A 55,520-nucleotide genomic window follows, 5' to 3' on the forward strand; every position below is an offset into this window, starting at 1 on the left:
TAAAGCTGCAGATGATTGATTCTGGCAACGTATCGCTTGCTTTAAAACAATTAATAGTTGCTTGATCAAACGTCTGCAAGATGGACAATCATCCTTCCTGCAGGCGCCTTCACAAGATACCTGCGCATACTTTCAAAGATCCGGGGAAGTGGCCTCAGCGCCGTTCCCGTGTGCCGCGAAGTTTCCTTCGTAGCGAGCCGCCCATTATGCCAGACTTTTTCAGTCCGTCAACACCTTCGTTCGATCATCTCGTTCGGCGGTGGTGGGCACCCTGTTGTCGCTGAAGCCCCTTGGTGGCGCCCCCTGCGACGGGGGAGGAGAAGTATGGCCCCATCCACATCGTTTGTGAAGGGGGTGTGGCGATTTTTTTCACCGGATGTTGCATCTGTTCATCCGTCGCGCTGCGGTAGGAACCCGCGAAGCGCAGCCAAGCGTAGGCTTGGCTCTACAAGAGCATAAGGAAGGGCCGGCTGGCGCCGGCCCTTCCCTGCTGTCAGGCAGTGACCAGGCGCACGCGGGCGAAAGTACGCTTGCCGACCTGCAGCAGGCCTTCGAAGCCCGGCTGCAGCACCTGCTGGCCATCTTCGACCACTTCACCGTCGACCTTGACCGCGCGCTCCTTGAGCTTGCGATTGGCTTCAGAGTTGCTCGGGGTCAGGCCGGCCGCCGTCAGCAGCGCAGCGATACGCAGTCCTTCGGCCGGAATCGCCACGTCCTGCAGCGGCAGCTGGGTAATGTCACCCTGCCCGGTCACCGCTGCTTCCCAGCCTGCAATGGCCTGCTCGGCCGCCGCGGCGTCGTGGAAACGGGTCGCCAGTTCACGCGCCAGGCGCAGCTTGACCACACGCGGGTTCAAGCCGCCTTTGGCCACCTGCTCGCGCAGCTGCACGGCTTCGGCCTGGCTGATGTCGAAGGACAGCAGTTCGATCCAGCGCCACATCAGGGTGTCGTCCACCTTCATGGTCTTGGTGACGATGTCGATGGCCGGCTCGCTGATGCCAATGTAGTTGCCCAGCGACTTGGACATCTTGTTGACGCCGTCCAGGCCTTCCAGCAGCGGCATGGTCAGCACCACCTGCGGCTTCTGGCCGTGGTGTTCCTGCAGGCCACGGCCCATCAGCAGGTTGAACTTCTGGTCGGTACCGCCCAGTTCGACGTCGGCCTCCAGGGCCACCGAATCGTAGCCCTGCACCAGCGGGTACAGGAATTCGTGGATGGCGATGGACTGCTGGGCGGCATAGCGCTTGGCGAAGTCGTCGCGCTCGAGCATGCGCGCCACGGTGTGCTGGCCGGCCAGGCGGATCATGTCGGCCGCGCCCATCTTGCCGAACCACTCCGAGTTGAAGCGGACTTCGGTACGGCTGCGGTCGAGCACCTTGAACACCTGTTCCTCGTAGGTACGGGCGTTGGCCAGCACGTCATCGCGGCTGAGCGGCTTGCGGGTCAGGCTCTTGCCGGACGGGTCGCCGATCATGCCGGTGAAGTCGCCGATCAGGAAAATGACCTGGTGGCCCAGGTCCTGGAACTGGCGCATCTTGTTCAGCAGCACCGTATGGCCCAGGTGCAGGTCGGGCGCGGTGGGGTCGAAGCCGGCCTTGATCCGCAGCGGACGGCCTTCCTGCAGGCGCGCACGCAGATCCTCGAGCTTGAGGATCTCGTCGGCACCACGGCCGATCAGGGCAAGGGCTTCTTCAATCGAGGACACGTGACTACTCCCGGCAACGCCGATTCTTGTGTGGGGTGTTAAAGCGAAGTTAACCCGATTGGCTTCACAAAAGCCAATGGGCACAAGGGTTTGACGCGGTTTTCTGAGGTGTCTATGGTAACCGGCGATCAGGCCCGCACTCCCAGGCCGCCAGGAAAAAACCGCCGATGCACAATTCCGAACAAGGGCGCGCACGCAAGCAGCGCTTCCAGGAACGCCTCCACGTCCTGCACGACAACACCCTGCATCGGAAGCTCAGGCAACATCTTCCCGCCGCCTTCAATGAGCGCTGGACCCGCCGCCATTGGATGCATGCCAGCCTGTTTGCGACCATCGGCGCCCTGGTGGCGACGATCGTCCCCGGTTTCTCGCACACCATCGATGCGCCTTACGCCGACAGCCACACCAGCCTGGCGCTGCCGTTGCCGCCGCTGACCATGGCCCGCCAGCAGCAGGTGCCGGGTGACAGCTGGCAGGTGCTGCGCGTGCAGCGTGGCCAGACCCTGAGCGACCTCTTCGACAAGGCTGGCATTCCGGCCACCACCCTGCACCGGGTGCTGGACCACCCCGGCGCGCGTGAGGCGTTGACCAAGCTGCGCCCGGGTGCCGAGATCGCCTTCGACATGCCGCTGTCCGGCGACCTGCGCAGCATCCGTTTCGACCGCGATGCCGACAACCGCGTGGAACTGAGCCTGGCCGGCGATGACATCAAGGAGAAAGTGACCAAGCGCGAGTCCTCCACGCGCACCGTGGTCACCAGCGGCGAGATCACCAGTTCGCTGTATGCCGCGGCCCGACGGGCCGGGCTGTCGCCGTCGGCGATCGCGACGATGACCGACGACATCTTCAAGTACGACATCGACTTCTCCAAGGACCTGCAGCCGGGCGACCGCTTCAGCGTGGTGATGGATGAAACCTGGCGCGAAGGCGAGAAGGTGGACACCAGCAAGATCCTGGCGGCGACCTTCACCACCGGTGGCAAGACCTATTCCGGCTTCCGCTTCGACCGCAACGGCAAGTCCGAGTACTACGACATCAACGGCCGTTCGCTGAAGAAGAGCTTCATCCGCATGCCGATCCCGTTCGCGCGGCTGAGTTCGACCTTCGGCGCACGCAAGCACCCGGTGCTGGGCAAGATGCGCATGCACAAGGGCGTGGACTACGCCGCGCGCACCGGCACTCCGATCATGGCCGCCGGCGATGCCCGCGTGCAGTTCGCCGGCGTGCAGCGCGGCTACGGCAACGTGGTGATCCTCGACCATGGCCGCGGCCACACCACCCTGTACGGCCACATGTCGCGCTTTGCGAACATCAGGACCGGCCAGCGCGTGGCCCAGGGCACGGTGATCGGCTACGTCGGTTCGACCGGCCTGGCGACCGGGCCGCACCTGCACTACGAATTCCGCGTCAACGGCGAGCACCGCAACCCGCTGACCGTGACCATGCCGCCGCCGGAACCGCTGAAGGGCGCCGAGCTGGTCGCCTTCCGCGCGCAGACCGCGCCGGCGATGGCGCGCATCCAGGGCATGGAGAAGCTGATCTACGCCGACGCCAGCCCGGCACCGACCAGCCGCGACGAGGCTGCGCCCGAGGTGGCCAGCGCCAAGGACAAGCAGGCGACCGGCCGCAAGCGCGGCTGAGCGTCTTGCGTTGACGAAGAAGGACGCGGCAGCCCAAGCTTGCCGCGTCCTTTTTTTATGCCTGCCATGAACACGACTGCCGACGCTGACGCCCCCCTGTACCTTGGCCTGATGTCGGGCACCAGCGCCGATGGCATCGATGCCGCGCTGGTGCAGTTCCCCGCCGGCGGTGGCTGCCGCTTCGTGCACGGCCTGACCGCCCGCTGGGAGCCGGTGCTGCGCGCGCGGCTGGTGGCGCTGGGCGAAGGTGGCCCGCTGGAGTCGCTGGAGGAACTGGGCGAACTGGACGCGCGGATCGCGATCAACTTCGCCGGGGCCGCCAATCAACTGCTGGCCGAGGCCGGCGTGGACCGCAGCCAGGTGCGCGCGATCGGCTCGCACGGCCAGACCGTGCGCCACCGCCCGCTGGCCGACCCGGCGTTCACCGTGCAGCTGGGCGACGGCAACCGCATTGCCGAACTGACCGGGATCACGACGGTATCCGACTTCCGCCGCCGCGACGTGGCGGCCGGGGGCCACGGTGCGCCGCTGATGCCGGCCTTCCACCTGGGCATGCTGGGCACCGCCGACGAAGACCGCGCGGTGCTCAACCTGGGCGGCATCGCCAACCTGACCCTGATCCCGCGCGAAGGCGCGGTGCGTGGCTTCGATACCGGCCCGGCCAATGCGCTGATGGACGCCTGGTGCCAGCGCCATACCGGCCGCACCTTCGATGCCGATGGCGCTTACGCTGCCAGTGGCACGTTGGACGAGGGCCTGCTGGCCGGCTGGCGCTCGGACCCGTGGTTCGCGCTGCCGCCGCCGAAGAGCACCGGGCGCGAACAGTTTCACCTGTCCTGGGCCGAAGCCCACATGGGGGAAGGCGAGTACGCCGCTGCCGATGTGCAGGCCACCCTGCTGGAGCTGACCGTGGCGACCGTGGCCGATGCGTTGCTGGCGCAGCAGCCGCAGACCCGGCGCCTGCTGGTCTGTGGCGGCGGTGTGCGCAACCGGCAGCTGATGAAGCGGCTGGCGGCGCGGCTGCCGGAGGTGCAGGTGGAGTCCAGCGCGGTGCATGGGCTGGACCCGGAGTACGTGGAGGCGATGGGTTTCGCCTGGCTGGCGCAGCGGACGATGGACGGGCTGGCGGGCAACCTGCCGAGCGTGACCGGGGCAATGGGCCCGCGGATCCTGGGGGCGATCCACCTGGCGTGAGGTGGGCCGTCCGCGCAGGTGAGGCGCCGTTGTAGAGCCGAGCCCTGCTCGGCTTAGCGCGGGCCGGGCCAAGAGCAGCCGAGCATGGCTCGGCTCTACAAGGGCGCTAATCGAAACCCTGCCCTGCCGGCAGGGCCTGCAGGGCGGCAATCGCGGCGGAGAGGGCGTCCACTTCGGGATCGCCGAAGCCGGAGCGGACCTCCAGTTCACTGCTGAACAGCCCCTGCTCCAGCAAGGCGGCGCAGGTCTGTTCGTGGGTCCAGCCGCGGGCGACCGCGACCCGTCGGATGCGTTCCAGCAGCAGCGGGTCCAGGTCCCGCAGCACAACGTCGGCCATGCTCACTTCCCCGTTCGCAAGGCACCGCCCCCTCGGCGCGTCGGGGGCGATGATCCCGCAGTCCGGGCGGGCAGGCAATCAGGCGACCGGCGGCGGCCCGCGATCGGCGATCCGCGGCCACAGCCACGCCAGCAGCAGCAGGGTTGGCACCACGGTGATCGAGCTGAGGATGAAGAACGTGCTGTAGGACGTGGCTTCGACGATGTAGCCGGAGACGCCACCGACGAACTTGCCCGGCAGGTTGGCCAGCGAGACCAGCAATGCGTACTGGGTGGCGGTGAAGTTGCGGTCGGTCAGCGACGACATGAAGGCCACCAGCACGGTGCCGGCAAAGCCCTGGAACAGGTTGTCGGCACTGAGCGCGGCGTAGAACGCCCACAGCTTGCCCGGATTGTGCGCCATCAGCAGGAAGGCCAGGTTGGACAGCGCCACGCCCAGCGCGGCCACCAGCAGCATGCGGCGGAAGCCGAACGCAGCCACCGCGATGCCGCCAAGGAACGCGCCGCCGATGCCCATCCACACACCGAACAGCTTGGAGACGGTGGCGATGTCGGCCTTGTCGAACCCCGAGTCGAGATAGAACGGCCCGGCCATCACTCCGATCACCTGGTCGGGGAACTTGAACAGGCCGACGAAGGCCAGCAGCACCAGCGCCAGTGCCACGCCATTGCGGCTGAAGAAGCTGGAGATGGGCTGGACGAACGCTTCGGCAATATCGATGCGGCGCTGCACGGCGGTGGCCGGGCGCTGCGGTTCGGCGCACAGCAGGGTGGTGACGATCGGCAGCAGCATCAGCGCGGCCATCGCCAGGTAGGCGACGATCCAGCCTTCGAACTGGGCCAGGTACAGCGCGCCGGCACCGGCCAGGATCAGGCCGATCCGGTAGCCCAGCGTATAGGTGGCGGCCAGCGCCGCCTGGGCGGTCTGCGGCGCGATCTCGATGCGGTAGGCATCGACGGCCGAATCCTGGGTGGCGCCGGCGAACGACGCCACCAGCACCCACATCACCAACGGCCACACGCCCTGTTCGGGCCGCACGAAGGCCAGCGCGACCAGCCCGACCAGCACCAGCACCTGCGACACCAGCAGCCAGGAGCGGCGGCGGCCGAGCCGCCCCAGCAGCGGGAAGGCGTAGCGGTCCAGCAGCGGTGCCCACAGGAACTTGAGCAGGTAGAAGAAGCTGGCCAGGCTGATCAGGCCGATGCTGCCCAGGTCCAGCCCGACGTCGCGCAGGCGCGTGGACAGGGTCTGCGAGGCGATCAGCAGGAACGGCAGGCCACTGCCGAAGCCGAGCATGGCCATGGTCAGCGCCGACGGGGTACCAAAGGCGCGCTTGATGCCGGCCCAGCCCTTGTAGCTGACCGGCGTGGCGGCCTCGGTCACAGGTTGTAGTCCACGGTGAACGGGGCGTGGTCGGAGAAGCGCTCGTCGCGGTAGATCGAGCAGCTGCGCAGTCGGTCACGCAGGCCCGGGGTGATGAACTGGTAGTCGATGCGCCAACCGACATTGTTGGCACGGGCGGCGCCGCGGTTGCTCCACCAGGTGTAGTCCTCTCCGGTGGGGTTGAGCAGGCGGTAGGCATCGGCCCACCCACGGCCGCCGGCGACATCGGTGGCCTGGCCGTGGTCGGCGCACAGCGCGTTGAGCCAGTCGCGCTCCTCCGGCAGGCAGCCGGAGTTCTTCTGGTTGGACTTCCAGTTCTTGATGTCCAGCGCCGAACGCACGATGTTCCAGTCACCGCACAGCACGTAGTCGCGGCCGCTGCGCGCCCACGCTTCGAGGATCGGCCGCAGCCATTCCATCACTTCGAACTTGAAGCCCTGGCGCAGGTCGCCCGAGCTGCCCGATGGGATATAGAAGGAAACCACGCTGAGATTGCCGTAGCGCGCCTCGATGTAGCGGCCTTCGTCGTCGAACGGCGCCCAACCCAGCGAGGTGATGACCTGGTCCGGCTCGCGCTTGCTGTAGATCGCCACGCCGCTGTAGCCCTTCTTGGTGATGGCATCGCGATAGAAGCAGTGGTGGCCGTCCGGACGGAACATCGGGTCGGTCAGCTGGTCTTCCTGGGCCTTGGTTTCCTGGATGCACAGGACGTCGGCGTCCTGGGCACGGAACCAGTCGAGGAAGCCCTTGGTCGCGGCGGAACGGATGCCATTGGCGTTGAAACTGATGATGCGCATGCGGGGGACCTGCGGCGGGAAACCGGGCAAGCATACCGGTTGCCCGCAGGGCTGCGCAGTCCGCCAGGCCGGGCCTGGACGGCTTTCACATGGCGCTGGACGAGCGCAAAACGCCCAGCTGGATTAGGATTTGTGCTCCAAATGAAGATGAATCGAGTTTTGATGAGCGACCACCGCCACCGTTTCCTGCAGCTGGCCCTGACTGCCGACGCCCTGCGCTTCGGCCAGTTCACCCTCAAGTCCGGCCGGCTGAGCCCCTATTTCTTCAACGCCGGTCGTTTCGACTCCGGTTCGCTGCTGTCGCAGCTCGGCGCCTGCTACGCCGATGCCATCGATGCCACCGGGATCAAGTACGACGTGGTGTTCGGCCCGGCCTACAAGGGCATTCCGCTGGCCACCGCGATGGCCTGCGAGCTGGCTCAGCGTGGCCGCGACCTGCCGCTGTCGTTCAACCGCAAGGAAGCCAAGGACCATGGTGAAGGCGGCCAGCTGATCGGCGCGGACCTGAATGGCAAGCGCGTGCTGATCGTCGATGACGTGATCACCGCCGGTACCGCGATCCGCGAAGCGCTGGGCATCATCCGCGCTGCCGGCGGCACCCCGGCCGGCATCGTGGTGGCACTGGACCGCCAGGAGATCGCCTCGGAAGCCGACCGTCGCTCGGCGGCACAGTCGGTGGCCGAAGAAGCCGGCATTCCGGTGATCGCCGTGGCATCGCTGGCCGATCTGCTTGATTTCGCCTCCGGCAACCCGGAACTTGTCGGTTACCGGCAGCCGCTGGAAGCCTACCGGGCCCAGTACGGCGTCCGTTCGATCCGCTGACCGACCAGGGGAAAGGTCATGTCCCGAGTTCCTGCTGTTCTCTTTGCCGGCCTGCTGCTGGCCGTGCCGTTCACCGTGCCGGCGCAGTCGCGCGACGGCGGCAAGGTGGAAAAGAAGCTGTACTGCTGGAACGAGGGCAAGGAGCGGATCTGCAGTGATTCGCTGCCGGCCGATGCGGTCAATCACGCCCGCGAGGAGTTCAACGCGAAGAGCGGCCTGCGCAATGCGCAGGTCCAGCGCGCGTTGACCGACGAGGAGCGCGCCGCAGCCAGCACCGTGGCACAGCAGCAGCAGCTGGACCTGATGGCCGAGCAGACCCGCCAGCGCACCGAGCAGGCGATGCTGTCCACCTATGGCAGCGAGGACGACCTGCGCCGGGTGTTCGCCGAACGCCAGGAAGTGCTGGACAACAACCTGAAGACCGCCGAGTACAACGTCACCAGCCTGCGCGAATCGCTGGTGGCGCTGCTGTCGGCCGCCGGTGACCGCGAACTGGCCGGTGGCAAGGTGGCCGACAAGCAGGCCGAGGCGATCCGCCAGCGGCACGTGCAACTGCAGTCGCAGCAACGCCTGCAGGCCGGATTCCTGCAGCAGCAGCAGGCGCTGAAGGCCGAGATCGACAGCACGCTGCAGCGCTATCGCGAGCTGAAGGGCGTGGCGCAGGCGAGCCAGGCGCCGTGATTCGCCTGTAGCGCCGGGCCACGCTCGGCGCCGCGTGACCTTGGGAAAGGGCAGCCGAGCATGGGCTCGGCTCTACAGCAGGCGGCGCCTGGTTACGGGTTGGCCCACGGAATTTATGCACTCTTTACGCGTCGGCCCGGTCCGGCGCGTAGTGCGTTTATGGGCGGCAGGACGACGATGACGGCCTGAGGTGGAGGGGTTCCACCAGGTCGCTATTGAAATGTCCCCCTGGCTGTCTTTGTTGTGTGGCGTGCTGGTGCTGGTCGCCGCCGCCTATCTTCTCTATGTCGTGCTGCGGCCCGAATCGTTCTAACGGAGCCGGCCATGACTGAGATGCTTGTCATTCTTGCCGCCAGCCTGCTCCTGGCGTGGCCGCTGGGCCTGTACCTGGCCCGCGTGATGCGCGGCACGCCGATGAAGGTCGACGTGCTGTTCAACTGGATCGAAAAGCCGTTGTACAAGGTGTTCGGCGTCGATCCCTCGCGCGCGATGTCCTGGCGCGGCTACGTGCTGGCCTTCGTGCTGAGCAACGTGGTGGTCGCTGTGTTGACCCAGGCGGTGTTCATGACCCAGGCCTGGTTGCCACTGAACCCGGACCAGATCCCGAACATGCGCTGGGACACCGCGCTGCACACGATGATCTCGTTCCTGACCAACACCAACCAGCAGCACTATTCGGGCCAGGCGCAGCTGTCCTACCTCTCGCAGATGACCGGCATCACCGGCCTGCAGGTGGTGACGCCGATGATGGGCCTGGCGCTGGCGGTGGCGACGCTGCGCGCGTTGTTCTCGCGTGCGCCGCAGGCTGCGGCGGCCACCGGTGCCGGCGATGACCGCCAGGTGGCGGTAGGCAACTACTACGTGGACGTGGTGCGCCTGTGCGTGCGTTTCCTGTTGCCGCTGTGCCTGGTGTGGACCCTGCTGCTGACCAGCCAGGGTGTGCCGTCGACGATGGCCGGTGGCCCGCAGGCCACGCCGATCGATGCCAGCGCCGGCATGACCGGACAGAAGCTGCCGCTGGGCCCGGTGGCGGCGATGGTCGCGGCCAAGCAGCTTGGCGCCAACGGTGGCGGCTGGTACGGCCCGAACAGCAGCTTCCCGCTGGAGAACCCGACCCCGCTGTCGAACGCGCTGGAAATCGTCGGCATCCTGCTGGTGCCGATGGCGGTGATCTTCATGATCGGCGCGTTCACCGGCCGGCGTCGCTTCGGCGCCCTGGTGTTCAGCTGCATGCTGGGCATGTCGCTGCTTTCCACCGGCGCGATGATGTGGAGCGAAGGGCATAGCGCCAGCGCCGCCACACCGCTGCTGATGGAAGGCAAGGAGGTGCGCTTCGGCGCCGACGGCACGGCGCTGTGGGCGGCGGTGACTACCCAGGTCTCCAATGGCTCGGTGAACGGCATGCACGATTCGCTGGCGCCGCTGAGCGGTGGCATCGCGATGGTCAACATGCTGGTCAGCGCGATCTGGGGCGGCATCGGCTGTGGCCTGCAGCAGTTCATCGTCTATCTGCTGCTGGGTGTGTTCCTGGCCGGGTTGATGACCGGGCGCACGCCGGAACTGTTCGGCCGCAAGCTGGAGACGCCCCAGGTGCGCCTGCTGGCCCTGCTGGTGCTGCTGCAGCCGATCACCCTGCTGGTGTTCACTGCGATCACCCTGGCCGTGCCCGGCCTGGCCGGCACCTCCAACCCCGGCTTCCATGGCATCAGCCAGGTGTTCTACGAGTATGTCTCGGCCTACGCCAACAACGGTTCGGGCTTCGAAGGACTGGGTGACGCCACGCTGTGGTGGAACCTGAGCTGCTCGCTGGTACTGCTGCTGGGCCGCTTCCCGCTGCTGATCATTCCGCTGGTGGTGGCCGCACAGCTGGCCGCCAAGCGCCAGGCGCCGGAGTCTGCCGGCAGCCTGCAGATCGAAACCCCGACCTTCGCCCTGACCCTGGTCTCGGTGATCGTCATCCTGACCGTGCTGCAGTTCATGCCGGCGCTGGTACTCGGCCCGATCGCCGATCACCTGAGCCTGGGACTGCGCTGAGGACACCCTGATGAGTACCCAAGCAAGTTCAACCCGTAGTACCCATGCACCGCGCCCTGCCCTGCTTGATGGCGCCGGCCTGCGCCGTGCGCTGGTCGAAGCGGTGCGCAAGCTGGCGCCGATGCATCTGGTGCGCAGCCCGGTGATGGCGGTGGTGATGGCCGGCACGATCGTCGCCGCGATCGTCACCCTGACCGGCAATGCACCGCTGGGCTTCGGCCTGGCGGTGACCGCCATCCTGCTGGTGACCGTGCTGTTCGGCAATTTCGCCGAGGCAGTGGCCGAAGCGCGTGGCCGTGGCCAGGCCGCCTCGCTGCGCCGTGCCCGCCAGGACCTGGTGGCGCGCCGGCTGGCGGCGCCGCAGCCGGGCGCAGCCGAAGCCCAGGTGCCTGCCGCCGAGCTGCGCCCGGGCGACCATGTGATCGTCAGTGCCGGTGAGCTGGTGCCGGCCGATGGCGAGATCGTGCAGGGCCTGGCCACCATCAACGAAGCGGCAGTGACCGGCGAATCGGCACCGGTGCTGCGCGAGGCCGGTACCGACCGTTCCGGTGTGATCGGTGGCACCAAGGTGCTGTCCGACCAGATCATCGTGCGGGTGACCGCCGAGCCGGGCCACAGCTTCCTGGACCGCATGATCGCGCTGGTGGAAGGTGCCAATCGCCAGAAGACCCCCAACGAGATCGCGCTGACCCTGCTGCTGGCGGCGATGACGCTGACCTTCCTGGTGGTGGTGGCCACGTTGCCGGCGATCGGCGCGGCCGTGGGCGTGCAGGTCGATCCACTGCTGCTGATCGCACTGCTGGTGTGCCTGATCCCGACCACCATCGGCGGCCTGCTGCCGGCCATCGGCATCGCCGGCATGAACCGTGCGCTGGCTGCCAACGTGCTGGCCAAGTCGGGCAAGGCGGTGGAAGTGGCCGGCGACGTCGACGTGCTGCTGCTGGACAAGACCGGCACCATCACCTACGGCGACCGCCAGGCCAGCCACTTCCATCCGCTGGCCGGCATCGACGCCAGCCAGCTGCGCGAGGCCGCACTGCTGTCCTCGCTGGCCGACCCGACCCCGGAAGGCAAGTCGATCGTGCGCCTGGCGCGCGAACAGGGCTGCGCCACCGCCGAGCCGGACCGTGCCGACTACCTGGCGTTCAGTGCCCAGACCCGGATGTCCGGCGTCGATCTGGAACACGGGCGGCAGATCCGCAAGGGCGCTGCCGATGCGATCCGCGCCCACGTGCAGGCGCTGGGCGGCAACGTGCCGGCTGAACTGGCCGGCCGCGTCGAGCAGGTCGCGCGCAATGGCGCCACCCCGCTGGTGGTGGCCGAGGGCCGCCACGTGCTGGGCGTGATCGAGCTGTCGGACGTGGTCAAGCACGGCATGCGCGAGAAGTTCGCACAGCTGCGGGCGATGGGCATCCGCACGGTGATGATCACCGGCGACAACCCGCTGACCGCTGCCGCCATCGCCGCCGAAGCCGGTGTCGATGACTACATCGCCGAGGCCCGTCCGGAAGACAAGCTGGCACGCATCCGCCAGGAACAGGCCGGTGGCCGCCTGGTGGCGATGGTGGGCGATGGCACCAACGATGCTCCCGCGCTGGCCCAGGCCGACATCGGCCTGGCGATGAACTCCGGCACGCAGGCGGCGAAGGAGGCCGGCAACATGGTCGACCTCGATTCAGACCCGGCCAAGCTGCTGGCGGTCGTGGAAGTGGGCAAGCAGCAGCTGATCACCCGCGGTGCGCTGACCACCTTCTCGCTGGCCAACGACGTGTCCAAGTACTTCGCGATCCTGCCGGCGCTGTTTGCCGCTGCGGTTCCGGCCATGGCCGCACTGAACGTGATGCAGCTGTCGAGCCCACGCAACGCGGTGCTGGCGGCGCTGATCTTCAACGCGCTGGTGATTCCCGCGCTGATCCCGCTCGCCCTGCGTGGCGTGCGCTTCCGCCCGGCCACGGCCACCGCGCTGCTGCGGCGGAACATGCTGGTGTACGGCCTCGGCGGCGTGCTGTTGCCGTTCGCGGCGATCAAGCTGATCGACCTCTTCCTTGTCCTGGTATTCGGCGCATGAACCGTTCTGCTTCGACCTCCACCACCCTTCCCCGCGAACCGAAGGCCGAAGCCCGCGTGGCCAGCCTGCAGGACGGCGCCGGCTGGCGCCCGGCGATCGGCCTGGGCCTGGCCACCCTGCTGCTGGCCGGCGCGGTCTACGCCGGCATCGCCACCGGTTTCGCCGGCCTGGCCTACCCCACCCAGGCCGAGGGCAGCCTGCTGCGCGATGGCAGCGGCCAGGTGCGCGGCTCGGCATGGTTGTCGCAGCCGTTCACCGGCGATGGCTACTTCCAGGCACGGCCGTCGGCGGCCAACTACGACCCGATGGCCGCGGCCGGTTCCAACCTGGCGCGCAGCAACCCGGCGCTGGCCGAGCGTGTTGCCGCCAGCACGGCGGCGGTGGCCGCGCGCGAAGGTGTCGCCCCGGCGCAGGTGCCGGCCGACCTGGTCACCCAGTCCGGCGGCGGGCTGGATCCGCAGCTGTCGCCGGCGGCGGCGCAGCTGCAGGTGGCACGCGTGGCACGTGCCCGCGGCCTGCCGGTCGAGCGCGTGCAGGCCTTGGTGCAGGCACATACTGAAGGGCGCCAGTGGGGCGTGTTCGGCCAGCCGCGGGTGAACGTGGTGACGCTGAACTTCGCGCTGGACCATGCGGCCAAGGCGCCGTGATGCCGGCCTGCATCGGCTGCGCGCACAATGGCGGCCATGACAGCGGCCCCCATGACTGATGCGCGTACCCGCCAGGCCGATGCCCTGGTGGAAGGCCTGCAACGCGAAGCCGGTGGCAAGCTGACCGTGTTCCTCGGCGCTGCGCCGGGTGTGGGCAAGACCTACACCATGCTGACCCGTGCCCAGGAGCAGCTGCGCCGCGGCGTGGACCTGGTGGTCGGGCTGGTGGAAACCCATGGCCGCGCCGAAACCCAGGCCCTGCTGGAAGGCCTGCCGCAGCTGCCGTTGAAGGACGTGGCCTATCACGGCCACGCCCTGCAGGAGATGGACCTGGATGCCGTGCTGGCACGGCATCCAGCGCTGGTGCTGGTGGACGAACTGGCCCATCGCAATGCGCCCGGCAGCCGCCATGAGCGGCGCTGGCAGGATGTGATGGAGCTGCTCGACGCCGGCATCGACGTCTGGACCACGGTCAACATCCAGCATCTGGAAAGCCTCAACGACGTGGTGATGCGCATCACCGGCGTGCGGGTCAGCGAGACCGTGCCCGATGGCGTGCTCGATCGCCTGCACGACATCGTGCTGGTCGATCTGCCGCCGCGCGAACTGATCGCGCGCCTGCAGCAGGGCAAGGTCTATGTGCCCGAACAGGCCGCGCAGGCGCTGCAGGCGTTCTTCTCGCCGGCCAACCTGACCGCCCTGCGTGAGCTGGCGATGCAGGAAGCCGCCGACCGCGTCGACAGCAGCCTGCGTGAAACCCGCGCCGCACGGGGCGAAGGCAACCTGCCGCTGCGGCGCGGCGTGCTGGTGGCCATCGATGGCGGCGGCCAGAGCGAGTACCTGGTGCGGGTGGCGCGCCGCATCGCCGAGCGCCGCGACGCACCGTGGACGGTGGTGACCGTGCAGGGCCGGCGCCAGGACGAGGCCACGCGGCGCGAGATCGATGCGGCCTTCGCCCTGGCACGGCGCCTGGGCGGCGACGCCGAACTGCTGCACGGATCGAGCATCGCCGATGCCCTGCTCGACCATGCAGCGCACAACGGCGTATCGACCCTGGTGCTGGGGCGCACCCGTGAGCGCCCGCTGGCGCGGATGTTCAACCGAACCCTGACCCAGCAGCTGATCCAGCGCGGCGCGCACTACGAGATCACCATCATCAGCACGCCGCAGGCCCGGGCGCGCTCGCGCCGCGAGGGTCTGCTGCCACCGATGCGCGGCATCAGCTACGAGCCGGTACAGGCACTGATCGCCACCGCGCTGGCCTGTGCGGTGGCTTGGCTGGCCGAACGCTGGGTCGGCATGGCTGACCTGTCGATGGTGTTCATCGTGGCAGTGGTGCTGGTGGCGGCGCGCACGCGTGCCAGCGTGGCGGTGATGGCGGCGATCCTGTGCTTCCTGGCCTACAACTTCCTGTTCATCGCGCCCCGCTTCACCTTCGCCATCGGTGCGCGCCAGGGCGTGATCACCGTGTTCCTGTTCCTGGCCGCCGCCTTGGTGGCCGGACGGCTGGCCTCGCGCCTGCGCATGCAGGTCATTGCGCTGCGTGCGGCCAACCGCCATGCACGTGCACGCCAGCAGCTGGGCCGTCAGCTGGCCAGCGCCGCTGGCAACGGCGAGGTGGCACAGGCAGGTCGGCATGCCTTGGAGCAGGCGATGGATGTGCCGGCGTGGCTGCGGATCGGCGCGGACACTGCCGCCGGTGGCCGCAGCCAACCCGGCGATACCGACCTGGCTGCCGCCGACTGGGCGCTGCGCCACGGCCAGCCCAGCGGCCGCTTCACCGACACCCTGGCCGGTGCGCAGTGGTGGTTCCTGCCATTGCTGGATGGCGAAGATCGCGCGATCGGCGTGGCCGGCCTGTACCTGCCCGGCGCACAGGCACGCCTGCTGCCCGAACAGCGGCAGCTTGCCGAAGCGATGGTCGATGACATCGCGCAGGCCGCACTGCGTACCCGGCTGGTGGCCGAACTGGAACAGGCGCATGTCAGCAACGAGACCGAGCGGTTGCGCTCGGCCCTGCTCTCTTCGGTGTCGCACGACCTGCGCTCTCCACTGGCGGCGATGATCGGTTCGGCCGACAGCCTGGCCAGTTACGGCGCGGCGATGGACACGGCCGATCGCCGTGCCCTGCTGGACACCATCCTGGTCGAAGGCGAGCGGCTGGACCGCTACATCCAGAACCTGCTGGACATGACCCGCCTTGGCCACGAAGGTCTGAAGATCAACCGTGACTGGATCGGCGTGGACGAACTGATCGGCTCGGCCGCACGGCGCCTGCAGCGCTACCAGCCCAAGGTGCGGCTGGAGCTGGACATTCCGTCCACGCTGGCGCCGATCTGGGTACACCCGGCGCTGGTCGAACAGGCCGTGTTCAACGTGATGGAGAACGCGGCCAAGTTCTCGCCGCCCGACGCCGCCGTGCAGGTGCAGGCGCGCGAACTGGACGGCCAGCTGCGCATCGACGTGATCGATGCCGGCCCCGGCATTCCCGACGACGAGCGCGCGCGCATCTTCGACATGTTCTACAGCGTCGAGCGCGGCGACCGCGGCCGCCACGGCACCGGCCTGGGCCTGACCATCTGCCAGGGCATGATCGGCGCACATGGCGGCAGCGTGCAGGCGCTGCCCGGACGCGACGGTCGCGGTACCCTGATCCGCATCACCCTGCCCCTGCTCAAGCCAGCCTCCCACGATGAGCCCGACCCCGATTGATGCCAGCGTGCCGGCCGCGCGCGTGCTGGTGATCGATGATGAAACCCAGATCCGCCGGTTCCTGGACATCAGCCTGCGCGCGCAGGGCTACCAGGTGCGACAGGCCGCCACCGGCCAGGAAGGCCTGCAGCTGGCCGCCAGCGAGGACATGGACCTGGTGATCCTGGATATCGGCCTGCCGGACATGGAAGGCCACGAGGTACTTGAACAGCTGCGGCAGTGGAGCCAGGTGCCGGTGATCATGCTGACCGTGCGCGCCGGCGAAGCCGAGAAGGTGCGCGCACTGGATACCGGCGCCAACGACTACGTGACCAAGCCGTTCGGCACGCAGGAACTGATGGCGCGGGTGCGGGCGCTGCTGCGCACGCGCAGCGTACCCAGTGATGGCACGCCGCCGGTGTTCGACGACGGCCACCTGCGCGTGGACCTGGTGCGCCGCGAAGTCGCCCTGCAGGGTGAACCGGTGGCGTTGACCCGCAAGGAGTACGCGTTGCTGTCGCTGCTGCTGCGCAATGCCGGGCGGGTGGTGACACAGCCGCAGATCCTGCAGGAGATCTGGGGGCCGACCCACCAGCACGATACCCATTACCTGCGCATCCTGGTCGGCAAGCTGCGGCACAAGCTGGGCGATTCGGCGCTGGATTCACGCTACCTGTTCACCGAACCGGGCGTGGGCTTGCGATTCAAGGGGTGAGGGTGTGCCGAACAACGGTCGGCACCCACCAAAGCAAATTCGGAAGAGCATCCACGCATGGCGTGGATCTCTGCTGTGTCGACCAAGGTCGACACCTACCAGGAGCAGTTCATGCGGTTCGGACAGATCGCGGAAATCTGTCGAAGGCGGGGTGGGTCCGGTTGCGGGGGCGTGAGCCGCATGGGCCCGAGGTATGCCTCGGGCGGGTTGGGCAGGACGCCCAACCCCGGTCTTGCCGTGTGCGCAGGACTGCGCACACGAGCAAGCGGCGACCGAGCTTACATGGGTGAGGGCGCTTTGCTTGCGAAGCACTGCTTCGCAAGCGCCCGAACGCCCAGCCGCCAGCGGCTGGGCCGGGCCCCGGAGCGGGACTTGCAGCGTCCCGCGCAACCGGACCCACCCCGCATCCCACGGATAGCCGGCCTTTGACGTTGACGTTGATTCGGCGGGTGCCGGGCGCCGCCCGGCCCCACCTCAGAACCCCAGCGGGGTGTCGCCCAGCACCGGCTGCAGCTGGCTGCGGAACAAGGCCTTGATGCGCTCCAGTGCGGCATCGTCGTTGCCTTCGAACCGCAGCACCAGCACCGGCGTGGTGTTGGAGGCGCGCACCAGGCCCCAGCCATCGGCGAAGTCCACGCGCAGGCCATCGATGGTCGACAGGCGGCCCCCCACATACGGGTTGTCCGGCGACTGCGCCGCCGCCACCAGCATCGCCACCAGCGCATGCGGCGTCCCGTCGGCCACCGCTACCTTCAGCTCCGGCGTGGCGACCATTTCCGGCAGTTCGCCCAGCACTTCGTCCGGGGTCTCCTCGCGCTGGGCCAGGATCTCCAGCAGGCGCGCAGCGGCGTACAGGCCGTCGTCGAAACCGAACCAGCGTTCCTTGAAGAAGAAGTGGCCGCTCATCTCACCGGCCAGCTCGGCATCGGTCTCGCGCATCTTCGCCTTCATCAGCGAATGCCCGGTCTTCCACATCAGCGGGCTGCCACCGTTGCGCAGCACATGGTCGGACAGCTTGCCGGTGCACTTGACGTCGTAGATCACCATCGCGCCCGGATTGCGCATCAGCACGTCGGCAGCGAACAGCATCAGCAGGCGGTCGGCATAGATGATCCTGCCTTCGCCGGTGACCACGCCCAACCGGTCGCCGTCGCCATCGAAGGCTACGCCGAGGTCGGCGCCGAAGCGCTTGACCGTCTGCACCAGGTCTTCCAGGTTGGCCGGCTCGCTCGGGTCGGGATGATGGTTGGGGAAGGTGCCGTCGACATCGCAGTACAGCGGAATGACGTCGGCGCCGATTGCTTCCAGCAGCTGCGGGGCCAGTGCGCCGGCCACGCCATTGCCTGCATCGGCCACGACCTTCAGCGGACGGTCCAGCTGCACGTCATCGGCGATGCGCTGGATGTAGTCGGCACTGACATCGCGCTGCTGGTAGTCACCCGGCTCGGCGGACTGCACCAGGCGGCCCTCGACGATGCGCTGGTAGAGATCGGTGATCGCGTCGCCGGACAGCGTCTCGCCGCCGATCACCACCTTGAAGCCGTTGTACTCGGGCGGGTTGTGGCTGCCGGTGACCGCCACGCAGGTGCCGGTACGCAGATGGAAGGCGGCGTAGTACACGAGCGGGGTCGGCGCCAGGCCGATGTCGATCACCGCGCAGCCGGCACGGCGCAGGCCCTCGGCCAGCCCGGCCGTCAGCTCGGGTCCGGACAGGCGGCCATCGCGCCCGATCACCACCTCGCGCAGGCCCTGCTCCAGTGCCACGGTGCCGATGGCCTGGCCGATCAGCGCCGCGGTCTTCGGTGTCAGTTCGCTGCCCACCATGCCGCGGATGTCATAGGCGCGGAAGATGCCGGCGGCCAGCTCTTCGGCAGGCACCGGCGGTGGCGGCGGTGGCGTGGCATCGCCACTGCCGGTCACGGCGGCCACCGGTGGCGGCGCCTGCTGCAGGCTCTCGCTCAGGGTCGGGCCATGGTCGGCCTCGGACGCGGCGGCGCGGCGCGGCAACGGCAGCGACTTCGGCAGCCGGTCGCGCCCCACCACCAGCAACACGGCAATGAACGCCAGCAGCAACGCCACAATGGCGCTGGCCAGCGCGCCCAGGCCGAGCGGACCGGCCTCGACATTTGGCACCGACGCGACCAGCCGCAACGGCGTGCCTGCAACCGGGCGCGCCAGCGCTTCCGCGCTTTCGGCCAGGCTCGGGTCGCCCTGGGTGACCAGATCGAATGCTCCCTGGCGCAGGCCGAGGAAGCCGGCGGACGGCGCGCTGACCTGGTCGAGCGGCGACGTCAGCCGCAGCAGCGGTTGGCGGACATAGATGACGGCCGGCCCCAGGCTGCCCAGCTGCACCGGCGCGGCCAGGCCCAGGCGGTTGCCGCCGCCGTCGCGGACCACGCGCAGGCTTGGCCTGGCCTCGGCCAGCGCCGCTTCCAGCAGCGCCAGGCGGGAATACCCGAAGGTGGCCGGATCGGCATAGGCGTTGGCCAGATCGGCCGCCAGCACCTCGACCTTCTCGACTCCGGTCCAGCTCTCGCGAACGGCCAGCGCCGCCGCAGCGGCGTCGCCGGCCTGCAGCGCCTGCTGCACGCGATCGTTCTTCAACTGCTGCTGCAGCTGCTGCAACTGGCCCGCAGCAGCCTGCTGCAGGCCCTGCACGGCCTGGTCACGCGCCTCTTCCAGCGCCTGCCCGTTGGCCTCCTGCCGCCATTGCTGCACCGCGCTCCATCCGAACCAGCCGGCCAACAGGATCAACAGCACCCCCAGTAGAGGTGCACTGCGACCCAACGACCGTCCCCGCTGTCCTTCCCCGATGCCGCTCATCGATGTCCCCTGTCAACGCACCCCGGTATGGCCGAATCCACCCGCGCCCCGCACGCTGTCGGTGAAAGTATCCACTACCTGCAGGCTGACGCGGGCGATCGGAACCACCACCAGCTGCGCGATGCGATCGCCCGGCTCGATGGTGAAGGCCTCGCGGCCACGGTTCCAGACGCTGATCAGCAGCGGCCCCTGGTAGTCGGCATCGATCAGGCCGGTGCCGTTGCCCAGCACGATGCCATGCCGATGGCCCAGCCCGGAACGCGGCAGGATCACCGCGCACAGGTTCGGGTCGGCAATATGGATGGCCAGGCCGCTGGGCACCAGCGCGGTGTCGCCCGGCTGCAGGGTCAGCGCGGTATCCAGCGCCGCGCGCAGGTCCATGCCGGCACTGGCCTCGGTGGCATAGGCCGGCAGCGGCCAGCTGTCGCCGAAGCGCGGATCGAGCAGCTTGACCTGCAGCGGGTGGGAAGTGGATGCCTGGGTCATGCCTGGAGTCTCCGCGCGATCAGCGCCAGCAGTTGTTCGGCCAGCTCGCGCTTGGAAGTGGCCGGGAATACCTGTTCGCCGTCCTGCCAGAAGGCCGTGGCGGCATTGTTGTCGCTCTCGAAACCGCCGCCACTGATGCCGACCTGGTTGGCGATCACCAGGTCCAGGCGCTTGTCGACCAGTTTGCCGCGCGCGTATTTCTCCACGTCGTGGGTCTCGGCGGCGAAGCCGACCACCAGCTTCAGCGACTGCGTCTGTGCAGCGACTTCGGCGAGGATGTCCGGCGTGCGCACCAGTTCGATCACCAGCGACTGGCTGTCGGCGGTCTTCTTCAGCTTCTGCGCGGCGACCTGGCGCGGCGTGTAGTCGGACACCGCGGCGGCACCGATATAGATGTCGGCGGGCAGCGACTTCAGTACGGCATCGCGCATCTGCGCGGCCGAGCGCACGTCGATACGCTGCACGCCCGGCGGCGTCGGCAGCTGTACCGGACCGCTGACCAGCACCACCTGCGCGCCCAGCGCGGCAGCAGCGGCGGCCAGGGCAAAGCCCATCTTGCCGCTGCTGCGGTTGCCGACGTAACGCACCGGATCGATGTCTTCGTAGGTCGGTCCGGCACTGATCAGCAGGCGCAGCCCCTGCAGGGCACGGGTTTCCGGCGCGGCAACCGTCGCAGCGGCGCCGCCATTGGCGGCCAGCGCGGCCACGATGTCGCCGGGTTCGGCCAGCCGGCCGGGGCCGGATTCACCTTCGGCCAGCGGGCCATCGACCGGGCCGATCACCTGCGCACCACGCTGGCGCAGCAGGGCGATGTTGGCCTGGGTGGCCGGATGCAGCCACATGCGATGGTTCATCGCCGGGCAGATCGTCAGCGGTGCGGTGCTGGCCAGGCACAGGGTGCTGACCAGGTCATCGGCATGGCCCTGGGCCAGCCGGGCCAGCAGATCGGCGGTTCCCGGCGCGACCACGATGCGGTCCGCCCAGCGGGCCAGCTCGATGTGGCCCATGGCCTGTTCGGCGGCGCTGTCCCACAGCGTGGTGCGGGTCGGCTGCCCGGACAGGGCCTGGAAACTGAGGGGGGTGACGAACTGCTGGGCGCCGGCGGTCATCGCCACCTGCACCTGGGCGCCCGCATCACGCAGGCGTCGCACCAGTTCCAGGGCCTTGTAGGCCGCGATCCCGCCTCCGACGCACAACAGCAGTTTCTGGCCTTCCAGCGCGCGGCCGGGCGCGGGGGAAGCGTTGGGGGAGTCAGCCACCTGGAATTCCTGTGCAAACGAGGGCATTAGCTTACCCGATGGTCGGTAATGTCCCGGTGCACAGCGCACATAGCGGGCAGCTATCAGCAGATGGGACTTGCACCACAGCGCTTCCGGGGTTCAAGACACTGCGATTCGGAACTTTCCTATACCTGTAGGCCGGCCACGTTTGCAGAATCGTCAGTGGCCGCCGCAGGTGTGCCGCTTCGCTTTTCGAGGATTCCGCGTGCACCCGCGCATCATCATCGCCGACGACCATCCCGTCGTCCTGCATGGCATCCGCATCGTGCTGCAGACCCACCTGATGGAGGTCGTCGGCAGCGCGCGTGACGGCGCCGAGCTGCTGCAGCTGGTCGAGCACCACGGCTGCGACGCGGTGCTGACCGACCTCTCCATGCCGGGCACCGGCCCGGATGGCCCGGAACTGATCGCTGAACTGCGCGCACGCCACCCGCGCATGCCCGTGGTGGTGCTTACCGGCGCCCGCCACCCCGGCCTGCTCGATGGCCTGCTGCGTGAGGGTGTCAGCGGCCTGGTCGACAAGTGCGCCGATTTCGGCGAGTTGCCGCAGGCCCTGAACGCGGCCATGGCAGGGCAGGTGTTCGTCTCGCAGCAGCTGCGCCACCACCTGCAGGCGCGCGACCTGATGTTCGCGCGCGAACCGGCGGCGCTGTCCGCCCGCGAACAGGAAGTGCTGGACCTGTTGGCCGCCGGGCTGAAAGTGAACGCCATCGCCGTCCACTGCGGCCGCAGCCCCAAGACGATCAGCCGGCAGAAGGCCGAGGCCAAGCGCAAGCTGGGGCTGCAGAACAACCAGGAGCTGTTCGCCTACCTGCAGTCGCGACGCGACTGAGGCAACGGCCGACCCGGGCATGCGTCCTGCCCTGATGGGCCGCATCGCCCCCACTGGCGATGATGCAGGCATGCCCATCCACGACTGGCCCGAACAGGAACGTCCCCGCGAGAAGCTGATCGCACGCGGCCCCGCCACGCTGTCCGACGCAGAACTGCTGGCACTGTTCCTCGGCTCCGGCTTCGGTGGACGCGATGCGGTGCAGACCGCGCGCGACCTGCTGCAGGCGCACGGTCCCCTGCGTGTGCTGCTGGACCGCCCGGCCCGCGAGCTGGCCCGGTTGCCGGGGCTGGGCCCTGCTCGAAGCTGTGCACTGGCCGCCGGGCTGGAACTGGCCCACCGCTATCTGGCGGCTGAACTTCAGCAGGGCGAGGCCGTCGGTAACAACCCGGCTGCGGTCGGCCGCTATCTGCAGCACCGCCTGCGCGGCCAGGCCCGCGAGATCTTCATGGCGCTGTTCCTGGACAACCGCCACCGCCTGATCGCCTGCGAAGAACTGTTCCAGGGCACCATCAATGCCGCCCCGGTCTATCCCCGCGAGGTGGTGCGTCGAGCCCTGCTGCACAATGCGGCAGCGGTGATCCTCAGCCACAATCATCCTTCCGGCGACCCCGAGCCCTCCGGCGCCGACACCCGCATCACCGATGAACTGCAGCAGGCGCTGGCACTGGTGGACGTGCGCCTGCTCGACCACTTCGTCGTCGGCGAGGGCCGCCCCGTTTCATTTGCTGAACGGGGCCTGCTGTCCCCGCCCCAGCCGCGCCTGTTCGGCTGAACGGCCCTGGTCAGGGCCGGGCGGGCGCCCCGCAGGCATGTCCTGGTCAGCGTGGGCGCGGGCATCTGCGCTAAAATGGGCGATTCCGCCGCTCATTCTCACAGCAGGCCTCGTGAAAAATCTCCTCCGCGCCCTGATCAGCCAAGGCATCGAAGCCTTGCGCGCCAATGGCACCCTGCCCGCCGACTCCCTGCCGCCGGACTTCGTGGTCGAGCGCCCGAAGACCCGTGACCACGGCGACTTCGCCACCAACGCCGCGATGCTGCTGGCCAAGGCCGCGCGCAGCAATCCGCGCGCACTGGCACAGGCGCTGGTCGAGGCGCTGCCGCGCAGCGAGGACGTCAGCAAGGTCGAGATCGCCGGCCCCGGCTTCATCAACTTCCATCTGGCCCCGGCCGCGTACCAGCGCGAAACCGCCTCGGTCATCAAGGAAGCCCACGACTACGGCCGCAACCTGTCCGGCAATGGCCGCACGGTGGGCGTGGAGTATGTGTCGGCCAACCCGACCGGCCCGCTGCATGTCGGCCATGGCCGCGCAGCGGCGATCGGCGACTGCGTGGCCCGCGTGCTCGATGCCAACGGCTGGAACGCCAAGCGCGAGTTCTACTACAACGACGCTGGCGTGCAGATCGAGAACTTGGCGCTGTCCACCCAGGCGCGGATCAAGGGCATCGCACCCGATCAGGACGGCTGGCCGGAAGGCGGCTACCGCGGTGAGTACATCGCCGATGTCGCCCGCGCCTACATGGCCGGTGCCAGCGTCGACCTGGAAGGCAGCACCGTGGTCGGCGCCAAGGACCCGGACGACATGCAGGCAATCCGCCGCTTCGCCGTGGCCTACCTGCGCAACGAGCAGAACCTGGACCTGGCCGCGTTCGGTGTCGACTTCGACATCTACTTCCTGGAAAGCTCGCTGTACGCCGACGGCAAGGTTGCCGAAGCGGTGGCCAAGCTGCAGGCGTCCGGCCACACCTATGAGGAAGGCGGCGCGCTGTGGCTGCGCAGCACCGACTTCGGTGACGACAAGGACCGCGTGATGCGCAAGTCCGACGGCACCTTCACCTACTTCGTGCCGGACGTGGCCTACCACCTGTCCAAGTGGCAGCGCGGCTACGAGCGCGCGATCACCGAACTGGGCGCCGACCATCACGGCTCGCTGGCGCGCGTGCGCGCCGGCCTGCAGGCGATGGAAGTGGGCATCCCGCAGGGCTGGCCGGAATACGTGCTGCACCAGATGGTCACGGTCATGCGCGGCGGCGAGGAAGTGAAGCTGTCCAAGCGTGCCGGCAGCTACTTCACCCTGCGCGACCTGATCGAAGAAGCCGGCCGCGATGCGACCCGCTGGTTCCTGATCGCGCGCAAGCCCGATTCGCAGCTGACCTTCGACATCGACCTGGCGCGCCAGCAGAGCAACGACAATCCGGTGTTCTACGTGCAGTACGCGCACGCCCGTGTCTGCAGCCTGCTGCGCCAGGCGCAGGAAAAGGGCCTGGTGTACGAGCAGGGCAATGGCCTGGCCAACCTTGGCCACCTGGCCGACGATGCCTCGCTGCTGTTGATGAACGAGATCTCGCGCTATCCGGAAGTGGTGGAAGCGGCCGGCGTGGCGCTGGAGCCGCACCTGGTGGCGCAGTACCTGCGTGAATTGGCGCATGCCTTCCACACGTGGTATCACGGGACGCCGGTGCTGGTGGAAGACGCCGCCGATCGCAACGCCAAGCTGACCCTGGCCTGCGCGGCGCGCCAGGTGCTGGCCAACGGCCTTGAACTCCTGGGCGTGAGCGCCCCGGAAAAAATGTAAGCATCAGGAGACGCAGTACACATGGCAGCACGACGCGGCAAAACCCAGGCACGACGCAACAGCAGCAGCCAGGGCACACCCGGATGGGTGTGGCTGGTGGCCGGTGTGGCGATCGCCGCCGTGGTGTTCCTGGCGGCGCCGAACCTGTTCAAGGGCGAAGGCGACGGCTTCCTGCGCGCCGGTCCGCAGCCGAACCCGAACGCGCAGCCGGCCCCGGTTGCTGATGCAGACAGCGATGTCGGCAGCCAGCCAGCCGCGCAGCCGGCCACGCCGAAGCCGGCCGAACCGGAGAAGCCCGCGGCGACGCAGTACGACTTCTACACCCTGCTGCCGGGCAAGGAAGTGGAAATGTCCGACGCCGAACTGGCCGCCAGCGCGCGTGCCGAGGACCAGCGCCGGGCCAAGGCCGAAGCGTCGCGCGCGCAGGCCGCGCTGGAGGGCAAGCCGGTGCCGCCGGCGAGCACGGCCACGCCGGCACCGACCGCAACGGCCAGCGTCGCCAGCACCGCACCGGTGACCGCGAGCAACCGTCCGCTGCCGGCACCGCTGAGCGAGCGCCCGGCCGCGGCAACCCCGCCGGCCAGCACCGCACCGGCGTCGACCAGCACGGCCGCCACCCCCGCGCCGCGCGCGGAAGCCGCGCCCACCGCGCCGGCGACCACTGCCGCACCGGCGCCCGCCGACAACGCCCGCTACATCCTGCAGGCAGGTGCCTTCGGTGCGTCCGGCGACGCCGAAGCCACCAAGGCCAAGCTGGCCATGATGGGCCTGGCGGCACGCGTGGAGTCGGCGCAGATCAACGGCAAGACCGTGTATCGCGTGCGCATGGGGCCGTACGGCAGCGCCGGCGAACTGTCTGAAGCGAAGCAGAAGCTGGATGGCACCGGCCTGCAGGCGATGGCCATCAAGGCGCAGTGACGTTCTGCGGGACTGCATGAAGAAAGCCGGGCATTGCCCGGCTTTTTTTGTTTCTGCCGAGTCGAGCATGGCTCGACTCCACACACGGCGTCAGCCCTCGCGGGCGACCTGGAACCCGGCGAAGGACTGGCTGACCGGCATCAGCTCCAGGCGATTGATGTTCAGGTGCGGTGGCAGCGTGGCCACCCAGAAGATCTGTTCGGCGATGTCTTCGGCGGTCATCGGATTGGCACCGCTGTACAGCTTGTCCGATGCATTCTGGTCGCCATGGGTGCGGACCACGGTGAACTCGGTCTCGGCCATGCCCGGCTCGATCGTGGTCACGCGCACGCCGGTGCCGTGCAGGTCCGAACGCAGGCCCAGCGAGAACTGGCTGACGAAGGCCTTGGTGCCACCGTAGGCGTTGCCACCCGGGTACGGGTAGACGCCCGCCACCGACGAGATGTTGATGATCGCACCCTTGCGCTCCACCAGCTGCGGCAACAGGCGGTGGGTCAGGGTCACCAGCGCGGTGATGTTGGTGTCGATCATCGTGGTCCAGTCCGACAGCCTGGCGCTCTGTGCCGGTGCGGTGCCCTGCGCCAGACCGGCGTTATTGACCAGCAGGTCGATCTCGCCGAAGGCCGGCGGCAGCGCCAGCAGGGCCGCCTCCATCGCCACCGGATCGCGGATGTCGAAGGCGGCGGCGTGCACCACGTCCTTGCCATAGCGCTCGACCAGCGGTTGCAGGCGTTCGCCGCGGCGGCCGGTGGCGATCACTTTCCAGCCGGCCTGGGCGAAGCGGTGGACGGCGGCGGCGCCGAAGCCGGACGTGGCGCCGGTAATCAGGACAGTGCGGGTCATCAGGCAACTCCAGGGGGAAAACCAGATCCCCATTCTGGCACCGTCCGGCAGCACCCGTGTTGCCGGATCGGCCAGATCCGGGGCGGCGACCCCACGTGTCGGGGTGACCGGTACAATTGCGCCATGATCAACAATGATGTCCTGCGCAGCGTGCGCTACTCCCTGGACCTGGGTGACCAGCACGTGGTCACCCTGTGCCAGATGGCCGACCCGGCCTTCGCCGTGGATACCGAGCAGGTGAAGGCCTGGCTGCGCCGCGAGGACGAAGCCGGTTTCGAGGCGATGAACGACAGCGCACTGGCGCACTTCCTCGATGGCCTGATCGTGCACCTGCGCGGTCGCGACGAGAGCCAGCCGCAGCGTGCGGTGGAAACCCGCATCGACAACAACCTGGTGCTGAAGAAGCTGCGCGTGGCCTTCCAGCTGCGCGACGTGGACCTGATGGAGATCTTCGCCAGCGCCGGCTTCAACGTGTCCAAGTCGGAAGTCGGTGCGTTGTTCCGCCAGCCCGGGCACACCAACTACCGGCGCTGCCTGGACCAGATGCTGCGCAACTTCCTCAAGGGCCTGAGCCTGCGCCTGCGCGGCTGAGCACGGCCTCGACGAAGGCGCGCGCGGCCGGCGTCGGCAGCCGCTGCCAGACCAGGTGTACGCGCCGGGTCGGGGTCGGCTGCAGTGGAATCTGAACCACGCCCTGGAAACCTTCGGCGATCAACGCCGGCACGATGCCGACCGCCAATCCGTGGCGGACGAAGCGCTCGACCAGTTCCATCAGGTTGACCTCGAAACGCACCGTGTGCGGCAGGCCAGCGGCGGCGAAGGCATCGTCGGTCTGCCGGCGCGCACCGGTACCGCGCGGGAAGTCGACCAGCGCTTCATCCTGCAGTGCGGTCAATGGCAACCGCGTGCGCCCGGCGAGCCGGTGCGACGGCGCCAGTACCGCTACCAGATCCTCCTCCTGCAGCACCTGGTGGCAGACGCCATCCAGCGCTGCCGACGGCGCCAGGCCGACCAGTGCCACATCCAGCGCGCGCGACTGCACCTGTGCGATCAGGTCTTCGCTCTTGTCCACGCGCAGCTGGAACTCCACCTGTGGGTGCACCCGCTGGAAGGCCGCCAGCATCGCCACGACGTCGATGTCGGTCAGCGAAGAAATCTGCCCGATGGCCAGCAGGCCACGCACTTCGCCACTGACGGCAGCCACGTCGGCGCGCAGGTGGCGCAGGCTGGCCAGCACCTGGCGTGCGTGCACCAGCAACGCCTCGCCGGCGGCGGTAGCCCGCACCTGGCGTGGCAGGCGCTCGAACAGCGTGGCACCCAGTTCCTGTTCCAGGTGGGCGATCTGGTGGCTGAGCGCGGACTGCACCACGTGGCAGCGCTCGGCGGCACGGGTGAAATTGCCCTCCTCGGCCAGGGCGACGGCAAACTCGAGCTGCTTGAGGTTCATCCAGCTATCTTGTTTTCAGATGACAAGGATGATGATGATTCATTTCCATCATGACCGCAGCAGGCGGACACTGTGCACCCCGCTTCCTGGAACACCGCGTGAGCCCGTCCCTTCCCCCTCTGCACCGCTGGCAGGTGCTGCTGATGTCGGTCGCCACCGGCGTGGCCGTGGCCAGCAACTACTATGCGCAACCGCTGCTGCACACCATCGCAGATGCCTTCGGCGTGCCGTTCGGCCAGGTCGGCATGGTGGTTACCGCAGCACAGCTGAGCTATGCCGCCGGACTGATCCTGCTGGTGCCACTGGGTGACCTGTTCGAGCGCCGCCGCTTGATCGTGGTGATGAGCCTGCTGTCGGCCGGTGGCCTGGTGATCAGTGCCTGCGCGCCGTCGCTGGCCTGGCTGCTGGTCGGGACCGCGATCACCGGACTGTTTTCGGTGGTGGCACAGGTGCTGGTGCCGTTCGCGGCCACGCTGGCCGCGCCGGAACATCGTGGCCGCGTGGTCGGCACGCTGATGAGTGGCCTGCTGCTGGGCATCCTGCTGGCGCGTACCGTGGCCGGCCTGCTTTCCAGCCTGGGTGACTGGCGCCTGGTGTATGCCATCGCTGCCGGCACCCTGGTGCTGACCGCACTGGCATTGCAGCGCGGCCTGCCGCGATTCCACCACAGCGCCGGCCTGGGCTATTTCGCCTTGCTGCGCTCGATCGGCGTGCTGTTCGTGCAGGAGCCGGTGCTGCGCCAGCGCACCCTGCTGGGTGCCTGCAGCTTTGCCATGTTCGCGATTTTCTGGACCCCGCTCGCGTTCCTGCTGGCGCAGCCACCGTACGCCTACAGCGATGCCACCATCGGCCTGTTCGGGCTGGTCGGTGCAGCCGGTACGCTGGCGGCCGGCCTGGCCGGGCGCATGTCCGACCGCGGCCAGACCGGACGCGCCACTGCCATCGCGCTGGTGCTGTTGCTGCTGTCGTGGCTGCCACTGGGGCTGTCGGCCCACTCGCTGCTGGCGCTGCTGATCGGCGTGGTGGTGCTGGACCTGGCCGCACAGCTGCTGCACGTCAGCAACCAGAACCTGATCTATGCGCTGCAGCCCGCGGCGCGCAACCGCCTCAATGCCGGCTACATGACCGGCTACTTCATCGGCGGCTCGCTGGGTTCGCTGCTGTCGGCGCAGGTCTACCAGCGCTACGGTTGGACCGGCGTCTGCGTGGCCGGTGCCGCCGTGGCCGTGCTGGCCCTGCTGCTGTGGCTGCCCGGCGCGCTGCGCGCGCGCCAGGCGGCATCGTCGAACTAGAAGCTGCCCTGCAGCGCCAGCTCCCAGCGTCCACCGGCATTGCCCGGGAACAGTCGCTTGGCCGCGCTGTCGGTGTCATGCACGGTGGCGCGCAGCTCCCATGCCGGAGTCAGCGTGGCAATGGCACTGAGCTGGCCATGCAGGTAATCCGGGCCCTGCGCGGTGGCCAGCCAGTACTGGCCCACCGCTGCTTCCAGGCGGACGCGTTCGTGCAACGGCACACGCACGCCCAGCTGGGCATAGGTTCCGCGATGGCCACCGGCCAACGCATCGTTGGAATGCGCGACCTGCAGCCAGGCGCGCTGCTTCCAGGTCACGGTGGTGTTGAGTTCGGTCCAGTCCAGCGCACGACCGGTACCCGGATACACATAGCGGGTCAGGTTCGCATCCAGCGTCCAGTCCGGTGCCAGCGCGCCGGACCAGCCCGCCACCAGGTCGAACTCGCTGCGCGCGCCATTGTCCGGCTTGAACGAGACGTTGGACCCCCACACGCTGGCGTACCAGCCCGATGGGATCGAGATCTTCGCGCCGGCTTGCACCGCCGGGTCACCATCGCTCTGCGAGCTGCCGCGCCACACGTAGTCACTGGTCAAGGCCGCACTGCCACTGACCTGCACCTGTGCCTGCGCGCTGCCCATGCCAAGCAGCCCTGCCAGGGCGGCCACCACCGCCGCCATCGTCCCCTTGCTGTTCACTGCACTGTGTTCCTCGTCGAAGGCGGTCACGCCGCCGGGACGGCAGTGTCCAGCGCGTGGCCGTAACGGATCGAGGGTGCGGCCCGGCCCGCGGCGCAAATTCGGCGTAAATCCCGTGGATCGGGGCCATGCGCCAGCGGCGCGGTATCATGGCGCCCTGTTTCCAGGAACCAACCGCGTGGACGCCATCCTGACCCCGGTATCGATCGGCGAGCTGATCGACAAGATCACCATTCTCCAGATCAAGGCCGAGCGCATCGACGATGCCGCCAAGCTGGCCAACGTGCGCACCGAGCTGGACGGCCTGCTGCCCCTGTTGCAGCAGCAGCTGCAGGCACAGCCGGCCCTGGCCGCGCTGCAGCAGCAGTTGAAGGCGATCAACGAGCGTATGTGGGACATCCAGGACCAGCTGCGCGACAAGGAAGCGGCCCAGGTGTTCGATGATGCATTCATCCAGCTGGCACGCGGTGTCTATGGCACCAATGGCGAGCGCGTGCAGGTGAAGAACGAGATCAACCGCGTGGCCGGTTCTGCACTGGTGGAAGAGAAGCAGTACCAGGGCGAGTAACGCCGCTCATCCGCATTCCAGCAGGTGGCGGAAGCGGAACAGGTCACCGTCCCCGCGGATGCCGAGCTTGCGGTAGGCCGAGGTTTTCTGCGAGCTGATCGTGCTGGCTGAACGCCCCGATCGCAGGGCCATTTCGCTGGTGCTGACCCCTTTCAGCACCAGCCCGAGCACTTCCCGTTCGCGCTGGCTCAACGGCACCAGTGCCGGGGCCGGCATTCTGCGTGCACGCGTGCCCGGCAGGTTCAGTTCCGCGCGCAGCTCCGGTGGCACGAAGCGCCCTCCCCGGGCGACCACATCAATGGCACGCAGCAACACGTCCGGTGGCGTCGACTTGGACAGGAAGCCGCGCGCACCGGCACGCATCGCGGTGGCCACCGTGCTGGCATTGCAGTGTGCCGAGAGCACCAGCACCGGCAGTGCCGGCCAGCGCTGCGACAGCACGTGCAACAGGGCCAACCCATCGCCCAGGTCGCCCATGGGCAACGCATCGATCAGCAGCAGGTCGACACACGTCGGGCTGCGCTCCAGCAGGTGCAGCAGGTGCGCCTCGCTGGACAGGCTCACCCGTACCTGCACACCCGCGTGCTGGCGCAGCAGCACTTCCACGCCCAACCGCAGTACCGGGTGCGGGTCCAGCAGCGCTAGGCGTCGTGGCCGATCAGGCAGCAGAGGCGGGAGGGTCAGCGGCATTGCGGCATGTCCAGGCAACATGGGACATCCAACGTAGGTCGGTGCCCGCAGCGGCGGAATCCAATTCCTTGCAATGGCTGGCCCGCGCATTCCGCCAGTCAGACAGCATTCCGGTTTGCCACGGCGCAAACGCAACAGGCCCGGCAAATGCCGGGCCTGTTGGGGCGTCTCCAGCGCGCAATCGCGCCGAGGCAGCAATTACCAGCTGAAGCGCGGGCCGACGGTGTATTCCTTGTCGCCGTGGCGGTTCATCTTCAGCTCGCCGTTCAGGCCCCAGTTCTGGTTCAGCTTGACCTGACCACCCAGGCGGCCGTACCACTGGCCATCCGGATTGACGCCGTGCTTCTTGGCGTAGTCTTCGTAACCGACCATGCCGTAGACCTCGGCGTGGGCGCCGAAGGCAGTGCGGATACCGGCTTCAGCGCTGTAGCCATTGAAGTCCAGACCGTGCTTGCGGTCGAACTTCTGGTAGGCAACGCGGGCAACGAAGTCGGTGCTCGGAGCGATTTCAACGTTGTAGCCGGCACCGACCTTCCACTGGTCAACCTTCAGGTTGGTGTGGTCGATTTCCTGGCGGCTGTATTCGCCGAAGGCGTGGAAGTTCGGCAGGAAGCCGTAGGAACCCTTCACGCCCCAGCCGTCGGCCTTGATGCCTTCAACGTCGGTCTTGGCGTAGTCGGCTTCGGCGTAGTTGTAGGACAGGTTCTCAGCAGCCGAAGCGGTGAACGGCAGGGCAGCGGCCAGGGCCAGAGCAATCAGCGAATTCTTCATGGGGGTACACCTTTACTTTCTTATGGTGTGCAGCAGCGCCAAGGCGCCATCGCATCGGGAATGTAAATTCTCCGTTATTCGCCACAACGCTCCCTGAAAACAGCGGTCTTCGCATTGCTGAATTTTTTGGCTTGATTCAGGCTGCGTCTGGCATACGCGCGCGGCGCGCGTGCATTTTTCAGGTTTCTTCACTGTCCACCGTTGTCGATCCCCGATCCCCTGGTTCGTCGTGTACCTGAAGGCCGTGCATGTGGCACGGTCCATCCGGAGGCAGGCAATGAGCTACATCGACGGTTTCGTCCTGGCGGTGCCCACCGCCAACAAGGAGAAGTTCCTCGCCCATGCACGTACAGGGGATCCCGTTTTCATCGAGTACGGCGCGCTGCGCGTGGTCGAGTGCTGGGGCGATGACGTGCCGCACGGCAAGACCACCGACTTCTTCGGCGCGGTGAAAGCCACGCCGGATGAGACGGTGGTGTTTTCCTGGATCGAATGGCCGGACAAGCCGACCCGCGACGCCGGCATGAAGAAGATGATGGAGGACCCGCGGTTTGATCCAACGAAGAATCCGATGCCGTTCGACGGCGCGCGGATGATCTACGGCGGCTTCGTGCCGCTCTACGAGCTGACGCGCTGAACCCGGCGGAGGTGCTCAGCGCGCGTCCGTTTCATCGCTGGCAGCAGCATGGCCGGCGCCCAGTGCGGCGCCGGCACCGAGGCCCATGCCGCCCATGCCGGCGCCCATTCCACCACCACCGCCACCGCCTGCACGGCCGCCCTTGGCATCGCCGTCGTTACGGCCCTTGCCGCCACCACTGGCAACGGGCCGGGTCGGCCCCTGCGGTGGAATCTGCAGATCGGCCGGAATCGGGGCCAGATCCAGCGCTTCGCGCACGAAGTCGCGCAGCGAGACCACCAGTTCGTGGGTATGCACCGGCCGCCCCTGTGCCAGTTCGTTGGCGGCACGCGTGGCCAGCCGCACCTGTTCGTCGGTGCCCAGCAGCAGGATGTCCGACAGCGCGGCCTCGACCGCATCGCGGATGCGCCGCGCACGGTCCGAGCGCGGCTCGGCGATGCCGTCGGCATCTTCGCGCTGGCGCAGGTCGCGACGATGGCTGGGATCCACGCCCAGCTCGCCGGTGAACGAACCGCCCAGGGTCTTGTAGGCGGCCATCAGCGTGCGCAGCCGTTCGTTGATCTGCCGGTTCTCGCGCTCGCGGCGCTGCTGCAGGGTCTGCATCACCAGCAGGCGGATGCCGACGCCGAGCAGGGTGATCAGGACCAGGCCGGCCAACGTGGACAGCACGCCCTGCCAGGAACTGAAGTCGATACCGCGCATGGTCGGGCTCCGGCGGGAAGAACCTGCATCTTGCCCCAGGTAGCGCCCCAGAAACGCGAAAGGCCCTACCACCCGGTGGGTGGCAGGGCCTTCGGTCACGGCGCGATTACTTGCGCTTGGCGACCTTGCGCACGGCCTTCTTGCCCGGAGCCTTCTTGGCGGCGACCTTCTTCAGCGGCGCAGCCTTCTTGGCGACCGTCTTGCGGGTGGCGGCAACCTTCTTGCCCACCGCCTTCTTGGCGACGGCGGTCTTCTTGCCGACAGCCTTCTTGGCGACGGCGGCCTTCTTGCCAACAGCCTTCTTGGCGACGGCAGCCTTCTTGCCGACAACCTTCTTGGCGGCCGCGGTCTTCTTGGTGGCGACCTTCTTGGTGGCGGCAACCTTCTTGCCGACAACCTTCTTCGCAGCCACGGCCTTCTTGCCGGCGACCTTCTTGGCGGCGACGGTCTTCTTGGCCACAGCCTTCTTGGTGGTGGCGACCTTCTTGCCGACCACCTTCTTGGCGGCCGCGGTCTTCTTGGCAACGGTCTTCTTCGCGACGGCGGCCTTCTTGGTGGCGGCCTTCTTCACGGTGGCGACCTTCTTGCCGGCAGCCTTGGTGGTCTTCTTGGCGGCAGCGGCCTTCTTGGTCACAGCCTTGCCTGCAGCGGCCTTCTTCTTGGCCACTTCCTTCTTCAGGGCAGCGGCTTCGGCCTTGGCGTTCTTCTTGGCCGCTTCCAGCTTCTTCTTGGCATTGGCAACGGTCTTGCCGACCGACTTGGCGGCCTTGTCGGCCTTCTTGGCAACGGTCTTCTCGACCTTGGCCACGGCCTTCTTGGCCTTGGCAACGCGGGTACCGGCCGCCTTGGTGGCGCGCTTGACGGTCTTCTTGACCGACTTCACGGCGTCTTCGGCGGCGTGGGCGATGGTCTCGCCAACGTTGGTGGCGGCTTCTTTGACGTTCTCGACGGCGTCGGTCACGACCGACACACCATTACCGTTGCTCATGTTGCCCTCCTGGGGGCCTTAAGTATCAAAACGGGGCGATGCTATACCGACATTGACGATCGTGGAACGGGGCACGCGCCCGCAATCGCATCTGATGCGACGGCCATGGTGTAGCCCACCACTGCCGCGGAAGCGGCGGGTTCACAGGAAACGCCTTTTTTTAAGGACTACGCCACAGCAAGCGCGTGGTCGAAGATGGCCGTTGCGTGCCGTTGCACGGACGCGGCATCCGATGCGTGCTGTGGCGCATTGCGGCACCCGGTTGCGCGGAACTGCGCAGGTATCGGTCTGTGTCGGCGCCCCCGGCGATCGTCTTCGGTGGTGCAGGCGTCGCCTGTGCGGTGTCGCCACAGCCATGCTGTCAGCCTCCTCACTCGCCTTTCGCGGCCTGCGGTTTTCATGGCGCATTTATCCAGATCGCGACACACTCATTCAGCTTGTTTTACCGTAGGGCCGAACCGCCCCCACCCACGCCAGCGAACCGACAACCATGCGACCGCTTCCCACCCTGCTCACGCTCGCAATCGCCGCCGCCTTCGGTGGCTTCGTTGCCACCGGCATCAATGCCCACCTGGACAACCGTGCCGATGCAGCACCGCTGCCAGCGGTGCTGCCGACCACCGCCGCGTTGCCGGCCGCGGTGGCCGGACAGGCGGTGCCTTCGCTGGCGCCGATGCTGGAAAAGGCGATGCCGGCCGTGGTCAGCGTCAACACCAAGCAGGTGGTGCGCGTGCGCAACCCGTTCTTCAACGACCCGTTCTTCCGCCGCCTGTTCCCGGATATCCCGCAGGAGCGCATCAACGAATCGCTGGGCTCGGGCGTGATCATCGACGCCAAGGAAGGCCTGGTGCTGACCAACCACCATGTCATCGACAACGCCGATGACGTGCAGGTGACACTGGCCGACGGGCGCACGGTGAAGGCCGAGTTCCTCGGTTCGGACCGCGATACCGACATCGCGCTGATCCGCATCCCGGCGCAGAACCTGACCGACATCAAGCTCGGCAACAGCGACCAGCTGCGGGTCGGTGACTTCGTGGTGGCCATCGGCAATCCGTTCGGCTTCAGCCAGACGGTCACCTCGGGCATCGTCTCGGCGGTGGGCCGCAGCGGCATCCGTGGCCTGGGCTACCAGAACTTCATCCAGACCGATGCGTCGATCAACCCGGGCAATTCCGGTGGCGCCCTGGTCGACCTGCAGGGCCAGCTGGTCGGCATCAATACCGCCAGCTTCAACCCGCAGGGCAGCATGGCCGGCAACATCGGCCTGGGCCTGGCGATTCCGTCCAACCTGGCGCGCAGCGTGGTCGACCAGCTGGTCAAGCACGGCGTGGTGGTACGCGGCACGCTGGGCGTGGAGAGCCAGAACCTGACCGCGCAGATCGCGCAGGGGCTGGGCCTGGGCGAAACGCGCGGTGCGCTGATCACCCGCGTGCTGGCCGGTTCGGCGGCCGCCGCGGCCGGGTTGAAGCCGGGCGACGTGGTGGTCTCGGCCAACGGCCAACGCGTGGACAGCGCCGAAGCCCTGCACAACGTGGAAGGCTTGGCTGCGGTCGGCAGCCCGATGACGCTGGACGTACGCCGCGAAGGCAAGCCCGTGCAGATCAAGGCCACGCTGAAGGAACAGGCGCGTGCGGTCACCGGCGAGAGCCTGGACCCGCGGTTGACCGGTGCCACCTTCGTCGACCTGCCCGAGTCGCTGCGGCAGTCGGGTGTCGGCGGCGTGCTGGTCAGCGAGGTCAAGCGTGGCAGCCGCGCGGCCAGCAACGGCCTGCAGCAGGGCGACATCATCACCGACGCCACCGTGGGTGAATTCGCCGACCTGGCCAGCTGGCGCGCCAACTTCCAGCAGCGCCCGCCGACCCTGGTGGTGCGCGTGCTGCGCAACAATGGCCAGCAGCAGGGCCAGCTCGTGATGCGCTGATCGCCCTGCCGTAACACCCCCTATACCCCGGCAATGCTATTGCTGTCAGTCCAGGTCGGCACCGCCGACACCCGTTCCCCCATCGCAACAGGAGTGATTCGATGAGCCCCACCAACACCGAGAACCTGAAGGAACACCTGGGTGAAGCCGGTTCCCACCTGAAGCAGGCCGCCACGGCCGCCGGCGGTGCGATCAAGGGCGCAACCGGTGCCGCGACCGACGAGCTGCGCATCGGCAAGGCCAACGTCAAGGCCGAACTGTCCGACAGCGCACTGTCTGGCCTGGCCGCCGCCGAATTCGGTGGTGCCGCTGCCAAGGAACAGGTTGACGCGTTGATGGACAAGGGCAAGGACCTGATCGACAGCGCCGCCGAGTTGATCCGTGAGCGTCCGCTGGCTTCGTTCGGCGTCGCCTTCGCTGCCGGCTGGATCATCGCCAAGCTGGCCCGCGGCAGCAGCGACAAGTAAGCCGCGGCGTGAGCGAAGACAACGCGCAAGCCCCTGATCCGGCGGCCACCCCGCCGCTGGATGAGAGCATCCGCCAGGTCGGCGCGGCCGGTCGTGCCGCCGCCGATTCGGCCAAGCACACCGTGCGCTCGCTGCGCCGGCTGGCCTCGGCCGACTTCGCCCTGGCCCGCAGCGCCTTCGGCCGTGCGCTGGCCTGGGCCGGCGTGGCGATCGTATTTGGTGCCTCGGCCTGGCTGCTGATGGCGGCCACCCTCATCGCCCTGCTGCAGAGCTGGGGCCTTAGCTGGCTGCAGGCGCTGCTGATCACCTCGCTGCTGAGCCTGGCCGTCACCGGCTACGCGATCTGGCGGGTGTCCTACTTCTTCCACCACACCGGCATGCATGCCACCCGGCGCCAGCTGTCACGCCTGGGCCTGTTCGACGAGCCCAGCGAAGACGACCCCGATGCCGGCGTGCAGCTGCCCGAGGGCAAGCCATGAAGTTCGGCGCGCTGCAGCGGCGGGTGAAACGCTGCGAACAGGTGGTGACCGTGCGCCTGGGCGAGACCCAGGACCACTGGTCCAAGCTCAGCGACGTCTGGCGAAAGGGCTGGTCGCCGTTGCGCATCGTGGTGGTCGGCCTGGCCGGTGGCTTCATCGCCGGCAAGCTGGAAGTGCCCGGCAAGGTCAACGGTGCGCGCTGGCTGCAGATGGTCGGTTCGGTCTCGAACCTGTTCGCCAGTGCCCAGGCGGCGTTCGCCACGGCGATGGCGGCACAGGCTGCAGCGACCGCCGACGACGCGGCCGAAGAAGCCGACGATGCCAGCGAGCAGGCACAGGCGGCGGCCTCCGCCGCCAACGCACGGCCGGCACCTGCCCCCCGCCCGGAACCCGAACCGGAACCGCGCGAACCGCGCCCGGCCGAAGCCGCCACCGAGCTGTCCGAACGTTGATCCACGCACTCCGCCGCGCCGATCGCGGCCGGCGGATAATGCGCTCCCCTTCCCGGTTGGTGCGTCGATGAGCGAGTCCCTCCTGTCCCCGTCACCAGCCGATCCGCAGGGTGCGGAGGCACCGCTGCCGCCCCCGTCGCGTCCACGCGGGCCGATGTCGCTGGTGGTCCTGGCCACCCTGGCGGTGGGCTACACGCTGTGGGCCGCGCAGGACATCATCCTGCCGGTGCTGCTGGCGGTGTTCTTCGCGCTGGTCGGCAACCCGATCCTGCGCCTGCTGCAGAAGCTGTGGATTCCGCGCGCGCTGGGCGCACTGCTGATCCTCGGCGCCGGGCTGGGCGTGACCGGTTCGCTGGCGGTGCAGTTGATCGGTCCGGCGATGGAATGGGCGCAGGAAGCACCGCAGCAGCTGCGCAAGGTGGCCCGGCAGGTGCAGGACCTGACCAAGCCGGTGCAGCAGGCCAACCAGGCGGCGGAAAACTTCGCCCGCGTGGCCGGCGGTGACAGCAACCACAAGGTGCAGGTGATCCGCACCCAGCTGGACGATCCATACCGCATGCTGACCCGTGCACCGCGCCTGGCCGCGTCGGTGCTGGCGGTGGTGCTGCTGACCCTGTTCTTCATGATCTACGGGCAGAGCCTGCAGCGCGCAGCGATCGCCCTGTTCCCGAACCGCCAGCAGCAGCGGTTCACCACCGACATCCTGCGTTCGATCGAACGGGAGGTCTCGCGTTACGTGCTGACCATCAGCGTCATCAACACCCTGGTCGGGCTGGTGTTCGCCGGCGTGCTGATGCTGCTCGGCATCGGCCTGCAGGAAGCACTGCTGTGGGGCACGGTGGCTGCACTACTGAACTTCGCCCCGTATGTGGGTCCGCTGATCGGCGTGGCGCTGATGCTGTTGATGGGCTTCGTCGAGTTCCGCGACCCGCTGCAGGCCCTGCTGCCGGCCGCCGCCTACCTGGGCCTGCACACCCTGGAAGGGCAGATGGTGACCCCGATCGTGCTGGGCCGTCGGATGAAGCTGTCGCCGCTGGTGCTGATCCTGGCGCTGATGGTGTTCGGCTGGGCCTGGGGCATGATCGGGCTGCTGCTGGCAGTGCCGCTGCTGGTGTGCATCAAGCTGGTGCTGGCACGCCTGGATGGCATGCAGGGCTGGGCACGCCTGCTGGAGTGACGGCATCAACAACGGATGGACGCAGGTGGCGGAACCAGAAACAGGGACGAAGTGGCAGACTATGGCGCCCTACCCGGATGGATCCGCTCGTATGAACTCTCTCGCCACGCGTTGCCTTGCCTTGGCCTGCATTGCCGCTCCCGCGTTCGCCGCGACGCCGCCGACTGCCGATCAGGCGCGCACCCAGCTTGCTGAGGCGGTTACCTGCAAGCGGCACCTCACGCCCATGCAGTTCGACGCCATGGCCCGGATGCTGGCACCGGCCCCGGCAAGGGCGCAGGACGGCGAATCCAGCGGCGAGTTCCGGCTGACCACGCCCTTGATGGTGCTGGGCCAGCCCGTGAACCGGCTGCAGTCCTATGACGGCGACAGCGGCGAGGATGGCATCGACAGTTTCACCGCGTACTTCAGCTCGGCCAGTGTGGAACAGGTCGCGGCACTGGCGAAGATGTCCGACCCGGTGGCAGGCACCTACACGAAGGAAGTTGGGCGGCACAACCTGGACGTGCAGCAGTTCGACGGCCAGACCACCATCGCCTGCTCGTACAACCTGCGCTGACCCGGCCCAGCCACAGTGCCCACCCGCCCGCCGCGCCGCATGAAAGCCCGCGCGGGCAGGGGTAGAATGGCGAGGTGAATTTCCCCGTCCAAGCCATCACCCTCGACCTTGACGACACGCTGTGGCCGTTCGCTCCGATCGGCGCCCGCATCGAACAGGTCCTGCACGCCTGGATGTGCGAACACAGCCCCGCTACCGCCGCGATGTATCCGGTGGAGGCGATGCGCGAACTGCGCGAGCGGCTGTACCACGCCCATCCGTACCTCCACCACGACCTGAGTGCGCTGCGCCGGCTGACCCTGCACGAAGCACTGCACACCAGCGGTGCCAGCCTCGATCTGCTGGAGCCTGCGTATGAAGTGTTCTACGCCGCGCGCAACCAGGTGGAGTGCTATCCCGATGCGATCGACGCGCTGGCGCGCATTGCCGCACGGGTACCGGTGGCGGCGCTGAGCAACGGCAATGCCGACCTGGAGCGGATCGGCCTGGCCCATCATTTCGCCTTCCAGCTGGGTTCGCGCGAACACGGCGCGGCCAAGCCCGAAGCCAGCATCTTCCATGCCGCGTGCACCCGCCTGGGTGTGGCACCGGCACAGGTGCTGCACGTCGGCGACCATGCCGACATGGACGTGGCCGGGGCGATTGCCGCCGGCCTGCGCGGCTGCTGGATCAACCGCGACGCAGCCACCTGGACCCATCCGCAGCTGCAGCCGGACCTGCAGTTCGACACCCTTACCGGCCTGGCCGACTGGTTGGATGCCAACCTCGACGCCGCCGCACCCCGGAGTACCTGACGCATGAGCGAGATCACTGGTTTCACCGCCGACACCGCTGCGGCGCTGCCGTTGTACGTGCTGGACCGCGAGCAGTTCGCCGCCTGGAAGGACAGCCAGCCGGCTGCCACGCAGGCGTGGCTGGCATCGCAGGGCTTCAACGCCGGCGCCCACAGCGTGGCACTGCTGCCGGGCGCCGATGGCCTGGCCGGTGCCGTGATGGGCGTGGGTGATCGTGCCGATGCCTACAGCTATGCGCATGCGCCGCACGCGCTGCCGGAAGGCAGCGTCTGGCAGCTGGCCAATGAACTGCCGGCCGCCGAACTGGCGCTGCTGCAGCTGGGCTGGGGCCTGGGCAGCTACCGCTTTGACCGCTATCGCAAGCGCAACCGCGCACCGGCGCAGCTGGTGGCCTCGCCGACCGGCGAAGTGGCCGACCTGATCGCCGCCAGCCTGCGCGTGCGCGACTGGGTCAACACCCCGACCGAAGACATGGGCCCGCAGCAGCTGGAAGACGCCGCACGCACGCTGGCCGATGCACATGGTGCGCAGGTCGAGGCGATTACCGGCGACGAACTGCTGAAGCAGAATTTCCCGGCCATCCACGCCGTGGGCCGCGCTTCGCATCGTGCGCCGCGTCTGGTCGTGCTGCGCTGGGGCAGGGAAACCGACCCGGCGCTGGTGCTGGTGGGCAAGGGCGTGTGCTTCGATACCGGCGGGCTGGACATCAAGCCGGCCGACGGCATGCGCAACATGAAGAAGGACATGGGTGGCGCCGCGCATGCACTGGCCCTTGCCGGCCTGGTGATGGCACGTGGGCTGCCGGTGCGGCTGACCCTGCTGGTGCCGGCGGTGGAAAACGCGATCGGTCCCGATGCCTTCCGCCCGGGCGAAGTGATCGCCACCCGCAAGGGCCTGAGCGTGGAGATCGACAACACCGATGCCGAAGGCCGCGTGATCCTGTGCGATGCGCTGACCTTCGCCGGTGAGCAGAAGCCGGACCTGGTGCTGGACTTCGCCACCCTCACCGGTGCCGCGCGCATCGCACTGGGCCCGGACCTGCCGGCACTGTTCAGCAACGACGACACGGTGGCCCAGCAGTGGCTGCAGGCCGGTGACGCGACCCGCGACCCGGTCTGGCGCATGCCGCTGTGGCGCCCCTACCTGCGCTACCTGAGCAGCGGCATCGCCGACCTGGCCAACGCCGGTTCGCGCATGGCCGGCTCGGTGACCGCCGCGCTGTACCTGGAGCGCTTCCTGGAAGACGGCCAGCGCTGGGCGCACCTGGATGTGTATGCCTGGAACGACGGCGAGCGCCCGGGCCGTCCGGCCGGTGGCGAAGCGCTGGCGCTGCGCTCGGCGTGGGCGATGCTGAAGCAGCGCTACAGCTGATCGGGTGGGTGCCGACCGTTGGTCGGCACCCCGTCCCCGGAAAATCTGACGAAAAATTGAATTTCGGCCCCGGCCGGGTTCTGCGAGGATGTGTGGGTCGACCACCCACACGCTCCGTGAAGGCAGGACTCCGACCATGTCGCTCTTCCGCTACACCCGCGCTGGCCAGACGCCGGGCGCGCCACGCAAGCATTCACCCCTGCTCTGGATCGCACTGATCGCACTCATTCTGGGTGCGGTCGCGCTGGCCTTCGCCTGGCTGGCCGGCTGGATTGGAAACCGCCTGACCGCGCAGCGCTTCACCGACACCATCGAGGCCACCGGCCCGGCCCACCCGGGCTTCCGCCGCGCGCACAGCAAGGGCATCTGCGTGAGCGGCTGGTTCGAACCCAGCGCGCAGGCCCCCACCCTGTCCAGCGCACGGGTGTTCTCGCAACGCCGCGTGCCGGTGATGGGCCGCCTGTCGATCGGCGGCGGCGACCCCTACGGCGCCGACAACACCGCACGCGTGCGCAGCCTCGCGGTGCAGATGGTCAGCGATGATGGCCAGGAATGGCGCATGGCGATGAACAGCTTCCCATTCTTCGCCGTGCCCAGCGCAGAGGCGTTCTACGAGCAGACCCGCGCCTCCATTCCCGACCCGGCCACCGGCAAGCCCGATCCGCAGAAGATGGCCGCGGTGCTGGCCAAATACCCCAGTGCGCAGGCTTTCCAGCAGTGGGCCAAGACCGCGCCGTGGACCAGCAGCTGGGCCGACACCACCTTCAACAGCGTCAACAGCTTCTGGTTCACCAATGCGCAGGGCCAGAAGCGCGCGGTGCGCTGGCGCTGGCAGCCGCAGGCGCCGGTGGTGGAGATGGATGCGGAAACCCGCAAGCAGGCCAGCGTCGATTTCCTCAGCCAGGAACTGCAGCAGCGCCTGGCCAGCGGCCCGGTGCGCTGGAACCTGGTCGTGACCACCGCCGAGCCGGGCGATGCCATCGATGATCCGTCGGTACCGTGGCCCGAATCGCGTGACCAGGTAGTGGCCGGCGTACTCAGTCTGGACCGCATGCAGTCGCAGGAACAGGGCGCCTGCGGGCAGATCAATTTCGATCCGCTGATCCTGCCCAGCGGCGTGCGTGGCAGTGACGATCCGATCCTGGCGGCCCGCTCGGCCGTGTATTCGCAGTCCTTCAACCGCCGCGAACGCGAGCGCGCCACCGGCAACGTCGAGCAACGGAAGGAGGCCGCACGATGAGCACCGGCAACGGCCACTTCAACCTGCTGGCGCGGGTGCTGCACTGGTCCATGGCGCTGATGATCATCGCCATGCTGTTCATTGGCGTGACCATGGTCGCCTCGCTGCACTTGCGGCCGATGCTGATCGACCTGCACCGCCCATTGGGCATCACTATCGGCGTACTGGTGTTGCTGCGCCTGTACAACCGGCTGCGTCATCGCCCACCGCCGCTGCCGGCGGATCTTCCTGTGTGGCAGGTGATGGCGGCCAAGGCCTCGCACTGGATGCTGTACGCACTGATGCTGGCGATGCCGCTGATCGGCTGGGCGATGCTGTCGGCCGGCGGTTACCCGATCGTGCTGTGGGGTGGCCTGCACCTGCCGCCGATCGTGCCGCATACCCCGGCGCTGTATGCCGCGTTGCGCAATGCGCACAGCCTGCTGGCCTATGTGTTGTTTGCCACGGTGCTGATGCATGTGGGTGCGGCGCTGTTCCACCTGTGGGTGCGGCGTGACGGGGTGTTCCAGGCGATGGCGCGCGGGAAGAATTGAAAGGATTCGCCGGGCGTTCCCGGCGGATTGTTTCCGCGACCGCGGGGGGGTGTCACTTTTCTTTTCGCGCGAAAAGAAAAGTAACCAAAAGAAACGCGCCGCCAGAGCGCGAGCCGGTGCTGCGCACCGGTGCCCTGTGCTTCTCGGTGAATCAGGGGACGGCGCCGAACTCGCTACGCTCAAACACCGGCGCCTCTTCGCCCCTGATTCCCCTGCGATGCTCGGCTCGCTCAAGGCGGACCCAACATCAAGAGCGACAGCTGCACCCAGTAGATCCACGCCATGCGTGGATGCTGTTGCCGTTGATCTTGACCTTCCAGTCCGCCTTGAGCGAGCCGAGCACCGCAGGTCCGGCGAGGGCGAAGAGGTGCGGGTGTCTGAGCGCAGCGAGTTCCCGCGCCGTCCCTCGACGGACCGAGGAGCGCAGGGCACCGGCGTGCGAAGCACGCCGGCTCGCGGCCGGCGGAGCGTTTCTTTGGTTACTTTCTTTGCGCGCAAAGAAAGTGACATCCCTCCGTGGTCGCGGAAACGAAATCACCGGGAACAGCAGGACGCCCCTACAACCACCCCTTCTGCCGCGCCAGCCGGTACGCCTCGATCCGGTTGGCCACGCCCAGCTTGCCGATGCACTCGGACAGGTAATTGCGCACCGTACCGTGCGACAACCCCAGCTGCTCGGCGATCTCGCTGGCGGTGCGGCCCTCGCCCGCCAGCCGCAGTACGCGGCGCTCGCGGTCGGTCAGCGGATCGGCCTGCGACCACGCATCCAGTGCCAGCTGCGGGTCGATCGCGCGGATGCCCTGTTTCACCTTGCGCAGGGCATCGGCCAGGTTCTCGGCCGGTGCATCCTTCAGCAGGTAGCCCAGCACGCCGGCTTCCAGCGCGCGGCGCAGGAAACCGGCGCGGGCGAAGGTGGTCACGATCACCACCTTGATCGGCAGCTCGTGGCGCGCGATGCGCTGGGCAAGCTCGAGCCCGGACAGGCCGGGCATCTCGATGTCGGTGACCAGGATGTCCGGTTGCAGCTGCTGCAGCATCCGCCACGCGGTTTCGCCATCGGCGGCGCTGCCCAGCACCTCGATATCCGGCTCCAGGCCCAGCAACGCCGACAGTGCACCGCGCACCATCGCCTGATCCTCGGCCAGCAGGATGCGGATCATGCGGCACCGTCCTGTGCCAGCGACGGCGGCGCTCCCGGCGGCAACGGTGTGGTCGCGGCAGCCAGTGGCACGCGCACGGTCAGTCGCGTGCCCTCGCCCTTTGCGGACTGTACCTGCAGGCTGCCCCCCAGGGCGGCCACGCGTTCGCGCATGCCGCTCAGCCCGTTGCCCTCGGCCTGCACGCCGCCACGGCCATCGTCGCGGATCTGCATCGCCAGCATGCGTCCCTCCAGCATGAACTCCACCCGTGCCTGTGTCGCCTGTGCATGGCGCACGATATTGGTTGCGGCCTCGCGCAGCACCAGCGCCAGCCCGCGTTCGACATCCACCGGCATCGCCGGTGGTGGTGCGTATTGAAGGTGGACCTGCTGGCATTCCAGCAGCAGCCGCGCCGATGCCAGCTCACCGGCCAGGTCGCTGGCGCGGATGCCGGTAACCGCGCTGCGCACCTGTGCCAGCGCTTCGCGGGCGATGGCCTCGGCCTCGCCGATCTCCAGCCGCGCGCGCGCGTCGCCGCGGTCGTGCAGCTTGCGCGCCAGCTCCAGCTTCAATGTGATCAGCGACAGGGTGTGGCCGAGCAGGTCATGCAGGTCGCGGCCGATGCGTTCGCGCTCGGCAGTGGCCGCCAGCCGCCGCACCTCGTCCTGCGACAGCTGCAGTGCCGCATCCTTCTGCTGGTTGAGCGCTTCCACGTTCACGACCAGCCCCACGATGTAGGACACGGCCGGGATCCAGACCAGGCTCTGCCACGGGTACTGGAACAGCAGCGCGAGGCTGCAGAACAGAAGGTTCAGGCCAGTGAGCTGCAGCAGATACTGCCACCAGCCACCGCGTCCGCTCACCCGCAGCAGCACGCAGCCGAACACGAAGTAGGTCAGCCCGGACGGATACCAGGGCAGCAGCACCAGCGACATCGCGATCAGGCCCAGCGCATAGCGCGGAGCGTGATGGCGCGGCGCCACCATCACCTTGGCGTACAGCAGCAGGAACACCGGATAGCTGGCCAGCGTCAGCAGCAGCCAGCGCAGGGTGAAGCCGTGGCCAAGCAAGGGCGTCAGGAAGATCCACACCGACCACAGCAGGTGGACTGCCTCGCTCCAGGGCGATTTTCCCCGGCGCAGCGTATCGGCCACCGCCGAGTCCGGCGCGGGGCGCAGCAGCGAGGCAAGCCATGTCGACGGCACGGGCGGTTCCAGGCGGGGACGATCGCCGCCGATCATGCCAGTTCAGCCGCCTGCGCGCAGGCGCCACCACCGGCCGGGCGGCACCGGCGCAACCGAGCGCGGATCACGGTACGCTTGGCGGCGCGGCTGTGGCGGGCCAGCGACGGGGTGATCGGATCCATGGGCAGTACCGGTAGCGGGGACGTTGCCATCCTGTGCCGCCGTGGTCACGTTTCGCAGTTGCCGCCGTCAGTGTCATCGGGTGACAGCTGTCACTGCCGTCATCGCTGTGCCTGCCTGCATGCTGTGCCGCACGCTCCACCGCCGGAACCGCCGGAACCGCCGCCGTCCGCCCTTCCGGCCACACCCGCCCAAACGCCTGTGATGGAACGAATGAACGCTTCTGCCGAGCTGTTGAAGGAACTCCGTATCGACCGCAAATCGCCGCCGCCCGCCTCCGGCGGCAGTGGCGGTGGCCGCCGCTGGCTGTGGATCGCGATCATCTTGGTCGTGTTGTTGCTGGCCGCTGTCGGCTTCGCCCTGTTCGGGCGTACGCCGGCAGTGGACGTGGAAACCGCCCCCGCCGTGGCCATCCAGCAGGGCAGCGCCAGCAGTTCGGTGCTCGATGCCAGTGGCTACGTGGTCGCCCGGCGCATGGCCACGGTATCGGCCAAGATCACCGGCAAGGTGCGCGAGGTGATGATCGAGGAAGGCATGCGCGTGGAACAGGGCCAGATCATGGCCACCCTGGACCCGATCGATGCCGACGCGCAGCGCAGCCTGTATGCCTCGCAGCTGCAGGCCGCACGCAGCCAGGTGGCCGGGCTGGAAGCGCAGCAGAGGCAGGCGGCCGCTGAAGCCAGCCGCCTGCAGGCACTGGTCGGCCAGCAGCTGGTGTCGCGCTCGCAGTACGACCAGGCGGTGGCCCAGCGTGACAGCCTGCGTGCACAGCTGGACACCGCACAGCGCAACGTCAAGGTGGCCAACGACCAGCTGGCCATCGCCGATCTGGGCGTGGACAACAACATCGTGCGCGCGCCGTTCTCCGGCGTGGTCACTGCCAAGGCCGCGCAGCCCGGCGAAATCGTCTCGCCGCTGTCGGCGGGCGGTGGGTTCACCCGTACCGGCATCGGCACCATCGTCGACATGGACTCGCTGGAGATCGAAGTCGAGGTCGGCGAGGCCTTCATCGGCCGCGTGCAGCCGAAGATGCCGGTCGAAGCCACGCTCAACGCCTATCCGGAGTGGAAGATTCCGGGCGAGGTGATCGCCATCATCCCCACCGCCGACCGCGGCAAGGCCACGGTGAAGGTGCGCGTGGCGCTGAAGGTGAAGGACCCGCGCATCGTGCCGGAGATGGGCGTGCGCGTCAGCTTCCTGGAGCAGGCGCAGCCGCAGGCGGCCGCCAAACCGCAGGGCGTGCGCGTGCCGGCGGGCGCCGTGGTCCAGCGCGAGGGCGCCTCGGTTGCCTTCGTGCTGGGTGACGAAAGCCGCGTGCAGCAGCGCACGGTCGAGGCCGGCCAGGCGATGGGCAAGGACCGCCAGATCCTCAAGGGCGTGAGCGCAGGTGAATCGGTGGTGCTGAACCCGCCGGACACCCTGCGCGATGGCGCCAAGGTGCAACAGAAACAAGCGCAGTAGCGGCCTGGCGCCCACGGGCGCCGCCGGCAGCACCGCTCGACGCACGCCTGCGGCCCCTGCCGTGGCGCTTCCCCGTTTCCCGCCTTCCGTGGAGAACCACCCATGTCGACCCTGGTTTCACTGCGCAACATCACCAAGACCTACCAGCGTGGCCCCGAGAAAGTGCAGGTGCTGCACGGCATCGACCTGGACATCGCCAGCGGCGACTTCGTCGCGCTGATGGGCCCGTCCGGCTCGGGCAAGACCACCCTGCTCAACCTGATCGGCGGCCTGGACAACCCCAGCGGCGGCGAGATCAGCATCGAGGGCGAGCGCATCGACCAGATGAGCGGCGGCCAGCTGTCGACCTGGCGCAGCCACCACGTCGGCTTCGTGTTCCAGTTCTACAACCTGATGCCGATGCTGACCGCGCAGAAGAACGTGGAACTGCCGCTGCTGCTGACCCACCTCAATGCGGCGCAGCGCCGCCGCAACGCCGAGATCGCGCTGACCCTGGTCGGCCTGGCCGACCGCCGCAGCCACCGCCCGAATGAACTGTCCGGCGGCCAGCAGCAGCGCGTGGCAATCGCCCGGGCGATCGTCTCCGACCCGACCTTCCTGATCTGCGACGAACCGACCGGCGACCTCGACCGCCAGTCCGCCGAGGAGATCCTCGGCCTGCTGCAGCAGCTCAACCGGGAGCATGGCAAGACCATCATCATGGTCACCCATGACCCGAAGGCCGCCGAGTACGCCACGCACACGGTGCACCTGGACAAGGGCGAGCTGGCCGACGCGCCGCTGGCCCACTGACGGAGGCCACGGCGATGAAATACTTCTCGTTGGTGTGGGCGCAGCTGTTCCGCAGCCGTACCCGCACGTTGCTGACCCTGCTCTCCGTGGTGGCCGCGTTCCTGCTGTTCGGCATGCTCGATTCGGTGCGCGTGGCATTCACCTCCGGCGGCAGCGTGGAAGGCGCCAACCGCCTGGTGGTCGCATCGCGGCTGTCGATCACCCAGTCGCTGCCGATCCGCCTGGAGGCCCAGGTGCGGCAGGTGGCCGGCGTGCGCGACGTGGCCTATGGCATGTGGTTCGGCGGCATCTACCAGGACCCGAAGAACTTCTTCCCGAACTTCTCGGTGTCCCCCAACTACTTCGATGTCTACCGCGAGCTGCAGATCGACCCGGCACAGCTGGAAGACTGGAAGCAGACCCGTACCGGCGCCATCGTCGGCGAAACCCTGGCCAAGCAGTTCGGCTGGAAGATCGGCGACACCATCCCGCTGCAGGCCACGATCTTCCCGCGTGGCGGCAGCAACGACTGGCCGCTGGTGCTCAAGGGCATCTACCGTTCCAAGGACCGTGCGCTGGCCGCCAACGAAGAACGCCAGTTGATGATGAACTGGAAGTACTTCGATGAATCCAACGACTACATCAAGAACCAGGTGAGCTGGTACACGGTAACGCTGGACAACCCGGACCACTCTTCGCGGGTGGCGCAGGCGATCGACGCGATCTCGGCCAACTCCGACCACGAGACCAAGACCCAGACCGAATCGGCGTTCCAGCAGGCCTTCGTCAAGCAGTTCGCGGATATCGGCATGATCGTCACCTCGATCATGGGCGCGGTGTTCTTCACCCTGCTGCTGTTGACAGGCAACACCATGGCGCAGGCCGTGCGCGAGCGCGTGCCGGAGCTGGCCACGCTGAAGACGCTGGGCTTCAAGGACAGCACCGTGCTGACCCTGGTGATGGTGGAATCGGTGCTGCTGATCGGCCTGGGCGGCCTGATCGGCATGGGCCTGGCCGCCCTGATCCTGCCGGCCATCGGCCCGAAGAGCATGGGCATGCTGCCGCCGCACGTGCCGACGCCAACCTGGCTGATGGGGCTGGGCCTGATCGTGGTGATCGGCATCATCGTCGGCCTGTTGCCGGCGCTGCGTGCCAAGCGCCTGAAGATCGTCGACGCACTGGCCGGTCGCTGAGGAGAACACAGACATGTTCAAGAGCAAACTCAAGAAGTGGCTGGGCAACGGCGTGACGGTGCTGCTGCTGGCGGTCGGCCTGGTGCTGTGGATCAGCCTGCCGTGGACCGGCGTGCTGGCCGTGACCGTGCTGGTGGCCCTGTGGCTTCTGCTGACCCGCGGGGGGCGACTGGCGCTGGCCGCCACCCGTATCGGCGTGGCCAGCCTGCCGCAGCGCTGGGGCGCGTCCTCGGTGATCGTGGTCGGCATCGCCGGCGTGGTCGGCGTGCTGGTGGCAATGCTGGCGATGGGCGAAGGCTTCCAGGCCACGCTCAACAACACCGGCGATGACACCACTGCCATCGTGCTGCGCGGTGGCTCGCAGGCCGAGACCAACTCGGTGATCACCCGCGAGCAGGTACCGATGCTGTCCACCCTGCCCGGCATCAGCCGCGATGCGCAGGGCCGGCCGCTGCTGTCGCCGGAGCTGTCGCAGGTGGTCAACCTGGTGTCGAAGTCCGATGGCACCGACGTCAACGCGCAGTTCCGCGGCGTGGGCCCGCAGGCGTGGGCGGTGCATGACAAGGTCAGGATCGTCGAGGGCCGCAAGTTCGCCACTGGCCTGCGCGAGATCGTGGTCGGCCAGGGCGCCAAGGGCCAGTTCCGCGACATGGAGGTGGGCAGGACACTGACCCTGGGCAACCAGACCTGGACCGTAGTGGGTGTGTTCGCCACCGGCGATGCGCATGATTCGGAACTGTGGACCGACGCCGATACGCTGGCCACCACCTACCAGCGCAGCGCCTGGCAGTCGATCAGCGTGCGCACCGAGGGCAAGGCAGGCTTCGATCAGTTCAAGGCCGCCGTCGCCGCCGACCCGCGCCTGAAACTGGACGTGGAAACCACCCGCGTGTACTACAGCAAGCAGGGCGGCGGGCTGACCAAGTTGATCGACATCCTTGGCAAGGTGATCGGCACGATCATGGCGGTCGGTGCGGTGTTTGGCGCGCTCAACACCATGTATGCGGCCGTCGCCACGCGCGCCCGCGAAATCGCCACCATGCGTGCGATCGGCTTCCGCGGCCTGCCGGTGGTGACGGCAGTGATGCTGGAGACGATGCTGCTGGCGCTGCTCGGTGGCCTGCTCGGCTGTGCGGTGGCGTGGCTGCTGTTCAACGGCTACAGCGTGTCCACCATCGGCAGCAACTTCAGCGCAGTGGTGTTCAAGTTCCATGTGTCGCCGGAACTGCTGTGGACCGGCCTGAAATGGGCACTGGGCATCGGCCTGGTCGGCGGCCTGTTCCCGGCACTGCGCGCGGCACGTCTGCCGATCACCACGGCGCTGCGCGAAACCTGAGCATCGCGCAGCGGTGGACTGCGCATCACGCAAGGGGACGGAGCGAAGGCTCCGTCCCTTTCACGTTGCCGAACTCAGAAATCCGCCGCCGCAGCATCAGACGGCGGGGCCGCGCGCGGCCAGATGCTGGCGAAGGACCTCCTCGGGCGGATACGCCGTGCCCAGCGCGTGCTGCTCGCCTGTGTGCCGGTCGACGAAGATCGGCCCATTGCCGGCCAATGCATCCGAGATTTCGCCGGATTGCAGGTAGCGCAGCGACTGGAAGCAGAACAGCCAGCCTTCGACCACTTCGTGCTCATGCGTGATGGCAACCGGCTCATCGTCGCTGGCAAGTGCAGCCTCCACGCGACGGCGTGCTTCTTCAAGCTGGATCATTCCTTCGTCTCCTGCCTTCGATGACAAGGCGAAGAGCATTTCATGCGGGCAGGTGCATCACAACGCCTGCGCGCCTGCATACAAGCGCGTACTGCGACGCGTTGTCGCAACCACTCAAGCGTGCCAGCTTCGTGCCGCTATCGATGCCTCTGCCCATCGCAAACGCAGCGCGCGTGACGCTGCGCACAGCGCATCTGTGGATTGTTGGTTGCGATTCATTTTCGCGCACTTCCAGCAGCGCCGAGACAAACAGTTACGAATGGAAACATTCTAGAATCGCGCCCCCCACGTTGGTTTGCAGCACCCCACGCGCCCATAGAACGGGCGCTTGTTTTTACCGAAACACGAGATTTCACGGATGTCCCTGAAAACCAATCCGCTGCGCAACGCGATCGTCATCGCGCTGGCCGCCAGCTGCACCACCCCCGCCTTCGCACAGAGCACCAGCGATACCCCGACCAACCTCGACCGCATCGAAATCACCGGCTCGCGCATCCGCCAGGCCAGTGTCGAAACCGCACAGCCGGTGGTCGCGCTCAACCGCGCCGAGATCGAGAAGAAGGGCTACGTCAACGTCGCTGACATCCTGCAGGACATTCCTGCCGCCGGTGCGCCGAGCATGAGCCGCGCCTCGTCGCTGACCTCCTCGCGCGACTTCGGCGGCATGTACGTCAGCCTGCGCAACCTGGGCCCGGAACGCAGCCTGGTGCTGATCGACGGCCGCCGCATGGGCGTCAGCGCCGGCGGTTACTCCGACCTGGCCTCGATCCCGTCGTCCATCGTCGAGCGCGTGGAAGTGCTGACCGACGGCGCCTCCGCGCTGTACGGCTCCGATGCCATCGCCGGCGTGGTCAACATCATCACCCGCAAGAATTTCGATGGTGGCGAAGCCAGCGTCTATGTCGGCCAGTACGGCCAGGGTGACGGCCAGAAGCGCGCCTACAGCGCGACCTTCGGCAAGACCTTCGAGCGCGGCTGGTTCAGCGTGGGCGCCGAGCGCACCAAGGAAGATGAGGTGCTGGGCAAGGACCGCGCGTTCAGCCGTTACACCAACGGCCCGCGCCACCCCAACGATGGCCTCAATGGCAACACCCCGTGGGGCTACGTCACCGTCGGTGGCAAGAACCTGACGGTGGGCCCGGGCGGCGACCCGGGCAAGGCCGGCAACTTCCATGCGCCGGACCCGGCTGATGGTGCCAACACCAAGTCGAACATGAGCCTGCTGACAGGCCTGGAACGCACCTCGGTGTTCGCCAACGGTGGCTTCTCGATCACCGACAACCTGCGCATCGTCGCCGACGCGTTGTACAGCAAGCGCGAGTCGACCAAGCACCTGGCCGGTTACCCGTACTCGGTCAGCGCCGCACAGGCCCGCAATGGCAGCCGTGCCGCCCTGTCCAAGGACAGCGCGTTCAACCTGTGGGGCCAGGATGCGCTGTTCGCGCACCGTACCGAGGAACTGCCGCGCGGCACCGAGAACAACCTGGAAACCAAGCGCGCCAGCATTGGTCTGGAAGGCAGCTTCGAAACCGGTTCGCGGTACTGGGACTGGAACGTCAACTACATGTACAACCGCAACGAAGGCGAGCGCATCGGTACCGGCAGCATGTACCAGCCGCACGTCAACCTGGCCGTCGGCCCGTCCTTCATGGACGGCAACGTGGCCCGCTGCGGTGCGCCGGGCGCGGTGATCGCCGGTTGCGTGCCGTGGAACCCGGCCGCCCCGATGGGTTACACCGGACCCGGCTCGCTGAGCAACCAGGACGTGCAGGACTACCTGTTCACCCGCTTCGTCGACAAGATGCAGAGCACCACCAAGGTCGCCAGCGGCAACATCTCCGGCTCGCTGTTCACCCTGCCGGCCGGCGACATCCTGGCCGCGATGGGCTTCGAGCACCGCAGCGAGGAAGCCAGCTACACTCCGGACACGATGGTGCAGAAGGGCGAGATCGCCGGCACCAGCGGCCAGCCGACCCGCGGCAACTACTCGCTCAACGAGGTCTACCTGGAACTGCAGGTGCCGCTGCTGGCCGACCTGCCGTTCGCCCGCGAACTGTCGCTGGACATGGCCGGCCGCTACTCGGACTACAACAACTTCGGTTCGACCACCAACAGCAAGTTCGGCCTGAAGTGGAAGCCGATCGACAGCCTGCTGGTGCGCGCCACCTACGGCACCGGCTTCCGTGCGCCGACCGTGGATGACCTGTACGGCGGCACCGTCAGCAGCCGCGACTCGTTCACCGATCCGTGCGATACCTCCTTCGGTACCGCCGCCACCAGCCCGACCGTCGCTGCCCGCTGCCAGGCGCTGAAGGTGCCGGCCAACTTCCGCCAGCTCAACAGCGATGGCAGCGTGGCCACCAAGCCCGGCCAGCAGGCCACCACCGATTTCAGCTCGGGTTCCAACCCGGGCCTGAAGCCAGAAACCGCCAAGACCTGGACCGTCGGCCTGGTCTACAGCCCGGACTTCGTGCAGGGCCTGGACGTCAGCCTGGACTGGTGGAAGATCCGCATCGACAACGCCATCGTTGGTGAGTCGGCCACCAACATCCTGGAACAGTGCTACGTGCAGGGTTCGGATGCCGCCTGCGGCCGCTTCACCCGTGGCAGCAACGGCCAGGTCAACTCGCTGGACCGCTCGCTGGTCAACGCGGGCTACCGCGAAACCGCCGGCTATGACATCAACGTGCGCTACCGCCTGCCGGAAACCGCGTTCGGCAAGTTCGCCGTCAACTGGAACACCACGTACACCGACTACCTGGAGCAGCGCAACGACAGCGCCGCCACCACCCCGGTGGAACAGCGTACCGGTTGGGCCGGCGACTTCCGCGTGCGCTCCACCTTCAACCTGGATTGGCAGTATGGCGACCTCGGCATCGGCTGGACCGCGCGCTACTACTCCAGCATGAAGGAGAAGTGTTCGTACATGGATGAGTGCAACATGCCGGGCTTCAACTCGTCGTACACCAGCGCGTCGCCGACCAACAAGGTGGGCTCCAACACCTTCCACGACCTGCAGGTGCGTTACAGCCTGCCGTGGGATGGCACCGTGTCGCTGGGCGTGAACAACGTGTTCAACCACCAGGGTCCGATCATGTACAGCCAGCCGAACAGCAGCTTCACCTACTACGGTGGCTTCGACATCGGCCGCTTCATGTACATGAAGTACCAGCAGCGCTTCTAAGCCTGCAACCGCGTTCCCGCCACGGCCATCCCTCTCTCCTGGCCGTGGATGGAAGCAGAACGGCGCCCCTCGGGGCGCCGTTCTTTTTTGGGTGGAAGCGGGTCGGATCCCTTCGCCCTGCGAAGGGCTCTGCCCCCCCCCGCGACGGATAGAACAGGGTCAGAGCCCCCCGCGTTGCGGAGGGATCCGACCCCGCAGTCCCGCCGGCGCTAGCGCTTGGCGCGCATCGTGCGGATGTTGTCGCCGACGAACAGGATCAGGCCGGCCCAGATCGCGGCAAAGCCGATCGCCTTGGCGGTATCGAACGCTTCGTGGAAGAAGAACACGCCCAGCAGCAGCTGCAGGCTCGGTGCGATGTACTGCAGGATGCCGACCAGCGACAGCGGAATGCGCTTCACGCCGTAGGCAAAGCCGATCAGCGGTACGGCGGTGACTGCGCCACCGAAGATCAGCAGCAGGTCGTTGCGCCAGCCCCAGCCATGGAAGAACGCACCGCCATGGCCGTTTTCCGCCCAGATCGCGAAGGCCAGCGCCGGCAGGAACAGGTACATGCTTTCCACGCCCAGGCCGGCCACCGGGTCGACCGAGACCAGCTTGCGCAACAGCCCATACAGGCCGAACGAACAAGCCAGGCCGAGCGCGATCCACGGCGGTGTGCCGGCGTCGATGGTCAGCCAGGCCACGCCCACCGCCGCCATCGCCACCGCCACCCATTGCAGGCGGCGCAGGCGTTCCTTCAGCACCAGCACGCCCAGCAGCACGTTCACCAGCGGGTTGATGAAGTAGCCCAGGCTGGTCTCGATGACATGGCCGGCGTTGACCGCCCAGATGTACAGGCCCCAGTTGAAGGCGATGGTCAGGCTCGACACCAGCAGGATCGGCAGCGCGCGCGGCTGCGCGGCGATCTTCTGCCACCAGCCCAGGCGCGAGCTGATCAGCAGCCAGCCCAGCACCAGCACGGTGCTCCAGATGATGCGGTGGGCGATGATCTGGAACGAAGGCACCTCGTTGAGCAGGTGCCAGTACACCGGCACCAGGCCCCAGATCACGAAGGTGGACGCGGTGACCAGCAGGCCCCGGCGTTGTTCTTTCTCGTCCATGCTCATCTCTTTCGCGTCCTTGCCATCGTCAGTACCACCACACCCAGGAGAATCACCGCCATCGCCAGCAGGTCGCGCCAGCCGAAGCGTTCACCGTTGAGCAGCGCGCCGAGCAGCACCGCGATCACCGGGTTGACGTACGCATAGCTGCCGGCCAGCGCCGGACGCACGTTCTGCAGCAGCCACACGTAGGCAGTGAACGCGACGATGGAGCCGAACACGCACAGGTACGCCATCGCCAGCAGGCCACCGGTATCGGGCAGCGTGCTCGGGCGCTCGCCGACCGCCAGGCCGATCAGCACCAGCAGCACGCCACCGCAGATCATCTGCCCGGCCGCG

53 protein-coding genes (1 of these 53 running past the window's edge) are annotated in these 55,520 nt (G+C 67.8%); 33 read left to right on the forward strand and 20 right to left on the reverse strand.

Going from position 1 to position 55,520, the window contains the following annotated elements; translation table 11 throughout:
- Window positions 1–493 precede the first annotated feature (493 nt).
- Window positions 494–1,705, reverse strand: coding sequence for a tyrosine--tRNA ligase (tyrS, locus tag ACUVWL_RS15800; RefSeq protein ID WP_049441862.1), 1,212 nt, complete (start codon window positions 1,703–1,705; stop codon window positions 494–496).
- Between the two features lie 167 nt (window positions 1,706–1,872).
- Here tyrS and ACUVWL_RS15805 point away from each other — a divergent pair, with 167 nt between their 5' ends.
- Window positions 1,873–3,345 (forward strand): M23 family metallopeptidase, encoded by a 1,473-nt coding sequence (locus ACUVWL_RS15805; protein WP_032961400.1) that lies wholly within the window; start codon window positions 1,873–1,875, stop codon window positions 3,343–3,345.
- Window positions 3,346–3,411: 66 nt separating this feature from the next.
- On the forward strand, window positions 3,412–4,539 hold the full coding sequence (locus tag ACUVWL_RS15810) for an anhydro-N-acetylmuramic acid kinase (RefSeq protein ID WP_262093320.1): 1,128 nt from the start codon (window positions 3,412–3,414) through the stop codon (window positions 4,537–4,539).
- Between the two features lie 106 nt (window positions 4,540–4,645).
- Here ACUVWL_RS15810 and ACUVWL_RS15815 read toward each other — a convergent pair whose 3' ends face one another.
- The 3 genes from ACUVWL_RS15815 to ACUVWL_RS15825 all read right to left on the reverse strand — a co-directional run bounded on the left by ACUVWL_RS15815 (window position 4,646) and on the right by ACUVWL_RS15825 (window position 7,056).
- A complete protein-coding gene (locus tag ACUVWL_RS15815) occupies window positions 4,646–4,876 on the reverse strand; it encodes a hypothetical protein (protein WP_014645678.1) in 231 nt (76 codons plus the stop codon).
- A gap of 78 nt (window positions 4,877–4,954) precedes the next feature.
- Window positions 4,955–6,259 carry an AmpG family muropeptide MFS transporter gene (locus ACUVWL_RS15820; protein WP_014645677.1) on the reverse strand — a complete coding sequence of 435 codons (1,305 nt, stop codon included), beginning with the start codon at window positions 6,257–6,259 and terminating at the stop codon, window positions 4,955–4,957.
- The gene (locus tag ACUVWL_RS15825) at window positions 6,256–7,056 is read right to left on the reverse strand and encodes an exodeoxyribonuclease III (RefSeq protein ID WP_445978550.1); all 801 of its coding nucleotides are present in this window, start codon (window positions 7,054–7,056) and stop codon (window positions 6,256–6,258) included. Before ACUVWL_RS15825 ends, ACUVWL_RS15820 begins: the two co-directional genes overlap by 4 nt.
- 162 nt (window positions 7,057–7,218) lie before the next feature.
- Here ACUVWL_RS15825 and pyrE point away from each other — a divergent pair, with 162 nt between their 5' ends.
- From pyrE to ACUVWL_RS15865, 8 genes are all read left to right on the forward strand, one after another.
- A complete protein-coding gene (gene pyrE, locus ACUVWL_RS15830; RefSeq protein WP_032961411.1) occupies window positions 7,219–7,878 on the forward strand; it encodes an orotate phosphoribosyltransferase in 660 nt (219 codons plus the stop codon).
- Window positions 7,879–7,896: 18 nt separating this feature from the next.
- A complete protein-coding gene (locus ACUVWL_RS15835) occupies window positions 7,897–8,559 on the forward strand; it encodes a hypothetical protein (protein WP_032961414.1) in 663 nt (220 codons plus the stop codon).
- Between the two features lie 220 nt (window positions 8,560–8,779).
- A complete protein-coding gene (locus tag ACUVWL_RS15840; RefSeq protein WP_005407770.1) occupies window positions 8,780–8,872 on the forward strand; it encodes a potassium-transporting ATPase subunit F in 93 nt (30 codons plus the stop codon).
- A gap of 11 nt (window positions 8,873–8,883) precedes the next feature.
- Window positions 8,884–10,593 (forward strand): potassium-transporting ATPase subunit KdpA, encoded by a 1,710-nt coding sequence (kdpA, locus tag ACUVWL_RS15845; RefSeq protein WP_014645673.1) that lies wholly within the window; start codon window positions 8,884–8,886, stop codon window positions 10,591–10,593.
- A gap of 10 nt (window positions 10,594–10,603) precedes the next feature.
- Window positions 10,604–12,661, forward strand: coding sequence for a potassium-transporting ATPase subunit KdpB (kdpB, locus tag ACUVWL_RS15850; protein ID WP_049441858.1), 2,058 nt, complete (start codon window positions 10,604–10,606; stop codon window positions 12,659–12,661).
- Entirely contained in the window at window positions 12,658–13,308 is a 651-nt protein-coding gene (gene kdpC, locus ACUVWL_RS15855; protein WP_053495930.1) for a potassium-transporting ATPase subunit KdpC, read from the forward strand. Before kdpB ends, kdpC begins: the two co-directional genes overlap by 4 nt.
- 51 nt (window positions 13,309–13,359) lie before the next feature.
- On the forward strand, window positions 13,360–16,020 hold the full coding sequence (locus ACUVWL_RS15860) for a sensor histidine kinase (RefSeq protein WP_014645670.1): 2,661 nt from the start codon (window positions 13,360–13,362) through the stop codon (window positions 16,018–16,020).
- On the forward strand, window positions 16,001–16,714 hold the full coding sequence (locus ACUVWL_RS15865) for a response regulator transcription factor (protein WP_032961423.1): 714 nt from the start codon (window positions 16,001–16,003) through the stop codon (window positions 16,712–16,714). The genes ACUVWL_RS15860 and ACUVWL_RS15865 overlap by 20 nt, the downstream gene beginning before the upstream one ends.
- A gap of 474 nt (window positions 16,715–17,188) precedes the next feature.
- On the opposite strand, the gene ACUVWL_RS15870 is transcribed toward ACUVWL_RS15865, so the two are convergent.
- Genes ACUVWL_RS15870 through coaBC form a run of 3 tightly spaced genes read right to left on the reverse strand, consistent with a single transcriptional unit; the run spans window position 17,189 to window position 21,309 of the window.
- Entirely contained in the window at window positions 17,189–19,537 is a 2,349-nt protein-coding gene (locus tag ACUVWL_RS15870; RefSeq protein WP_445978551.1) for a phosphomannomutase/phosphoglucomutase, read from the reverse strand.
- A 12-nt stretch (window positions 19,538–19,549) separates the two neighbouring features.
- A complete protein-coding gene (gene dut, locus ACUVWL_RS15875) occupies window positions 19,550–20,023 on the reverse strand; it encodes a dUTP diphosphatase (protein ID WP_014035700.1) in 474 nt (157 codons plus the stop codon).
- Window positions 20,020–21,309 (reverse strand): bifunctional phosphopantothenoylcysteine decarboxylase/phosphopantothenate--cysteine ligase CoaBC, encoded by a 1,290-nt coding sequence (gene coaBC, locus ACUVWL_RS15880; RefSeq protein ID WP_014645667.1) that lies wholly within the window; start codon window positions 21,307–21,309, stop codon window positions 20,020–20,022. The genes dut and coaBC overlap by 4 nt, the downstream gene beginning before the upstream one ends.
- Before the next feature lie 199 nt (window positions 21,310–21,508).
- Between coaBC and ACUVWL_RS15885 the strand changes: the two genes are divergently transcribed.
- From ACUVWL_RS15885 to ACUVWL_RS15900, 4 genes are all read left to right on the forward strand, one after another.
- Window positions 21,509–22,135, forward strand: coding sequence for a response regulator transcription factor (locus tag ACUVWL_RS15885; protein WP_014645666.1), 627 nt, complete (start codon window positions 21,509–21,511; stop codon window positions 22,133–22,135).
- A 70-nt stretch (window positions 22,136–22,205) separates the two neighbouring features.
- Entirely contained in the window at window positions 22,206–22,910 is a 705-nt protein-coding gene (radC, locus tag ACUVWL_RS15890; protein WP_014035697.1) for a RadC family protein, read from the forward strand.
- A 112-nt stretch (window positions 22,911–23,022) separates the two neighbouring features.
- Window positions 23,023–24,711, forward strand: coding sequence for an arginine--tRNA ligase (argS, locus tag ACUVWL_RS15895; protein WP_032961431.1), 1,689 nt, complete (start codon window positions 23,023–23,025; stop codon window positions 24,709–24,711).
- A gap of 21 nt (window positions 24,712–24,732) precedes the next feature.
- Window positions 24,733–25,629 carry an SPOR domain-containing protein gene (locus ACUVWL_RS15900; protein WP_046428160.1) on the forward strand — a complete coding sequence of 299 codons (897 nt, stop codon included), beginning with the start codon at window positions 24,733–24,735 and terminating at the stop codon, window positions 25,627–25,629.
- A gap of 90 nt (window positions 25,630–25,719) precedes the next feature.
- Here ACUVWL_RS15900 and ACUVWL_RS15905 read toward each other — a convergent pair whose 3' ends face one another.
- Window positions 25,720–26,472, reverse strand: coding sequence for an SDR family NAD(P)-dependent oxidoreductase (locus ACUVWL_RS15905; RefSeq protein ID WP_014035694.1), 753 nt, complete (start codon window positions 26,470–26,472; stop codon window positions 25,720–25,722).
- A 123-nt stretch (window positions 26,473–26,595) separates the two neighbouring features.
- Between ACUVWL_RS15905 and ACUVWL_RS15910 the strand changes: the two genes are divergently transcribed.
- Window positions 26,596–27,063 carry a DUF1456 family protein gene (locus ACUVWL_RS15910; protein WP_014645662.1) on the forward strand — a complete coding sequence of 156 codons (468 nt, stop codon included), beginning with the start codon at window positions 26,596–26,598 and terminating at the stop codon, window positions 27,061–27,063.
- On the opposite strand, the gene ACUVWL_RS15915 is transcribed toward ACUVWL_RS15910, so the two are convergent.
- Window positions 27,032–27,919, reverse strand: coding sequence for a LysR family transcriptional regulator (locus ACUVWL_RS15915; protein WP_014645661.1), 888 nt, complete (start codon window positions 27,917–27,919; stop codon window positions 27,032–27,034). The two genes, ACUVWL_RS15910 and ACUVWL_RS15915, sit on opposite strands and share 32 nt — an antisense overlap.
- A gap of 143 nt (window positions 27,920–28,062) precedes the next feature.
- Here ACUVWL_RS15915 and ACUVWL_RS15920 point away from each other — a divergent pair, with 143 nt between their 5' ends.
- Window positions 28,063–29,211 carry an MFS transporter gene (locus ACUVWL_RS15920; protein WP_329768298.1) on the forward strand — a complete coding sequence of 383 codons (1,149 nt, stop codon included), beginning with the start codon at window positions 28,063–28,065 and terminating at the stop codon, window positions 29,209–29,211.
- Here ACUVWL_RS15920 and ACUVWL_RS15925 read toward each other — a convergent pair.
- Window positions 29,208–29,906 (reverse strand): TorF family putative porin, encoded by a 699-nt coding sequence (locus ACUVWL_RS15925; RefSeq protein WP_197574627.1) that lies wholly within the window; start codon window positions 29,904–29,906, stop codon window positions 29,208–29,210. The two genes, ACUVWL_RS15920 and ACUVWL_RS15925, sit on opposite strands and share 4 nt — an antisense overlap.
- Before the next feature lie 178 nt (window positions 29,907–30,084).
- Between ACUVWL_RS15925 and ACUVWL_RS15930 the strand changes: the two genes are divergently transcribed.
- Entirely contained in the window at window positions 30,085–30,474 is a 390-nt protein-coding gene (locus tag ACUVWL_RS15930) for a DUF6165 family protein (RefSeq protein WP_010486915.1), read from the forward strand.
- A gap of 6 nt (window positions 30,475–30,480) precedes the next feature.
- On the opposite strand, the gene ACUVWL_RS15935 is transcribed toward ACUVWL_RS15930, so the two are convergent.
- Window positions 30,481–31,164 (reverse strand): response regulator transcription factor, encoded by a 684-nt coding sequence (locus ACUVWL_RS15935; RefSeq protein WP_032961444.1) that lies wholly within the window; start codon window positions 31,162–31,164, stop codon window positions 30,481–30,483.
- Window positions 31,165–31,362: 198 nt separating this feature from the next.
- Window positions 31,363–31,935 carry an OmpO family porin gene (locus ACUVWL_RS15940; RefSeq protein WP_014645657.1) on the reverse strand — a complete coding sequence of 191 codons (573 nt, stop codon included), beginning with the start codon at window positions 31,933–31,935 and terminating at the stop codon, window positions 31,363–31,365.
- Window positions 31,936–32,212: 277 nt separating this feature from the next.
- On the opposite strand from ACUVWL_RS15940, the gene ACUVWL_RS15945 reads away from it, so the two are divergent.
- The gene (locus ACUVWL_RS15945; protein ID WP_014645655.1) at window positions 32,213–32,572 is read left to right on the forward strand and encodes a DUF1428 domain-containing protein; all 360 of its coding nucleotides are present in this window, start codon (window positions 32,213–32,215) and stop codon (window positions 32,570–32,572) included.
- A 15-nt stretch (window positions 32,573–32,587) separates the two neighbouring features.
- Here ACUVWL_RS15945 and ACUVWL_RS15950 read toward each other — a convergent pair whose 3' ends face one another.
- Both ACUVWL_RS15950 and ACUVWL_RS15955 read right to left on the reverse strand, forming a co-directional pair.
- Window positions 32,588–33,274: a hypothetical protein gene (locus ACUVWL_RS15950; protein ID WP_014645654.1), complete on the reverse strand. Its 687-nt coding sequence runs from the start codon at window positions 33,272–33,274 to the stop codon at window positions 32,588–32,590.
- Between the two features lie 106 nt (window positions 33,275–33,380).
- Window positions 33,381–34,262 (reverse strand): hypothetical protein, encoded by an 882-nt coding sequence (locus ACUVWL_RS15955; RefSeq protein ID WP_032961452.1) that lies wholly within the window; start codon window positions 34,260–34,262, stop codon window positions 33,381–33,383.
- Between the two features lie 490 nt (window positions 34,263–34,752).
- Between ACUVWL_RS15955 and ACUVWL_RS15960 the strand changes: the two genes are divergently transcribed.
- The 10 genes from ACUVWL_RS15960 to ACUVWL_RS16005 all read left to right on the forward strand — a co-directional run bounded on the left by ACUVWL_RS15960 (window position 34,753) and on the right by ACUVWL_RS16005 (window position 43,258).
- Complete coding sequence (locus ACUVWL_RS15960; protein WP_014645652.1) at window positions 34,753–36,186, forward strand: Do family serine endopeptidase; 1,434 nt, start codon at window positions 34,753–34,755, stop codon at window positions 36,184–36,186.
- A gap of 101 nt (window positions 36,187–36,287) precedes the next feature.
- The gene (locus tag ACUVWL_RS15965) at window positions 36,288–36,653 is read left to right on the forward strand and encodes a hypothetical protein (RefSeq protein ID WP_004153835.1); all 366 of its coding nucleotides are present in this window, start codon (window positions 36,288–36,290) and stop codon (window positions 36,651–36,653) included.
- An 8-nt stretch (window positions 36,654–36,661) separates the two neighbouring features.
- Window positions 36,662–37,132, forward strand: a complete 471-nt coding sequence (locus ACUVWL_RS15970) for a phage holin family protein (RefSeq protein ID WP_014645651.1) — start codon at window positions 36,662–36,664, stop codon at window positions 37,130–37,132.
- Window positions 37,129–37,584 (forward strand): protein sip-5, encoded by a 456-nt coding sequence (locus ACUVWL_RS15975; protein ID WP_445978552.1) that lies wholly within the window; start codon window positions 37,129–37,131, stop codon window positions 37,582–37,584. The genes ACUVWL_RS15970 and ACUVWL_RS15975 overlap by 4 nt, the downstream gene beginning before the upstream one ends.
- A gap of 67 nt (window positions 37,585–37,651) precedes the next feature.
- The gene (locus tag ACUVWL_RS15980) at window positions 37,652–38,761 is read left to right on the forward strand and encodes an AI-2E family transporter (protein ID WP_049441853.1); all 1,110 of its coding nucleotides are present in this window, start codon (window positions 37,652–37,654) and stop codon (window positions 38,759–38,761) included.
- Window positions 38,762–38,852: 91 nt separating this feature from the next.
- A complete protein-coding gene (locus ACUVWL_RS15985; protein WP_032961458.1) occupies window positions 38,853–39,320 on the forward strand; it encodes a hypothetical protein in 468 nt (155 codons plus the stop codon).
- 74 nt (window positions 39,321–39,394) lie between these two features.
- Complete coding sequence (locus ACUVWL_RS15990; protein WP_014645647.1) at window positions 39,395–40,114, forward strand: HAD family hydrolase; 720 nt, start codon at window positions 39,395–39,397, stop codon at window positions 40,112–40,114.
- Between the two features lie 3 nt (window positions 40,115–40,117).
- Window positions 40,118–41,485 carry a leucyl aminopeptidase family protein gene (locus tag ACUVWL_RS15995; RefSeq protein ID WP_049408696.1) on the forward strand — a complete coding sequence of 456 codons (1,368 nt, stop codon included), beginning with the start codon at window positions 40,118–40,120 and terminating at the stop codon, window positions 41,483–41,485.
- A 136-nt stretch (window positions 41,486–41,621) separates the two neighbouring features.
- Window positions 41,622–42,725, forward strand: a complete 1,104-nt coding sequence (locus ACUVWL_RS16000) for a catalase family peroxidase (protein ID WP_032961465.1) — start codon at window positions 41,622–41,624, stop codon at window positions 42,723–42,725.
- Entirely contained in the window at window positions 42,722–43,258 is a 537-nt protein-coding gene (locus ACUVWL_RS16005) for a cytochrome b/b6 domain-containing protein (RefSeq protein ID WP_197606196.1), read from the forward strand. Before ACUVWL_RS16000 ends, ACUVWL_RS16005 begins: the two co-directional genes overlap by 4 nt.
- Window positions 43,259–43,815: 557 nt before the next feature.
- Here the strand turns inward: ACUVWL_RS16005 and ACUVWL_RS16010 are convergent.
- The 3 genes from ACUVWL_RS16010 to ACUVWL_RS16020 are packed head-to-tail and all read right to left on the reverse strand — an operon-like array spanning window position 43,816 to window position 45,763.
- Complete coding sequence (locus ACUVWL_RS16010; protein ID WP_014645643.1) at window positions 43,816–44,418, reverse strand: response regulator transcription factor; 603 nt, start codon at window positions 44,416–44,418, stop codon at window positions 43,816–43,818.
- The gene (locus ACUVWL_RS16015) at window positions 44,415–45,638 is read right to left on the reverse strand and encodes a sensor histidine kinase (RefSeq protein WP_032956229.1); all 1,224 of its coding nucleotides are present in this window, start codon (window positions 45,636–45,638) and stop codon (window positions 44,415–44,417) included. The genes ACUVWL_RS16010 and ACUVWL_RS16015 overlap by 4 nt, the downstream gene beginning before the upstream one ends.
- On the reverse strand, window positions 45,635–45,763 hold the full coding sequence (locus ACUVWL_RS16020; RefSeq protein WP_257473236.1) for a hypothetical protein: 129 nt from the start codon (window positions 45,761–45,763) through the stop codon (window positions 45,635–45,637). Before ACUVWL_RS16020 ends, ACUVWL_RS16015 begins: the two co-directional genes overlap by 4 nt.
- 211 nt (window positions 45,764–45,974) lie before the next feature.
- On the opposite strand from ACUVWL_RS16020, the gene ACUVWL_RS16025 reads away from it, so the two are divergent.
- The 4 genes from ACUVWL_RS16025 (at window position 45,975) to ACUVWL_RS16040 (ending at window position 50,522) form a co-directional block, all read left to right on the forward strand.
- Window positions 45,975–47,222, forward strand: a complete 1,248-nt coding sequence (locus ACUVWL_RS16025; protein ID WP_329768289.1) for an efflux RND transporter periplasmic adaptor subunit — start codon at window positions 45,975–45,977, stop codon at window positions 47,220–47,222.
- A gap of 102 nt (window positions 47,223–47,324) precedes the next feature.
- On the forward strand, window positions 47,325–48,014 hold the full coding sequence (locus ACUVWL_RS16030; RefSeq protein WP_004137569.1) for an ABC transporter ATP-binding protein: 690 nt from the start codon (window positions 47,325–47,327) through the stop codon (window positions 48,012–48,014).
- Between the two features lie 14 nt (window positions 48,015–48,028).
- On the forward strand, window positions 48,029–49,186 hold the full coding sequence (locus tag ACUVWL_RS16035) for an ABC transporter permease (protein ID WP_014035671.1): 1,158 nt from the start codon (window positions 48,029–48,031) through the stop codon (window positions 49,184–49,186).
- Between the two features lie 13 nt (window positions 49,187–49,199).
- Window positions 49,200–50,522: an ABC transporter permease gene (locus tag ACUVWL_RS16040; protein WP_032956233.1), complete on the forward strand. Its 1,323-nt coding sequence runs from the start codon at window positions 49,200–49,202 to the stop codon at window positions 50,520–50,522.
- Window positions 50,523–50,618: 96 nt separating this feature from the next.
- On the opposite strand, the gene ACUVWL_RS16045 is transcribed toward ACUVWL_RS16040, so the two are convergent.
- Window positions 50,619–50,897, reverse strand: coding sequence for a YrhB domain-containing protein (locus tag ACUVWL_RS16045; RefSeq protein ID WP_019661820.1), 279 nt, complete (start codon window positions 50,895–50,897; stop codon window positions 50,619–50,621).
- Between the two features lie 358 nt (window positions 50,898–51,255).
- On the opposite strand from ACUVWL_RS16045, the gene ACUVWL_RS16050 reads away from it, so the two are divergent.
- Window positions 51,256–54,081, forward strand: coding sequence for a TonB-dependent receptor (locus ACUVWL_RS16050; RefSeq protein ID WP_445978553.1), 2,826 nt, complete (start codon window positions 51,256–51,258; stop codon window positions 54,079–54,081).
- A 209-nt stretch (window positions 54,082–54,290) separates the two neighbouring features.
- Here ACUVWL_RS16050 and rarD read toward each other — a convergent pair whose 3' ends face one another.
- Complete coding sequence (gene rarD, locus ACUVWL_RS16055) at window positions 54,291–55,187, reverse strand: EamA family transporter RarD (RefSeq protein ID WP_014645638.1); 897 nt, start codon at window positions 55,185–55,187, stop codon at window positions 54,291–54,293.
- A protein-coding gene (gene yedA, locus ACUVWL_RS16060) for a drug/metabolite exporter YedA (protein ID WP_049441840.1) crosses the window boundary here: on the reverse strand, window positions 55,184–55,520 show its end. 569 nt of this gene lie beyond the right edge of the window; only the last 337 of its 906 coding nucleotides appear in the window; its start codon lies off the right edge, out of view; it ends in the stop codon at window positions 55,184–55,186. The genes rarD and yedA overlap by 4 nt, the downstream gene beginning before the upstream one ends.

It is taken from the genome of Stenotrophomonas muris, assembly GCF_052751275.1.

What these genes read in the sequence shown, in the direction of transcription:
- ACUVWL_RS15805 (WP_032961400.1), top strand. Translation starts at nt 1,873, where the DNA reads ATGCACAATTCCGAACAAGGGCGCGCACGCAAGCAGCGCTTCCAGGAA.
- ACUVWL_RS15810 (WP_262093320.1), top strand. Translation starts at nt 3,412, where the DNA reads ATGAACACGACTGCCGACGCTGACGCCCCCCTGTACCTTGGCCTGATG.
- ACUVWL_RS15815 (WP_014645678.1), bottom strand. Translation starts at nt 4,876, where the DNA reads ATGGCCGACGTTGTGCTGCGGGACCTGGACCCGCTGCTGCTGGAACGC.
- ACUVWL_RS15825 (WP_445978550.1), bottom strand. Translation starts at nt 7,056, where the DNA reads ATGCGCATCATCAGTTTCAACGCCAATGGCATCCGTTCCGCCGCGACC.
- pyrE (WP_032961411.1), top strand. Translation starts at nt 7,219, where the DNA reads ATGAGCGACCACCGCCACCGTTTCCTGCAGCTGGCCCTGACTGCCGAC.
- ACUVWL_RS15835 (WP_032961414.1), top strand. Translation starts at nt 7,897, where the DNA reads ATGTCCCGAGTTCCTGCTGTTCTCTTTGCCGGCCTGCTGCTGGCCGTG.
- ACUVWL_RS15840 (WP_005407770.1), top strand. Translation starts at nt 8,780, where the DNA reads ATGTCCCCCTGGCTGTCTTTGTTGTGTGGCGTGCTGGTGCTGGTCGCC.
- kdpA (WP_014645673.1), top strand. Translation starts at nt 8,884, where the DNA reads ATGACTGAGATGCTTGTCATTCTTGCCGCCAGCCTGCTCCTGGCGTGG.
- kdpB (WP_049441858.1), top strand. Translation starts at nt 10,604, where the DNA reads ATGAGTACCCAAGCAAGTTCAACCCGTAGTACCCATGCACCGCGCCCT.
- kdpC (WP_053495930.1), top strand. Translation starts at nt 12,658, where the DNA reads ATGAACCGTTCTGCTTCGACCTCCACCACCCTTCCCCGCGAACCGAAG.
- ACUVWL_RS15860 (WP_014645670.1), top strand. Translation starts at nt 13,360, where the DNA reads ATGACTGATGCGCGTACCCGCCAGGCCGATGCCCTGGTGGAAGGCCTG.
- ACUVWL_RS15865 (WP_032961423.1), top strand. Translation starts at nt 16,001, where the DNA reads ATGAGCCCGACCCCGATTGATGCCAGCGTGCCGGCCGCGCGCGTGCTG.
- ACUVWL_RS15870 (WP_445978551.1), bottom strand. Translation starts at nt 19,537, where the DNA reads ATGAGCGGCATCGGGGAAGGACAGCGGGGACGGTCGTTGGGTCGCAGT.
- dut (WP_014035700.1), bottom strand. Translation starts at nt 20,023, where the DNA reads ATGACCCAGGCATCCACTTCCCACCCGCTGCAGGTCAAGCTGCTCGAT.
- coaBC (WP_014645667.1), bottom strand. Translation starts at nt 21,309, where the DNA reads ATGCCCTCGTTTGCACAGGAATTCCAGGTGGCTGACTCCCCCAACGCT.
- radC (WP_014035697.1), top strand. Translation starts at nt 22,206, where the DNA reads ATGCCCATCCACGACTGGCCCGAACAGGAACGTCCCCGCGAGAAGCTG.
- ACUVWL_RS15900 (WP_046428160.1), top strand. Translation starts at nt 24,733, where the DNA reads ATGGCAGCACGACGCGGCAAAACCCAGGCACGACGCAACAGCAGCAGC.
- ACUVWL_RS15905 (WP_014035694.1), bottom strand. Translation starts at nt 26,472, where the DNA reads ATGACCCGCACTGTCCTGATTACCGGCGCCACGTCCGGCTTCGGCGCC.
- ACUVWL_RS15910 (WP_014645662.1), top strand. Translation starts at nt 26,596, where the DNA reads ATGATCAACAATGATGTCCTGCGCAGCGTGCGCTACTCCCTGGACCTG.
- ACUVWL_RS15915 (WP_014645661.1), bottom strand. Translation starts at nt 27,919, where the DNA reads ATGAACCTCAAGCAGCTCGAGTTTGCCGTCGCCCTGGCCGAGGAGGGC.
- ACUVWL_RS15920 (WP_329768298.1), top strand. Translation starts at nt 28,063, where the DNA reads ATGTCGGTCGCCACCGGCGTGGCCGTGGCCAGCAACTACTATGCGCAA.
- ACUVWL_RS15935 (WP_032961444.1), bottom strand. Translation starts at nt 31,164, where the DNA reads ATGCCGCTGACCCTCCCGCCTCTGCTGCCTGATCGGCCACGACGCCTA.
- ACUVWL_RS15940 (WP_014645657.1), bottom strand. Translation starts at nt 31,935, where the DNA reads ATGAAGAATTCGCTGATTGCTCTGGCCCTGGCCGCTGCCCTGCCGTTC.
- ACUVWL_RS15945 (WP_014645655.1), top strand. Translation starts at nt 32,213, where the DNA reads ATGAGCTACATCGACGGTTTCGTCCTGGCGGTGCCCACCGCCAACAAG.
- ACUVWL_RS15950 (WP_014645654.1), bottom strand. Translation starts at nt 33,274, where the DNA reads ATGCGCGGTATCGACTTCAGTTCCTGGCAGGGCGTGCTGTCCACGTTG.
- ACUVWL_RS15955 (WP_032961452.1), bottom strand. Translation starts at nt 34,262, where the DNA reads ATGAGCAACGGTAATGGTGTGTCGGTCGTGACCGACGCCGTCGAGAAC.
- ACUVWL_RS15960 (WP_014645652.1), top strand. Translation starts at nt 34,753, where the DNA reads ATGCGACCGCTTCCCACCCTGCTCACGCTCGCAATCGCCGCCGCCTTC.
- ACUVWL_RS15965 (WP_004153835.1), top strand. Translation starts at nt 36,288, where the DNA reads ATGAGCCCCACCAACACCGAGAACCTGAAGGAACACCTGGGTGAAGCC.
- ACUVWL_RS15975 (WP_445978552.1), top strand. Translation starts at nt 37,129, where the DNA reads ATGAAGTTCGGCGCGCTGCAGCGGCGGGTGAAACGCTGCGAACAGGTG.
- ACUVWL_RS15980 (WP_049441853.1), top strand. Translation starts at nt 37,652, where the DNA reads ATGAGCGAGTCCCTCCTGTCCCCGTCACCAGCCGATCCGCAGGGTGCG.
- ACUVWL_RS15985 (WP_032961458.1), top strand. Translation starts at nt 38,853, where the DNA reads ATGAACTCTCTCGCCACGCGTTGCCTTGCCTTGGCCTGCATTGCCGCT.
- ACUVWL_RS15995 (WP_049408696.1), top strand. Translation starts at nt 40,118, where the DNA reads ATGAGCGAGATCACTGGTTTCACCGCCGACACCGCTGCGGCGCTGCCG.
- ACUVWL_RS16000 (WP_032961465.1), top strand. Translation starts at nt 41,622, where the DNA reads ATGTCGCTCTTCCGCTACACCCGCGCTGGCCAGACGCCGGGCGCGCCA.
- ACUVWL_RS16005 (WP_197606196.1), top strand. Translation starts at nt 42,722, where the DNA reads ATGAGCACCGGCAACGGCCACTTCAACCTGCTGGCGCGGGTGCTGCAC.
- ACUVWL_RS16010 (WP_014645643.1), bottom strand. Translation starts at nt 44,418, where the DNA reads ATGATCCGCATCCTGCTGGCCGAGGATCAGGCGATGGTGCGCGGTGCA.
- ACUVWL_RS16015 (WP_032956229.1), bottom strand. Translation starts at nt 45,638, where the DNA reads ATGATCGGCGGCGATCGTCCCCGCCTGGAACCGCCCGTGCCGTCGACA.
- ACUVWL_RS16020 (WP_257473236.1), bottom strand. Translation starts at nt 45,763, where the DNA reads ATGGATCCGATCACCCCGTCGCTGGCCCGCCACAGCCGCGCCGCCAAG.
- ACUVWL_RS16025 (WP_329768289.1), top strand. Translation starts at nt 45,975, where the DNA reads ATGAACGCTTCTGCCGAGCTGTTGAAGGAACTCCGTATCGACCGCAAA.
- ACUVWL_RS16030 (WP_004137569.1), top strand. Translation starts at nt 47,325, where the DNA reads ATGTCGACCCTGGTTTCACTGCGCAACATCACCAAGACCTACCAGCGT.
- ACUVWL_RS16035 (WP_014035671.1), top strand. Translation starts at nt 48,029, where the DNA reads ATGAAATACTTCTCGTTGGTGTGGGCGCAGCTGTTCCGCAGCCGTACC.
- ACUVWL_RS16040 (WP_032956233.1), top strand. Translation starts at nt 49,200, where the DNA reads ATGTTCAAGAGCAAACTCAAGAAGTGGCTGGGCAACGGCGTGACGGTG.
- ACUVWL_RS16045 (WP_019661820.1), bottom strand. Translation starts at nt 50,897, where the DNA reads ATGATCCAGCTTGAAGAAGCACGCCGTCGCGTGGAGGCTGCACTTGCC.
- ACUVWL_RS16050 (WP_445978553.1), top strand. Translation starts at nt 51,256, where the DNA reads ATGTCCCTGAAAACCAATCCGCTGCGCAACGCGATCGTCATCGCGCTG.
- rarD (WP_014645638.1), bottom strand. Translation starts at nt 55,187, where the DNA reads ATGAGCATGGACGAGAAAGAACAACGCCGGGGCCTGCTGGTCACCGCG.